This is a genomic window from Gottfriedia acidiceleris, from assembly GCF_002128425.1.
GTDB lineage: Bacteria > Bacillota > Bacilli > Bacillales > Bacillaceae_G > Gottfriedia > Gottfriedia acidiceleris.
This window is the reverse complement of sequence record NZ_NESS01000013.1, coordinates 1-57,671: the sequence shown is the minus strand read 5'-3', so window position 1 is coordinate 57,671 and position 57,671 is coordinate 1. Positions and strand designations below refer to the sequence as shown.

Below are 57,671 nucleotides of genomic sequence, written 5' to 3'. Positions count from 1 at the left end.
GCAGTTATTACAGATTTAATTTCAAAATTTGAAAAAGAAAATCCAAATATTAAAGTAAAGCAAGTTCCAGTTGAGGAAGATGCTTATAATACGAAGGTTGTAACGTTAGCAAGTTCTGGTAAACTTCCAGCAGTAATTGAAGTTGGACAAGACTATGCAAAAGTTATGGACAAGGACGAATTAATTGATAAAGATGCAGTTAAATCAATCATCTCTAAAGTTGGAGAAGATAAGTATTATGAGGGTGCGTTAAAGCTTTTAAAAACTGAGGACGGCAAAAATTATACAGGTGTTCCAATTAGTGGTTGGGTACAAGGTATTTGGTATAACAAGCAAATGCTTGCGGACAAAGGTTTCGCAGAACCTAAAAACTGGGATGATGTTTTAAAGATTGCTAAGGCGTTTACGAATAGTGGAAGCAAAAAATACGGTATTGCAATACCAACTGTTGAAGGTGGTTTTTCTGAGCAAGCCTTCTCACAATTCGCTTTATCAAACAATGCAAATATGTTCGATAGCAAAGGTGATTTAACATTAAATACGCCTGAAATGAAGGAAGCTTTAAACTACTATAAAGAATTATCAAAATATACAATGCCAGGTTCTAATGATGTTACTGAAGTAAAAGATGCTTTCATGAATGGATCTGCTCCAATGGCAGTTTATTCAACTTATATTCTTCCAGCAGTGTATGAAGAAGGTAAAACGAACAATATTGGATTTGTTATTCCAACTGAAAAAACAAAAGCAGTTTATGGAACAGTATCTGCTTACACGATTTCTTCCGGTTTAGATGATGATCAAAAAGCTGCAGCTGAAAAATTAGTAGAGTTTATGGCAAAACCTGAAAATAATACGAAGTTAGTATTAATGTCTCCAGGTGGATCTCAACCAGTAAATAAAGATGTAACAGAAAGCAAAGAATATAAAGAAAATAAAGTTGTAAATTCATTTGGTGAGCTTTCAACTGAAATCGCAAGCGCGTTTGATAACATTCAAGTATTTGGTCTTGTTGATAACAAGAACTTCTTAAAAATGGGTGATGTTACAAGTTCAGGTGCAGTTGCTAAGTTAATTAATGATGTTACTGTAGGTGGAAAAAGCGTAGATTCTGCTATTAAAGAAGCAGGAGAAAAATTAAAAGGTGTATTAAAATAATTAATTTTAATTCAATATACCTAGTAATCGTAATTTGATTTCTTAATTAGTGAAAGTTGTTTATGAAGAACGAACGCTTGAAAAGCAAGCTAAGTTGCTTTTTAAACAACTTTTCTTTTATCACCAATCTAACCAGATAGGGAATAGATTGTTTTTTAGGAGGTAACATGAAACCGATTGCCAAAAAAAAATCTGATATAAAACTAGCGATGGTACTTCTTTTACCAAGTATGTTGTTACTACTATTATTAGTTGCATATCCGATGTTATCAAATATTAAAATAAGCTTTTTCGATCAACCGATTAATCCTAGATTAGCAGCTAAGTTTGTTGGTTTATCTCATTATACTGATGTTATAAAAGATATTGAGTTTTATAAATCTTTAGGTATTACCATTTTGTATACCGTTTTAACTGTAGTTGGTAGTACAGTACTTGGGCTTGCTGTAGCGCTGTTCTTTAATCGCCCATTTAAGTTTCGTAAAACTGCTCGTTCATTAATTATCTTATCTTATGTAACACCATCAATCTCATTAGTTTTTGCTTGGAAATATATGTTCAATAATTCTTACGGGATTATCAATTACTTAGGTAAGGATGTTTTCCATCTATTTAAAAGTGCACCATTATGGTTTGATAATCCAGTTAGTAGTTTTATAGTAGTAGTTGTTTTTGCAATTTGGAAGTATTTCCCTTACGCTTTTATCTCGTTTTTAGCAATTTTGCAAACGATTGATAAATCATTATACGAAGCTGCTGATATCGATGGGGCTTCACTTTGGCAAAAGTTTAAAGTTGTAACTTTACCAGCAATTATGCCGGTATTATTAACGGTTGTAACTTTACGATTTATTTGGATGTTCTACATGTTTACAGATGTTTACTTATTAACAAACAAAGTAAATATTTTAGGTATTTATTTATATGAAACTGCGTTTGCTTTCAATAACTTAGGAAAAGCTTCGTCAATTTCAGTAATCTTATTCATCATATTATTCATTGTAATTATCGTATCAAGAAAGAGGGTGAACTTAAATGGCAGCAAGTAGTAAAAGAAGCAAGATCATTAAGAAAACAAGTTTTTACGTTGTTTTAATCCTTTTATTAGGAATCATGTTATTCCCATTCTTTGTAATGCTAATGACGTCATTAAAAAGTTCAAAAGAAGCAATTGCAACAAATCCGACATTATTGCCACACGAATGGACTTTCCAGCATTATATTGATATTTTTAACCCGACAATTTTCCCATATTTAAACTACTTTAAAAATAGTTTAATTGTCTCTATAATCGCAGCTTCATTATCAGTCGTTCTTGGTATTTTAGGAGCGTACGCTTTATCGAAACTAAAGTTTAAAGGAAGAGTGACGATAAATGCTAGTTTTTACACTGTTTATATGTTTTCAGGGATCTTACTAGTTGTTCCATTATTTAAAATCATTTCTGGTTTCGGTTTATATGATACAAAAATGGCGTTAATCATTACGATGATTGTGCAAACTCTACCAACAGCGATTTTTATGTTAAAGAGTTATTTTGATACAATTCCTGAAGATTTAGAAGAAGCGGCTATGATTGATGGTCTTAGTCGATTAAAAATAATCTTCTATATTATTATTCCTTTGTCAATATCGGGAATCATTTCTGTTTTCGTATATGCATTTATGATTGCATGGAATGATTATTTATTTGCATCAATTTTCTTATCGAGTTCGGAAAACTTCACTTTACCAATTGGCTTAAATACATTATTTAGTACTCCGGATTATGTATGGGGTCGTATGATGGCAGCATCTTTAGTTACTGCTTTACCAGTAGTTGTTATGTATGCACTATCTGAACACTTTATCAAAGGAAACCTTACTGAGGGTGGAGTTAAAGGATAATTCGAAAACAATTTTTTACTGAGAGGATGAAATAAAAATGAAAAAATTAGTAGCAGTTGAACCAAGAGTTGCAGCATTAGTCGAGTACGAAGATCGTACAGTACAACCTAATGAAGTAAAAATTAAAGTCGAATTTGCATCACCAAAACACGGTACTGAAGTAGTGGATTTTAGGGGTCTTAGTCCATTTATTGATGAAGAGTTCAATGAAGAATGGAAAATGTTTATGCCACGTGAAGAAGGAGCTGCTCGTGGAATCGTATTTGGTGAATTTCAATTAGGAAATATGGTTGTAGGTAGTATTTGTGAAATCGGTGATGAAGTGACTGAGTACAAATTAGGAGATCAAGTTTGTACTTATGGTCCAATCATGGAAACTGTAATCGTTAATGCTGTAGATAATTATAAATTACGTAAAATGCCAGAAGGTTCTTCATGGAAAAATGCAGTTTATTATGACCCAGCACAATTTGCAATGAGCGGGGTTAGGGATGCAAATGTTAGAGCGGGTGATTATGTAGTAGTTGTAGGACTAGGTGCAATTGGACAAATTGCTATCCAGTTAGCAAAGAAAGCTGGAGCTAGTATTGTAATTGGTGTAGATCCATTACAACATAGATGCGATATCGCGTTAAAAAATGGAGCGGATTATTGCTTCGATCCAATTAACTGCGATTTAGGATATGAAATTAAAAAAATTACTAATAAATTAGGTGCAGATTCAATCATTGAAACAAGTGGTGTATCAAGTTCACTGCAAGCAGCACTAAGAGGGATTGCATACGGTGGAACAATTTCTTATGTAGCTTTTGCTAAACCTTTCCCAGAAGGATTTAATCTTGGTCGTGAAGCACATTTTAACAATGCTAAAATTGTATTTTCAAGAGGAAGTAGTGAACCAAACCCGGATTATCCACGTTGGTCACGTAAACGAATCGAAAATACTTGTTGGGATTTATTAATGAATGGTTATTTAAATTGTGAAGATTTAATTGAACCAGTTGTTTCATTTGAAGAAGTAGCAGAATCATATATGGAATTTGTTGATCAAAAGCCCGAGCTAAGCATTAAGATGGGTGTTCAATTTAAAAAATAATAGGAATATCAATCATTAAAATCATGGGAGTGTATTACACTCCCTTCTGTTTAGGAGAGGATTTCGTTGAAAATTGGAACACAAAATCAAGCATTTTTTCCAGAAAATATTAAAGAAAAATTTAAATACTTAAAAGAAATTGGTTTTGAAGGATTTGAAATCGATGGCAAGTTTTTAGTTGATAATTTAGAAGAGATTAAAGAAGCGATTGCTGAGACTGACTTACCGGTAACGACAGCTTGTGGTGGTTATTATGGCTGGATTGGTGATTTTATTGAAGAGCGTCGCTTAAAAGGTTTAGCAGATATTGAAGAAATTCTAAAAGCGTTAAAAGAGGTTGGAGGAAAAGGTATCGTTGTACCTGCAGCATGGGGAATGTTTACATTTAGATTGCCACCAATGTCTTCTCCAAGAAGCTTAGAAGGAGATCGTAAAGCAGTTACTGATTCATTAGTATTTCTAGATAAAGTCGCTGGTGAAACTGGAACGACTATTTACTTAGAACCTTTAAATCGCTATCAAGATCATATGATTAATACTTTAGCTGATGCACGTAAATATATTGAAGATAATCAGTTTAAAAATGTCAAAATCATTGCAGATTTTTATCACATGAATATTGAGGAAGATGGTATTTCTGAGGCGCTTCACGCTAATCGTGATCTAGTTGAACATATTCACATCGCAGACAACCACCGTTTCCAGCCAGGAAGTGGATCTCTTGATTTTAAAAAGCATTTTGTCCAACTTAAAGAAGATGGGTACGAAGGCTTTTTAACATTCGAATGTCGTGTAAGAGGAAATAACTTAGAAGATGAATATATTAATGCATTTCATCATATAAAAGAAGCTTTAAAGGGTGAAGCATTGTGATTAAAAAGAAAGTAGCTATTATTGGCGGGGGCCAAATGGCTGAAAAAGTTCACGTTGCTTACTATAAAACTAGAGAAGATTTAGAAATAGTTGCCGTAGTCGGTGTAAATGAGGAAGCATTAAAGAGCTTTGCAGAGCGTAATGAGATTCCTAACTATTACACGGATGCTGCTGAAATGTATGCGAATGAAAAACCGGAAATTGTAAGTGTTTGCACTCCGAATAAATTTCATTTTGAAAATGTAATACAGGCATTAGAGAATAATTGTCATGTTTTTTGTGAAAAACCTCCTGCAATTTTGGCAGAGGATTCAAGAAAAATGCATGAAACAGCTTTAGAAAAAGGGCTTATCCTTGCTTATGATTTTCATCATCGATTTGCTGATGACGTAACGATTATAAAAGAAAAAATAGATCAAGGTTTATTAGGTCAAATTTATTTTGTAAAAGTAAAAGCTTTAAGACGAAATGGTATTCCTGGATGGGGTAGCTTTACTAATAAAGACATTCAAGGTGGAGGACCTCTAATCGATTTAGGAATTCATATGCTTGATACTGCACTTTTCGTTATGAATTATCCTAAAGTAAAAAAAGTTACAGCAAAAATGTTTCAGAAGATTGGTACTAAGAAAAATGAGGGTGCATTTGGTAAATGGGACCCATCAAAATTTGAAGTAGAAGATTCTTTATTTTCTTATATAGAGTTAGATAATGGCTGTTTAATTCAGCTTGAAACATCTTTTGCATTAAATATAAAAGAAAAATCAGAAATGAATGTAGAACTATGCGGAGATGAAGCTGGTGCAACAATGTTCCCAGCTGAAATTTATACGGATGAAAAAGGAGAGCTTGTATTCCTATTAAAGAGAGAAGAGGCTGACTGTGACCGTCATACTAAAAGTATGGCAGCCTTTGTTAATCGTTGCTTAGGACAGAATGTGATGGTAGCAGATGGAGAACAAGGTTATGCTATTCAACGACTTGTTGAAGCGATCTATCAATCAGCTGAAAAAGGTGAGAGTGTATCTTTATGAATGAAGTAAATGTAATAAATGAAAAACAATTTGATTTACAATATATAAATAAATATGCAACAATCATGGCTCTTGGAAATGGGTATTTAGGTTTACGTGCTAGTCATGATGAATATTATTCTGAACAAACCCGTGGTATGTATGTGGCAGGTATTTATAATAAATTTACACCAAATGATATTACAGAGCTAGTCAATTTACCAGATTTAGTTGGCATTAAAATCGAAATAAATAATGAAATATTTTCAGTTTTAACAGGAGAAGTACTATCTTATGACCGTACTTTAAATATGCAAAATGGAGAACTAATAAAAGAAGTTATTTGGAAAAACAAAGAAGGTAATCGCTTTTGTTTAAAATTCCAGCGCTTTGTTTCAAAAGATAATTTACATTTACTTGCATCTAAAGTTAGTGTAGTTAGTTTAGATTGTAGTGCATCAATTAAAATTACGACTGGTATTGATGCGCAAATGTCTAACTTTGGAAAGCAACATCTTTTAGAAGAAAACGTAAGAGTTATTGATAAAAAAATAATGCATGCTGTCTATAGAACAACTGAAAGTGATCACTCAATTGCAATGGCAACTTCATGTAAAGTTTCAAGTGAAAGTGATGTTTCTTTTGTGGCTAAAAACAGACAACTTTTGACGATCATTAAACATGATTTAGTCGTCGATCAGCCGTTTGAATTAGAAAAATTAAGTGCTGTTTATACTTCAAATGACTTGTCTGTAGAAGATCCGGCACTATCAAGTATTCATACTGTTCAAGAAAATCTTGATAATGGTTACGATTGTCTATTAGTAAGCTCATCTATAAAATGGAATGAGTTTTGGAAAAAGAAACGCGTAATCATATCTTCTAAAGAAGCTATAGATCAAGTAGCATTAGATTTTTCACTTTACCATATTGAAATAATGACACCTGCACATGATGATCGTTTTAGCGTTGGAGCAAAGGGATTAACAGGTGAAGGATACAAAGGTCATGTATTCTGGGATACGGAAATCTTTATTGCACCGTTTCATTTGTTCACTGATCCAGATGTAACAAGAAACTTATTAAGATACCGCTATCTTCATATTAAAGAAGCAAAAGAGAAGGCTACTAAAAATGGCTATTCTGGAGCTTTATTCCCATGGGAAAGTGCATTTTCTGGTATGGAAGAAACGCCAGAATATGCAGCTATTAATATTCTAACGGGTAAACGTCAAAAAGTAGCTTCAGCTCTTGCTGAACATCATATTGTTGCTGACATTGCATATTCAGTTATTCAATACTATGAAAATACACTTGATGAGACATTTATGGCGAATGAAGGGCTTGAATTACTAAAAGAAACAGCACGTTTTTGGATAAGTCGTACGACAGAAGAAAATCAAGCACTTTCTATTAATAATGTAATCGGACCTGATGAATATACTGAACATATTAATAATAATGCTTATACGAACTATATGGCTTATTATAATGTTCAACAAGCTTTGAGTTTTATGGAAAAGTATAATAACATCGATGCTGAAATTTTTGAGAGTGGTAAGGATTTTCTAAATCGACTTTACTTGCCAGGACCAAATGCAAAAAATATTATTCCACAGGATGATACATTTTTATCGAAACCAGCAATTGATTTATCAAAATATAAACAAAAACAAGGTAGTCAGGCAATTCTTTTTGATTATTCACGTCAAGAAGTAAATGAGATGCAAATTTTAAAGCAAGCTGATGTAGTAATGCTACTATACCTTTTCCCTACTTTATTTGAAGAGGATGTTGTTAAAAAGAATTTGCACTATTATGAGGAGCATACAATTCATGATTCTTCACTTAGTAAAGCCATCCATGCAATTGTTGCTGCAAGATGTGGAGAAAAAGAAAATGCTTATCGATTCTTCCAAGAAGCTTGCTTAATCGATCTAGGTCCAAATCCGAAATCATCAGATGAAGGAATACATGCAGCATCTCTAGGTGCGAATTGGTTAGCAACCATATTTGGTTTTGCAAATGTTACGATGGAATCCAATAAGCTAAAAATTAATCCTAACTTACCTAAAAACTGGGACAAACTTTCATTCCCGTTCCATTGGCAAAGTACAAATCTTGAGATTACAATTACGCAGGAATCTGTAACGATAACAAAACAAACTGATACAGAAGTTGCCATCGAAATTAATGGAGAATTATTTAACTTAACAGATCAAATTATCGCATCACTTTAAGGAGGAGGACAAATGAAAGTAGTAATATTACCTGATTCCTTTAAAGAAAGCTTGGATGCAATGAATGTAGCTAATGCCATTCATAAAGGCTTTCATTCCGTATTTCCAAATGCAGAATATCATTTATTACCACTTGCTGATGGAGGGGAAGGTACAGTACAAGCACTAATTGCTTCGAATGGTGGCGAGATTGAAAGTGTTGAAGTAACTGGCCCGCTGAATGAAAAAGTGCAAGCTAAAATAGCATTTTCTAAAGATCATAAAACGGCATTCATCGAAATGGCCGAAGCATGTGGCTTACACCTCGTACCGCTTGATAAGCGTAATCCATTACAAACTACATCATTTGGTGTTGGTGAGTTGATGATTTATGCGATTGAACGTGGAGCTACTGAACTAATAATTGGTGTTGGAGGTAGCTCTACGAATGACGGTGGAATTGGTATGGCTACAGCTCTTGGCTATCAATTCTTTGATGAAAAAGGAAAAGAAATTCAAAGTAATGGTGAGGCACTTCTAAAAGTAGCTTCAATGTCTGATAAAAATAAAACACCGCTTTTAGATCAAGTAAAAATCACGATAGCAGCAGACGTTGTTAACCAGTTGAATGGTAGAAATGGTGCAACTTATATATTTGGTCCCCAAAAAGGACTAACTACTAATCAATTACCGACGATGGATGAAGCGATGAAAAACTTCTATACGATTACAGAGCGATATTTGAATAAATCCGTTTCAGAAATACCAGGTAGCGGTGCAGGCGGGGGCATGGGCGCAGGTCTTATGCTATTCGCAAATGCTTCCATAAAAAAAGGCATTGAACTTGTCCTTGAACAATTAAATGTTGTGGAGGTATGTAAGGATGCAGACATTGTAATTGTAGGAGAGGGAAGAATGGATGGGCAAACTATTTATGGAAAAGCGCCAGTTGGAGCAGCTGCATGTGCCCCATCTAATGCAAAAGTAATTGCGATTTGTGGTAGTATCGGTGATGGAATTGAAGAGTTATATAAACACGGAATCGATGCTATTTTTCCAACTATTCCAGCCATCTTACCAATTGAAGATGTAATGAAAAATGCATTTGACAATATAGAAAGAACTACAAGAAATATTGCTATACTGTTAAAATAAATTTAAATAAAAAAGCAGAAAAAACATTTGAAAGAGTTTTTCTGCTTTTTTATTGGATTTGTCCTTCTAAAATGACAAGGAACTTATTTTCCTAATGTTTGAACAGTTTTATTCCACAAAAGTTAATTTATATTCTAGATAAAATTTCCCCGCTAATTGCTCCTACAAGTACAATGATCCAAGGTGGTAATTTCATAAGAACTAACATACTAAATAAAATCGCTACGATTAGAAAGTCAATAATCGAAAATACAGAGCTAATCCATATTGGATTACAAAATGCTGAAATTAAAATCCCAACTACTGCTGCGTTTACGCCTAATAAAGCTCTCCTTAATTTCGAATTACGACGCATACTAGACCAAAATGGGAGAGTACCTAAAATAAGTAAGAATGCAGGTAAAAAGATGGCAATAGATGCTATTAAACCTCCTTGCCAATCCATCATAACAGCCCCTAAATAGGCAGCAAACGTAAATAATGGTCCAGGTACAGCCTGCGTCGCACCATATCCAGCCAAAAATGTTTCTTTGTTTAGCCATCCAGTAGGAACAAACTCACGTTCAAGTAAAGGAAGAACCACATGACCTCCACCAAATACCAGCGATCCTGTCCTATAGAAACTATCAAATATAGAGATCCATTTAGACGATGTAATAGAATTAATGAAAGGTAATAAAGCTAATAAAATAAAAAATATAGCAATACAAAAAACTGAAACTTTTTTTGAGATATTCGTAATTAGTATTGTTTTATCACTATTTTCATTATCCTGATATAGAAAATATCCTACAATTGAAGAAATTAAAATGACGGTAATTTGAGTAAATGTCGTTTGCCATATTAAGGTAGAAAGCATTGCAAACAAAGCAAGAGCTTTCCTTTTTAAATCAGGTGTTAAGTTCTTTACCATGCCTAAAATAGCTTGTGCAACAATCGGCACCGCAACCAGTTTTAGTCCATGAATCCAGCCTGAATGTTTTATATCGGATCCTTTTAGTAATAAGGCAAATAGTATAAGTAAGATTACTGAAGGCATTGTAAAGCCGATAAATGAAACAATGCCACCTATTACTCCTGCACGGATGACTCCAATACCAATTCCAACTTGGCTACTGGCTGGACCTGGCAAAAATTGCGATAATGCAACTAAGTCGGCATAATTTTGATCGTCAATCCACCTTCTCTTTCTTACATATTCTTTATGAAAATAACCTAAATGAGCTATAGGTCCTCCGAAAGAAGTTAAGCCTAATTTAGTAGAAATAAAAAATAATTCTAATAAAGTTTTTAACTTCTTATTTTTATGATTAAGATTCATATTTTCCTCCAAAAACTGTTACATAGAAATAGTATAGTTTGAATCAAATTCGAAACCAATGTCTTCCCCTGGAAATTTACAAAAGATTAATAATCGAAGCTATTCTAGTAGCTCTCATCGAAAAGGAGCTAACTTTCTAATTATTAAACAAAATTACTGACCTAGTCATAATATCTGTTAAACTTTAAATAAACTGACAAAAGTAAGGAGGTAATTTGATGGAGAAAATTGATATTCAAAGATATATACAAAATTATCCAGTGCTAAAAAAACTTATTAACTTAGAAGAGCATCTTTGGCTAAACCCAAATCTTGAACTGTTTCAAAATGCAATTAAAAAAACACCTCTATCTCAAGAGGATGTAAACGATGCGGATGAACGATTAAAAAGGTTTGCACCATATATATCAAAGGTTTTTCCAGAAACAGTAAAAACAAATGGCATTATTGAATCTCCTTTAGTAAAAATACCTTCCATGAAACAATCGTTAGAGAAAAATTTTCAACAAACTATATTAGGAGAACTATTTTTAAAGTGTGATAGTCACTTACCGATATCAGGTTCAATTAAAGCAAGAGGTGGCATTTATGAAATTTTAAAGCATGCTGAAAAACTAGCTTTAGAACATCGTTTATTATCGATTGAGGATGATTATTCAATTTTAGATAATGATCAATTTCAAGATTTTTTCTCAAACTATTCAATTGCTGTAGGATCTACAGGTAATTTAGGTATGAGCATTGGAATAATTAGTGCAAAGTTAGGTTTTAAAGTAACAGTACATATGTCAGCAGATGCAAAGCAATGGAAAAAAGATTTGCTTAGAAGCAAAAACGTAAATGTTATTGAGTACGAAGCGGATTATAGTAAGGCAGTAGAAGAAGGCAGAATCCAAGCTGAGGCAGATCCCAATTGTTATTTTGTAGACGATGAGAATTCACATGATTTATTTTTAGGATATGCAGTAGCAGCTTCACGATTAAAAAAGCAATTAGAGGAATTACAGATTACAATTAATGAAAAAAATCCATTATTTGTGTATTTACCTTGCGGAGTTGGAGGAGGTCCAGGTGGCGTGGCGTTTGGTTTGAAATTATTATTTAAAGATAATGTTCACTGTTTTTTTGCTGAGCCTACTCATTCTCCTTGTATGATGCTTGGATTAATGACTGGACTCCATGATCAAGTTTCGGTGCAAGATTTCGGTATTGATAATAAAACAGATGCTGATGGGTTAGCTGTAGGGCGACCATCCGGTTTTGTTGGAAAAGTAATTGAGCCTTTGTTAAGTGGGAGTTATACAGTTAGTGATGAAAAATTATATTCGATGTTAAAAGAGTTAGCTGATACAGAGGAAATTTATTTAGAACCATCGGCATTAGCTGGTATGATTGGTCCAATCAAATTATTTAATGAAGGTAAAGAATATATATTAAAAAATAATTTAGTGAAAAAAATGGAGAGAAGTACTCATATAATTTGGGGTACTGGTGGTAGTATGGTCCCAGAAAAAATGATGAAAGAGTACTATCAAAAAGGATCTCTTTTTAAATAAAATAGATAGTATAAAATTATACTAATATTTTAAAAATAAAAAAATTCTTTCAATGCAGAATAATTTGACATATATTTGTATAAGTAAATAATGTTTTCTATTTAGATTTTGACGCAAGATATTTTCTTTTTGATTGGTTCTGTTTAAAAATTGATAAATTACTTTAAAAAGCCATTCCGTCATGAGCGGACTGGCTTCAGTGCATTTTATATAATACCCAATAGGGTATTGGAATACTCGGTTTTATCATTATTAAATAAACAGAGACTTCCGATTAAAAAGCACAAAACATATTCTCATTAGGAGCGATAAAATTGAATTTAGAAAAGTATTTTTCACAATTTAGAAAAGAGATTATTGGAAATGAAAAAACATTCTTATCGCCATTTGGTGAAAAGAAAATTATCTACTTAGATTGGGCTGCAAGTGGTAGGCTATATGGACCGGTTGAAGAAAAATTACTTTCAACTTTTGGTCCGTATGTTGCAAATACGCATACGGAATCAAATATAACTGGAAGTACGATGACGAATTGTTATCATGAGGCATTAAAAATCATAAAGGAACATGTAAATGCAAGCGCTTCTGATACAATCATAACTGATGGATCAGGAATGACTGGCGTAATGAATAAGTTTCAACGTATTTTAGGGCTAAAAATACATGAAAATTTCCACTTCCGATTAAGTTTACCTGAGGAAGAAAGACCGGTTGTTTTTATCACAAGCATGGAGCATCATAGCAATCATACTTCGTGGTTAGAGACGATTTGTGATGTAGAAGTTGTACCGAACTGTGCTAATAATGTAGTCGATATAGAGTATTTAAGAAATCGACTTGAGTTTTATAAAAATAAACGAAAACTAATTGGGTCCTTCAGTGCTTGTTCGAATGTATCTGGATTAATTACACCTTATCATAAGCTAGCTAGACTAATGCATGAATATAATGGCGTTTGTTTTGTCGATTTCTCAGCTTCTGCGCCTTATGTTGATATTGATATGCATCCTAGTGATCCGATGGAAAAACTTGATGCAATTCTGTTTTCTCCACACAAGTTTTTAGGAGGACCTGGTAGTAGTGGAGTTTTGATATTCGACTCTTCAATGTATCAAAATAAAATTCCTGATCATCCAGGCGGAGGAACGGTTGAATGGACAAATCCATGGGGGGAGAAAAAATATATTAACAATATTCGTGAAAGAGAAGATGGAGGTACTCCAGGGTTTCTGCAAACAATTAGAACAGCACTCGCAATTAAAGTAAAAGATACAATGGGTACAATGAATATACTAAATCGAGAAGAAGAGTTAGCACACATCGTATTAGATGAACTTAGAACAATTGAAAATGTAGTGTTACTTGAAGATTCAAATAGTTCAAGATTAGGTTTTTATTCTTTTTATTTAAAAGATATTCATCATAATTTAGTAGTTAGATTATTAAATGATCGGTACGGAATTCAAGTACGAGGTGGTTGTTCATGTGCGGGTACTTATGGGCATATGCTACTCAATATTACAAGAGAAATGTCTAAAGCGATTACAGATGAAATTGATAATGGCAATATTAGCGTAAAGCCTGGTTGGATTCGTATGAGTGTTCATCCAACGACGACGAATGAAGAAGTATTCATATTCACTAATGCGCTAAAAGAGATTATTCAAAACATTGAAGAATGGTCTAAAGATTATATTTATTTAACAGAAAAAAATGACTTTATCTATAAAGACGAAGCAGTTATGGAAGTAGGAACTTACTTTGAGATCGAAATGAAAGTAAAATCATAAAATTTCAAAGTAACCTGTTATAAGTGATCACTTTATTGTGATCTTTTTTTGTTGATAATCTACTTTTAACTCATTTATAAAAATTAGTTGGTTGACATTATACCCTTAGGGGTATATATTACAAGTAAGAATATTACACATTTATTCAAATAATTGGTTTGCTTAACTGGTTCTATAAGTTAGGGGTGATTTAATGAAATATAATGATCCAGTAAAAAATAGAGTAAAGCGAATTGAAGGGCAAATTCGTGGAATTTTAAAAATGATGGAAGATGAGAAAAACTGTAAAGACGTCATTATACAATTATCAGCAGTTAAATCAGCTTTAGATCGTACGATTGGCGTAGTAGTAAGCTCAAACTTAGTTGATTGTGTCCAAAATGCGAATGAAAACGGGCAAGATGCTGAAGATTTAGTGAAGGAAGCAGTAAATTTACTTGTAAAAAGTAGATAATATATAGTTTGACACCATTTTTTATTTTTAATATCATATACCCATAGGGGTAATAGTATAGATAGAATATATTTTTTGTTTTGTTGTATACCCTAGTGGGTATAAAGAACGATAAGGAGAAGAATATGACAACTAAGAAAACTAATATCATTTTATTTAGTGGTGATTATGATAAAGCAATGGCGGCCTACATTATTGCGAACGGTGCAGCAGCTTTTGATCATGAAGTAACTATTTTTCATACATTTTGGGGATTAAATGCTTTACGAAAAGGTGAGCATGTAGTAACTAAAAAAGGTTTTATTGAAAAGATGTTTGGAAAGATGATGCCTAGAGGCGCTGATAAAATGGGACTTTCCAAAATGAATTTTGCTGGTTTTGGATCAAAAATGATTAAAGACATTATTAAGAAACATAATGCACTACCTTTGCCACAATTAATTGAAATGGCCCAAGAACAAGATATAAATTTAGTAGCGTGTACAATGACAATGGATTTGTTAGGTCTAAAAGAAGAAGAGTTATTAGAAAATATACAGTATGCAGGTGTTGCAGCTTATATTGGTGAGGCAGAAGAAGGTAAGGTTAATTTATTCATTTAATTTGAAAGGATTTGAATAACATGAATGAAATTACTGCGATTGAGCTTGAAAATCATTTAAAAACTGGAAAAGAAGTAAATATTATTGATGTCCGTGAAGTAGATGAAGTTGCTGCTGGAAAAATCAAAGAAGCTATTCATATTCCACTTGGATTAATCGAATTTCGATTACAAGAATTAGATAAATCAAAAGAATATATTATGGTATGTCGTTCAGGTGCTAGAAGTGGCCGCGCAACGGAATTCCTTCAATCTCATGGGTATAACGTTAAAAACATGGTAGGCGGAATGCTTTCTTGGGAAGGTAACGTACAATAATTTTTTTTATTAAATAGATACCCCAAGTGGTATTCTAAGTGCGGAGGTCATAATATGGATTTCATTAAAACTAACATGAAATTAGATGCAAAAGGATTAGCATGTCCTATGCCGATTGTAAAGACTAGAAAAGCAATGAAGGAATTAGGGAATGGCCAAGTAATCGAAGTTCAAGCGACTGATAAAGGTTCTAAAGCAGATATTAAAGCTTGGGCGGAAAGCACGGGAAATCAATACTTAGGAACAATCGAAAATGGAGAAGTACTACTACATTATATAAGAAAATCTTCAGATGAAAATACTATTGAAAAGAGATTTGAAAATGTCATTACGAACGATGAATTAAGCCAAAAACTACAAAATGAAAAGGCAATCGTTTTAGATGTAAGAGAAGAAGCAGAGTATGTATTTAATCATATACCAAATGCGATATCGATCCCTTTAGGAGAATTAGAGAGTCGTTTGTCAGAATTAAATAAAGATGACGAAATATATATCGTTTGCAGAACTGGAAACCGCAGTGATCTTGCTGCTCAATTATTGGTTTCGAGCGGTTTTATGAATGTGTTTAATGTCATACCTGGAATGACGGAATGGTCTGGGGAAACAACGAGCATAAAAGCATAATTTTTTTTGAAAAAAATATACTATTGGGGGTATAAAAATGGCAGTCAAATCAATGTCTGCAAAAGAGATTACAAAAAAAATATTTGATAAAGAAGAGCTATTTATATTAGATGTTCGAAATACTGATGATTATAACGATTGGAAAATAGCAGGTTCAAATTTTGACTATTTAAATATACCTTATTTTGTTTTACTTGATGGGGTTGAAGATATTTTAGATAAGATTCCTACAAGTACAGAAGTTTTAGTTGTGTGTGCTAAAGAAGGATCTTCCATTATGATTGCAGAGATGCTTTCAGACGAGGGATTAGATGTAGCTTACTTTAAAGGCGGAATGAAAGAGTGGAGTGAACATCTAGAACCAGTAAAAATTGCTGATTTGAAAAATGGTGGAGAGCTTTATCAATTTGTCAGAATCGGTAAAGGATGTTTATCATACATGATTATCTCAAATGATGAGGCTGCTATTATTGATTCGACTCGAATGACGGATTTCTATATTGATTTTGCAAATACGAAGAGCGCAAAAATTACACATGTATTTGATACTCACCTTCATGCAGACCATATTTCTGGTGGAAGAAAAATTGCTGAGGCAACTGGTGCAACATACTGGTTACCTCCAATGGATGCAACTGAGGTTACTTATAAGTTTAGTCCATTAGAAGATGGAAATAAAGTAATCATTGGTGAGACAGCAATCAGCATTAAGGCTTTGTACTCACCTGGTCATACGATCGGATCGACTTCATTTGTTATTGATGAAAAGTTTTTACTTTCTGGAGATATTTTATTTATCGATTCAATTGGAAGACCTGATCTAGCTGGAATGGCAGAGGATTGGGTAGGGGACTTACGAGAAACCCTTTACAATAAATACAGAAATTTATCGCTTGAATTAATCGTGCTCCCATCACATTTTATGATGATTAGTGAATTGAACGAAAACGGTAGTATTCATAAAAAACTTGGATATTTATTTGATCAGAATCATGGATTGAATATTGAGAGTGAAAGTGAATTTAGAAAATTAGTAACTGAGAACTTACCACCACAACCAAACTCATATCAAGAAATCCGTGAAGTAAATATGGGGAAAATTAATTTAAATGAAGAAAAGCAGAGAGAAATGGAAATTGGTCCAAATCGCTGTGCAGTAAGATAATGAATTAGGAGGAAATTTAAATGGAAGCTACAAAATTATTAGATGCAAAAGGCTTAGCTTGTCCAATTCCAATTGTAAAAACAAGAAAAGCAATTGCAGAGATTGAAGCAGGCGAAGTACTAGAAATTCATGTCACTGATAAAGGTGCTAAAAATGACCTTGCAGCTTGGGCTAAATCGGGTGGACACGAATTATTAAATTATACAGAAGAAGACAATGTTTTAAAATTTTGGATTAAAAAAGGTTAAGCTAATAGATTCATAGTTTCAAATATAGGGGGACGTAATGTGGAATGGACCTTAATTTTAGTACTTTTCTTAGTTGGTTTTCTTGGGTCCTTTATTTCAGGTATGGTAGGAATAGGTGGAGCGATTATAAATTATCCAATGCTATTATTTATTCCTCCATTATTAGGATTTGCAGCCTTCACTCCACATCAAGTTTCAGGTATAAGTGCTATCCAAGTAGTATTTGCGACTTTAGGTGGAGTATTAAGCTATCGTAAAAGTGGCTATTTAAACAAAAAAGTAATATTAAGTATGGGAATAAGCGTCTTAATCGGAAGTTTTCTTGGTGGATTCGGTTCAAATCTACTTTCAGAACATGGAATTAATCTTGTTTACGGTATTTTAGCAATGATTGCGGTCGTTTTAATGTTTATTCCTAGAAAAGAGATCGAGATGTCAACAGATAGTCAGATTTCAATTAATATATGGCTTGCGGCAGGCTTGGCGTTTTTCGTAGGAACTAGTGCAGGGATTGTTGGAGCTGGAGGGGCATTTCTATTAGTACCAATTATGTTAACAATCTTAAAAATACCAACTCGTGTAACAATCGCTTCATCATTAGCCATTACATTTATCTCTTCAATAGGCGTAACAATCGGGAAAATCTCTACAGGTCAAGTTGAAATTTTGCCTTCTATTATAGTTGTAATTGCGAGTTTAATCGCTTCACCACTAGGTGCAAAAATAGGCAAAAAAACAAAAACTCAGGTTTTACGAGGAATTTTGGCTGTCTTAATTGGTTTTACCGCTTTAAAAATTTGGTTTACGATTATTAAATCATGGATTAGTTGAATAAGGTCTAACGGTAAAAACAGAAAAACTTTTATGGGAGTTTTTCTGTTTTTTTATTGGCTTTTTTATTTAGTTTGTTGCTCTTCTTATGGGCAGTTTACGAGAAACGGATTTTAGGTGAAAATAATTCAAAGCGATTTTATTAATTTATTTATTGAAAGGTAAGCGTAAATGATCGTATGTAAATATAAAAAAATTATAGAAGATTTTTTAAGCAGAAAAGCTTCTGCTGATGAATTCCAGACATCTTATTTCCAAATGTTTAAAGAGGCAAATAATAAAATTAATAAAAATATATTTAAAATATTAAATGATGTTTTTGAATCAGCAGATTGTTATTGGCATGAATGTCAGCCAGGTGAAGAAACGTCATTTGAAATTTCAGAAGGGCAATTAAGAAAAGAAGTCGCAGAGGCATTAAAAAAATTGAATGAAATCGGTACATGATTAGTTGTTTTATTGATCTAAACTAGCTAATAGTTAAGTAAATTTAATTACATAATTTATTTGTAAAAAACCATGAACAAAATTTTGTTCATGGTTTCTTTAATTTAGTATACTCCAACAGAAGTATATGCATCCATAACAGCTTGTGTTTCAGCTGAAGGAGCACCATTTTTATCTGGATACAAATCACGAGCAGCTTGAATCGCAGCTTCTCTCATTTCCTTAAATCCAGAAGATGAAGTCAAGTAAAGAGTTAACGCACGGTAGTAGACTTTTTCTGCTTTTAATTTACCCATTCCTTTTATTGTAATACCATTATTTGTACCACCTTGAGTCAATAAGTAAGCAGCTTTATTATTAATACCACTATTTATGTGTACGCCTCCATTATCATCAGTACCTAAATAACGACCTTGATATGTATCAGGATAGTGACCTGACGGCATATAGCTAGTAGTTTTTGCAGCTGGATTGCTCATTGAACGAAGCCCACCGTCACCAGGTATGTTAGGTGTCGTGATGTCTTCCCCAAGTTCCCATTCAGTTACACCTGTAGCTGTTATTTGAGCAAAATTACCTAAAACATCCGCTAAAGATTCATTAATTGCTCCAGATTCACCCTTGTAAATTAAATCGGCAGTGTGTTCAACGACACCGTGAGTCATTTCATGACCAGCCACATCTAGGCCACCAGCTAGTGAGCTGAATTTAATACCATCTCCATCACCATAAACCATTTGTCTTCCATTCCAAGCAGCGTTATTCCATTTTACACCAACATGAACTGTGTTAACTAATGTCATCCCGTTATTATCTAAACTATTACGTTTATGAACTGATTGATAGTATCTGTTTACTTTATCTGAGTTGTATATTGCAGATACTGCAGCAGGATCAGTGAAAGTATTAGTCGGGCTTTTTGTTGAGATTTCGTAACCTGTGAATCCAAAGATACCACCAAGTTGGAAAGCAAATTCCTCCATACGACGAGCTGAGTAAGTAGCGATTGGCACAACTGTAGAAGAGTAAGTTGAACCGCCATATAAATAGGTAGTCCCGGTTGAAAGATCCTTACCAGCATTGAATGACTGCATTGTTCCATGTAAATCTAACCCTCTAGCAGTTACTGGAGAAAGAGAAGTCGGGTCAATTTCATCTAGTGCATCGTACTGATCAATTACTTCTCCACTAATTGCATCCACAAAATAGTGGAAGTATCCAGGTGCCGGAACTGAAGTAGATGCTTTTACTAGATAGACTAAATGATATTTACCTTTAAATGGATAGATTGTTAATTGAGAGTCAATTCCGTCATAATTTTTCACTATACCAATTTTTGATTCAACGTCTTCTTTGGCAATCTCTATTGCATCCTCTTTTGAAATAGATGCCTCAGTTGGAATTAGTGATCTCGATAGATTTTGAGTAACTTTGCCGATAGAAGCGTAAACATTATTATTTGCATCTAAAGCAACAGTTTGTCCAGATCCATAAATTGGAATTCCTTTGTACTGCTCAACTGTGCGTACATGATAAGTACCAGTTGAAGAATCTGTTTGTTCGCTCACAATTTTAAATTGCTCTCCAATATTAACTAATTTTGTGAGCTGGTTTTCTACTTTTGAATTAAGGTAGTTCTTTACAACCTCATTCTTATTTACTACATCAGTAACAGTTGCTGCGCTTGCGGATCTAACTCCAAAAGTCGTTACAGTTGGTAATACTCCACCTAACACAACTGATAAAGATAACACTGCAGGAATAGCAATCTGTTTATTCCTTTTCTTCAAATTTTTCTTTTTCACTTAACCCACCTCTTATTTAGAATGTTGAAACAATTTCCATTATTAAAAATATTTAAACTAAAATCAATTCTTTTTTCACAATTTCATTTGTGGATAATTTCCATGCAATTCTTTAATATTTCTTTCAAATTCGACAAATAATGATAAAATTCATGGTGATTTTTCGATGGAATTATCCCAATTTTAATTTTTTGAAAGTTCTGTATAATAAAAATCAATTAAGGCATTTCACAAAGAGGGGAGAACGAATGAGGAACTCAATTCAAAAAATTATTTTATTTCCGAGTCTAATTTGTATTTCTTTTTATGCGGGAGTTCAAATTGTAGGTGTAACAGAAGCATCATTTTCTAGTCAATTTTCACCATCTCCTGTGACTATTTCAACAGCTATCGTTTTTCCATCAAGTATTAAGGAATTAGAAAATCGCGCAAAGAATATTGCAGATACGATCAATAAAAATTATAAATCAATTATTTCACAATCTTCAGTTGTCTCATTGCAGGAGCTACATGAGAAGCTTGCCGGAATTAAAGAGAACGAACTGGAGATAAGACTTCAATTAGAAGCTTTACAAAATATTAAAAAGGAATTATCTACAAGTTATCAACAAATAAAAAGTCAAAAGGGAGCAGACGTACAGACATACACTTACGTAAGTGAAGGTTATCAAAACGTACTTAACATTGTAAAAGAAGTGCAATCTGAAGTTGATTTTCAAAAAATAGAAGCTGTTCGATCTTCAGTTTCTTTACAGATTAATAAACTAGAAGAAACGACTAAGGGAAATAAATAGTTAGGCATATTTTCTTTATGAAAAACTGATTCTATTAGCGTTTAGATCGGTAGTTAAGCTATAAATATAAAATAAGTCGAGCAGGTGTTAAAAAATTATGAAGAAACTAGTAAGCTTTTTAAGCAATACAATTAAACTAATTTTTTTAATAATCGTATGTATTATGGCGTTTATCGTTCTTTCTTCTAAGATCACTGGCCAAGAGCCTACTATTAGAGGGTATCAGGTGAAAGCAGTATTATCGGGGTCAATGGAGCCTATCTTTCAAACGGGTTCAATCATACAAATAAAACTAAAAACAAACAATTCCACTTATCAAAAGAATGACATTATTACTTTTCATACAAAAGATAGGTTGGTAACTCATAGAATTATCGAAGTTAAAAAAGAAAATGGAGAAATTACTTATAGAACAAAGGGGGATCATAACAATGGCCCAGATTTATGGGTAATCTCACAAGGAGATGTTATAGGAAAATACACCGGTTTTACGATTCCATATTTAGGCTACGTAATGAACTATGCGAATTCAAAAATTGGATCATCTCTTTTACTGATCATACCAGGTATATTACTAATTATTTCGTCCTTATATTCAATTATTAGTGCAAAAAAAGAGTTAGAGATTGTGCAAGGTTAATAGGTTTGGTTAGATCTCCTATGTATAAAACAGCGAATACATATGAGTTTAATATATTTTATTTTACCTAAGGGGGAAGTTAGAATGAGTTTTACGAAGAAAGTAAGTCAAGGAGTAATGAGTGCTGCATTAGGTTTATCTTTAATTGGAGGAGGGACATTTGCTTATTTTAGTGATTCAGTTGAAACGCAGAATACGTTTGCTGCTGGTACTTTAGATTTAGGTATTAACCCTAGCACGGTAGTAAATATTAGTAACATTAAACCAGGTGATGAGGTTTATCGCGAATTTACTCTTGAGAACAACGGTTCATTAGACATTAGTAAAGTATTATTAAATACTAAATATACTGTTGAAGATACCAACTCAAATAATAATGGTGACGATCTTGCGAAACATATTAAAGTTACAATCATGTACAATACAAGTAGTGCGACTAGCCCGATTATTGAAACAACACTATATGATTTACAAAATCAGCAACCTGATGTAACTCAAATAGATACATTGACTGCTCCTAAACCGGATGGCATTATTGCAGGAGATAAAGAAAAAATCTTTGTATTATTTGAATTTGTCGATAATGGACAAGATCAAAATCATTTTCAAGGGGACAGCTTAAAAGTAAATTGGACATTTAATGCTCAACAAGGTGGTTCAACATATTATGACGATACAGATGAAAACAATAACTAAAATAATATCATTTAAGAAGTATTTATGAAATCCTAACTATTATTCTATCGTTTAAAGTTATATTAAAAAAATAGTAAAACACTTCCATTAGTGTGCTGATTACAAGCAGTTACTTTTTGGAAGTGTTTTTTATTTTAGTCGATAGAAAATCTTATTTCACAAAAAAAATTAAGAACAGTTTTGATAGCTGGATGAACGTCTTATTTTTAAAAATTAAATGTCTGGTTTTATCATTTTCAAATATTAAAATTTAAATTAAAATAATATTAATAATAAATGAAAATTCAGTAAATTAATAGAAAGACATAAGGGAGAAGTTTAATGATAGAGGGTAAAATTATAAGATTTTATCGGCAAAAAGCGGGTTTAACACTAGAGCAATTAGGAAAGGGGATTTGTACATTAGCATATTTAAGTAAAATCGAACTCGGTCAAACGATTTATTCTTCAGAGATTGTTGAATTACTATCGAATCGGCTGAACATAGATATTTATAACGAAATCAATCTATTTAAAAGCACAGAGAATTTACTTCATCGATGGCAAAAGGCCATCACTATGCAAAATATGAAGGATGTTGAAAATCTAAAAAAAGAATTGAAAAAAAATCCATTTTTAGAAACAACTGAGTTCGCTCCATTATATCAATTATTAATGGCAAGATATTATATTTTAAAGAAAGAATTTAAAAAATCATATATAATTTTGCAAAGGGTTGAAAAGGAATTTCCAGCTCTTCCAATTTATGAAGAAAACTTAAAATTTCATGTATGGGGGATATATTATGCCTCAGTCTATGATACGTCAAATTCAAAAGATAAAAATTTAGCCTTAAACATCTTGAAGCAAATTAATACAGATCACTATAACAATCCCGAGTATTTTTTCAATTTGGCGGAAGCATATCACTTAGTTCAAAATAGAACAATGGCATATGTATATGCTGAAAAAGCGTTAGCACATTTCAAGGAAACGAATAACTTTGTCATGATTCTTGAAGCTGAGGCTTTAATGATTGCTCAAATTCAGAACGATCAGCATGTCAATTCCGAGGAGATTGTGGAATCTTATTTTAGTCTGATCCACTTAAGCGATTTGCTGAATGCCACAGATAAAAAGATTAGTCTTCTCGGTAACCTGTCTAACTTTTTCTTTACTAGAAAAAATTACAGCCAAGCGCAGGAAATAATGAAAGAGATATTGGATATAGTTGATAAGAAATCAATACAATACCTTAGACAACTTCGTAATTATTTAGTGATTTGTATAGAAGGCAAACTAATGAAGAAAGCAGAATTATTAAAAATAGCACTACAAGGTTTTTCAACGGCGAAAAAATTGGACAATCTTTTACACCAAAAAGATTTTAAAATACTAATGTATCGTCTTGAAGATGATATAGAAAAATACTTCAAATACATAGAGGAAGATGCTCTTCCATATTTTCAGTCGATGAATTTTACATTGTGGACTAACAAATACGCTAAGGAACTATACGACCACTACAAAGAAACTGAGCAATATGAAAAAATAGCTGAAATTTCAAATATTTTCGTAAAGCTATGATGATAATATTCAATTAAATTCTTAACAGAAAATGTTGTAGCTTAATTACTGTGTTTATAAAGAAACGTAAACTTCGTAAAAATACGAGTCTATGTTTTTTTTTTTGCAAAAAGTATGGAATTATCCCAATTAATAATGAAAATAAAATTAAGTAAAATACAAATAAAGGATGAATTTGACTTGCGGTAGGTGAAATATACATAGTAGAAGCTCAAATGTTAATAATAGAAATATGGTGAATTATCACCAGATACTTCGATGTGGAGGGAAACTTATTATGAATATTCGTGAAGGTTTAATTCCAACGGTTTTAGGTTCCGCTGTTACTGCTACTGGTTATGCTCTCAAGCAAAAACGTGGTACAAACAAAATGATTGCTAATACTGTTTTTGGCTTTGGTTTAGCCCATATTGTCTTAGGGGCGATTGACTTAGTTGAACATCGAAGCTAGGAAAAGAGGGAGTGTTCTAAAAACACTCTCTCTTTACTTTCAAATGTAGAAGAATTAAACGAGTTAATTGTTACTCTCCTGAGACTAGAGAAGTCTTTATAAAATGTTAGTAACTAGTACGTAACAAAATTCAAAAACTATCGTTAGTTCAGGATGTTATCAGCTTTTGTTTTGCAATTTTTTAAAGAATGCTAGTCCAAAATTGAGCTCTCAAATATTCTAAAACTATAGTACTAAAGTTTAAGTATAATCCCATCATTTTTACGGCGTCTGTTACCTCCCTAATCAGGTCTGTCATCATTACAACGATTTACTGCAAGGTAATTTAAAATTTAATAACCTAAAAAAATAAAATTTGCTAATTATGTATTAATTTAATTAAAATAGAACTATCGTCTTTTTTTAAAGCCTTTACATTAAAAATTGAAATGGAGAATGGATTATATGACTAATCAGAATGAAACTAACGCTTTACCGCCAAAAACATGTACGATTGAACGCCTTATTACGCTTCAAGAGGATATCGAAAAAGTATTGTCAGGGCAAAAAACGGCTACTCGCCGCAATGGGAGATACGCAGATGTTGGGGAAGTGATGACCCTTCAAAATCGCCAGTATGTTGTTGAACGAGTTTATTCGCAAGCTTTAGGTGAATTGACAGATGAAAATGCTAAGCAGGAAGGCTATACGACAGTAGAAGAATATAAGCAATCGATCCTGTCAATCCACCCTGGAATGCCTTGGTTGCCAAAAATGAGGGTATGGGTTCATGAGTTTCGTCTCATCCAAGATTAATATTTATGCTGTATAGATTGCTTCTTTATATACATATTGCTAGTGTAATTTTATCCATTGGCCCTTTTTTTGTATTGATTCCGATACTTAAAAAGCTGCGTACTTCGGAGTCCACGATCCAGCAGAGCTATCTGGATGTTTTCCGTTCTGCAGTGAGATTGGCTAAACATGCCGGGCATGTACTGGTTGCTTCAGGAGTCTTGTTAGTACTAGCAGGCTCTTGGTCATGGAAGACATCTTGGATTGTGATGACTATTCTTCTTTTGGTGAGTTCATTATTTTTTCTTGCTAGAGCCTTTTCACCGACCATTCGGAAGTTCAGCGAACCAGGCCAAGACAAGGGAAGATTGATTTACTTACTTCGTCGTTCAATCTGGATTTACATCGCTCTTTTAATGGTTATGCTTTGGTTTATGGTAGTAAAGCCTACATTATGGTAAGAACAATTCAATTAAGCAGACAGGTTGTCTTTTATCGAAGAGACTTGTCTGCTTTTTTGTTTATCTCCTGAATGAAATACTTATACAAACGCAAAAAAATAAGTATTTCTACCTATTTCAAATAGTATATTAAATAGGTTTTTTTGATTTGAATATGAAGGACCTATTACCTTTATCAAACATTGTGAGGGAAAGTAATTTTATTTTTTTTAAAAAAAATTCAAAATAATTCTTGACGTATTATAAAAAGAGGGATAACATAAACTCAATAATTCAAAAACTTAATAAATTCTATTACTTATCCAGAGAGGTGGAGGGACTGGCCCTGCGATACCTCGGCAACGGGTTTGTTATTTCGTAACAAATACCGTGCTAATTCCTGCAAATCGTTCAAGCGATTTGAAAGATAAGAAGTAAAGTGGCTTATATATTTTAACCCCTCTTCTTATCTGTGTTGTTGGATAAGAAGGGGGGTTTTTTGATGGGTTCCCATAGGAGAAAAAAGGAGAAATATAGTTATAAAACCAAGTTTTCAAATATGTTTACTAAGTTATGTTGATTAGAATAAATTGCATTGGAGGAAGGAATTTGATTGAGATTAAAAATGTCTCCAAGGTTTATCCTGGAAGACCACCAATTAAAGCTCTAAATAATATTAATATGAAAATTGAGAAAGGGGAGATCTATGGAATCATTGGCTTTTCAGGGGCAGGAAAAAGTACACTGATTCGTTGTTTAAATAGACTTGAAGAACCAACAGAAGGATCAGTTTTGATTGATGGTTTGAACCTGATGACATTAAATGATGAAGAGTTGCGTAAGACACGTAGAAAAATTGGTGTCGTATTCCAACACTTTAATCTACTTTCAGCCAAAACGGTATTTGATAATATAGCAATGCCGCTTTACCTTGAAGGAAAAAAGAAGCGGGATGTTCAGGATAAGGTTATGGAATTAATCGATTTTGTTGGACTTTCAGGGAAACAGGATGTATTTCCGGGACATTTATCGGGGGGACAAAAGCAAAGAGTGGGAATAGCAAGGGCACTAGTAACAGACCCAGATCTTCTGCTATGCGATGAAGCAACATCTGCATTAGACCCTGAAACAACAAAGAATGTTTTGGAGCTTTTAAGAAAAGTAAATAAATCTTATAATCTTACAATTTTCCTTATTACTCACGAAATGAGTGTGATTCGAGATTTATGTGATAAAGTGGCTGTCATTGATAATGGAGAAATTGTAGAAGAAGGAAACGTTTATGACGTGTTTACGAATCCACAAAAAAGTATTACACGGAATTTCGTTAATACTGTATTACAAAATGAGGTACCGTCTAAGTTATCGAAATCATTATCAAAAGGGAAATATTATCAATTAGTCTTCCTAGGTGATAAAGCTGGTAATCCATTATTATCAGAGGTTCTTAAAAAATTCGATATTCATTTAAACATTCTTTATGGATCAATTACAGAGCTACAAGAAAGACCTTATGGGAATTTACTTGTAGCACTAGAAGGAACAAAAGAGGAAAGTGAAAGAGCTATTAAATTTATTTCCGAAAAAGGGATAGATGTAAGGGAGGTAGAGTTAAGTGGAGCTTAATTGGGAATTCTTTTGGCCTCAGTTTCTACAGGCAACTCAAGATACATTTCTAACTGTACTGGGGTCATTCATTTTTGGCACAATCATAGGATTGCCTTTAGGGATTACTCTTGTTGTAACAAGGCCAGGTCATATTATGGAAAACAAACCATTATTTACGTTGTTAAATACGATTATTAATATAGTACGATCCGTACCATTTATTATTTTGCTAGTTGCCATTATTCCGTTTACTAGATTACTAACGGGGACGTCCATTGGCGTAGTTGCAGCAATTGTTCCTTTATCGATCTTTGTAGGGCCTTATTTAGCGAGATTGATTGAAAACTCAATGCTAGAAGTGGATAAGGGAGTGCTGGAAACAGCCTATTCAATGGGTGCGACAAAGTTTCAAATTATCGTGAAGTTTATTTTGCCTGAGGCGATCCCATCATTAATTCTTTCATTTACAACAGCAACGATTGGATTGATTGGATCGACTGCAGCAGCTGGTGCAGTTGGTGCTGGTGGTTTAGGTGACTTAGCTATTACATATGGTTATCAGCGCTTTGAAACCTTGGTTATTATCATTACAGTTGTATTACTAGTAGTTATTGTTCAAATCATACAAAGTTTAGGAAATACTTGGTCAAGATATGTAAGGAGGAAAAGAGGATGAAAAAGTTTTTTACTATTTTTGCAGCATTATTATTAACGGTTTCTGTATTATCAGCATGTGGTTCTAAAGAGTCAGCAGGTAACGGAAAAGAGAGAACGATTAAGATTGGTATTAACGGTGATGACTATGAACTTTGGAATATTGTCCAAAAACAAGTAAAAAATGACGGTATTAAATTGAAGATCATTTCATTTTCAGATTATGTTCAGCCTAACACAGCACTTAATGACGGTAGCCTTGATTTAAATTCTTTTCAAACGATTACCTATATGAACCAATTTAAGGGCGATCATAATTTAGATATTTCTGCGATTGGCTCGACGGTGATTGCGCCAATGGGGATTTATTCACATAAATTTAAAAAACTAAGTGAAATTCCAGATGGAGCAACTATTACTATACCAAATGATGTTACGAACGCAGGCCGTGCACTTAAACTATTACAATCTTCAAAGTTAATTAGTTTAGTAGATAATTTTGATCCTAAAGGAAGTATTGAACAAATTAAAGAAAATCCTAAGCATCTAAAAATTAAACCTATTGCTGCTGGGCAAACAGCTAGATCATTGGATGATGTTGCAGCAGCTATCATTAATAATGGATTCGCTGTGCAAGCGGGCTTAGACCCTGCAAAGGATCCGCTTTATAAAGAAGATCCAAATGATAAAGCTGCTATGCCTTATATTAATGTTATTGCATCCCGCACGAAGAATAAAAATGACAAGGACTTTGCAAAGATTGTGAAGGCTTACCAATCAAAAGAAGTTCATGATTACATTATTAAACGTGACAAAGGCGCAACGGTTCCGGTAGTCACTTCGATTGATAAAATTAAAAATCTATAAAGTTAGTTCATGCTTATTTAATAGAAGGGAGATCGTTTATATGACAGTCCAAATTGAAACGCAAAGAGAATATATTGTGAAAAGTATTGAGGAATCGAAGGATATCTATCTTGAAATTAGTCACCAAATTCATGAAAAACCTGAAATTGGCAATCAAGAATTTTTTGCATCAGAAACACTTACTAAAATTTTAGCAAAAGCTGGTTTCGATGTAACACGTAATATTGCGGGACATGAAACAGGCTTTGTAGCAAGGAAAACATCATCTAAGCAAGGCCCAACCATCGCATTTTTAGCAGAATACGATGCACTACCTGGTCTTGGTCATGCATGCGGACATAATATTATCGGGACAACGAGTGTGGCTGCAGGCATCGCTCTTGCTGAAGTCATTTCTGAGACCGGAGGAGAAGTTGTTATATTTGGAACACCTGCAGAAGAGGGTGGACCAAACGGAAGTGCAAAAGGTAGTTTCGTTAAAAATGGATTACTAGAAGGTGTTGATGCAGCTCTTATGCTCCATCCAAGTGGTAAAACAGGTTTGTCGAGTCCAACTCTGGCTGTAGATCCATTAGACTTCCATTTCTATGGAAGAGCAGCTCATGCTGCTGGGTCACCAGAACATGGAATTAATGCCTTAGATGCAGTAATCCAGTTATTCAATGGAATTAATGCCCTTCGTCAGCAACTTTCTAGTGATGTTCGCATCCACGGAATTATCACTCATGGAGGCGATGCACCAAATATTATTCCAGAGTACGCTTCAGCGAGATTTTTCATCCGTGCTAGTACATGGAAGAGTACGGAGGAAGTATCTACTAAGATTCGTAATATTGCCGAGGGAGCAGCACTTGCAACTGGTAGTACTGTGAAAATTGAAAGATTCCAAAATGAAGTACATGATTTTATTATCAATCGTTCTCTTGATGAGATTGTAGGAGAAGAACTAAGCTTATTGGGTGAAGAAGTGAATGGTAAAAGCGGTGGGCTTGGATCTACTGATGCTGGTAATGTAAGCCATGTTGTTCCGACTTCTCATGCATATATTAAAATTGGACCTGATAATTTAATTGCTCATACGAATGAATTCCGTGAAGCTGCTGGATCCCTACAAGGTGATCATGCTCTAGTAACGGGTGCAAAAGCATTGGCTCTAACAGGCTATCGATTAATTACCGATAAAAATCTTTTAGAAAAGGTTCAAACTGAATTTCAGCAAACAGAAAAATAGTTAGCTTGAACGGTCAGAAAGAAGGATATACTCCGTCTTTCTGCCGTTTTTACTTTTGTTTATACTTCGTAGGTTTATATAATCATGAAAAACCAGAAAAACTTTGAAGAGGAGTCTTTCTGGTTTTTGTCATTAAGTAAAAATTAAAGAATTTCTTTCACTCGAATGTTCCTTTTACGATCGGAATTCCTTTTTCTACCATTATATTGCCATTTGCAAAAACTGTTTCAATTTCCAAATTATCTTGTTGTAATAATACGAGATCTGCATCTTTACCTACTTGTAAACAACCTTTTTGAGGCAGCTTTAGTACTTGTGCAGGATTGGATGTGATAACTTGAATAGCTGTTTCTAATGGAATAGCTTCCTTTAATACTGCATCTTTTACTTCTTGGAAAAGAGACTCCATCTTTCCGACTTGAAGTCCGACAAACCCACCATTCTTATCAAAAAAAGGAAGACTTGCCTGTGCATCGGATGAAAAGGTAATGTTTCCAATAGGTACACCATGCTCGAGCATCATTCGCAACCCTTTGCTACATTTGACTTCACCTTCCTCTAAAAACTGAGGGATTGTACTCGTTGTAAAATCTACATATCCACCTTTTAGAGCGTATTGAATTCCTGCATTAAATAACTCTTCATTACGATTAATATGTGTAGGATGGAAATGACGAATTGGAATATTTGTTTTATCAATTATTTCATGTAATAGAGAAAGTTTTTCTAAACCATCACCCACATGAATTTCCAATACGCCAGCCTTACCGGACAAAATACCGCCATTTCGTGCGGCAGTTGCGATTTTCACCAATTCTTCAAATGTAGGTTCTGAAGAACGATGGTCTGAAATAGCGATCTCACCGACACCAATTATTTTATCTATTAATATAATGTCATCTTCAATTTTAGTCGTTAATGTTTTTACGGGGACATGATAAGAACCCGTATGAATATAACATGTAATTCCTTCCTCTTCTAAACCTCTTGCCTTTGCAAGAAGACTTTCCATTCTTCTTGTTGTCCCATCTGTACCTAGTAAACCAACTAAAGTAGTGACACCAGCAGTAGTTGCGGAGGTTAACATTAGTTCTGGTGTGCGAGTTTTGAATCCACCTTCTCCTCCACCACCAATAATATGAACATGTGAATCAATAAAGCCTGGTACTACGATATTGTTGGTAGCATCTATTATCTTGCAATGGTAGGAGTCAGGAGGTAATGGAATAAGGTCCGCAATTAAAATAATTTTTCCACCCGCAATTAGTATGTCCTTGCGACCAATCGAATGTGGTGTGTATACTTGACCGTTTTTTATTAAAGTTAACAACTTGTTTTCCTCCTAATATAGTAAGTAATTATAATTGATTTCTAAAATGGGCCGTAATGAATAAAGTGAGCGACAAGTACTGCTAATAAACCAATACAATATTGAACCAATACTAGCGGGAAAATCCATTTAGCCCATTTTGTCCAAGGGATCCCTGCAATTGCCAACCCTGCCATTAATGTACCTGCTGTTGGGAAAATAATGTTTCCAACTCCATCTGCAAATGAGAAAGATAATACAGCTGTTTGACGTGTAATGTCTAATAAGTCAGCTAAAGGTGCCATAATCGGCATTGTTAACATTGCATGTCCACTCCCAGAGGCTAATATAAAATGAATAGCAGCTTGGAAGTTATACATTCCAATAACACTTAAGGAAGAAGGAATATGCTTAATTGCTTCTGAAACTTCATGAAGCATTGGATCAACGATATGACCTTGATTTAAAACTACTACAATAGCACGTGAAACGCCGATAATGAGCGCGCCGTTTATTAATGAAGCAGAACCTTGAGTAAATGATTTAACGATATGATCAATAGATAATTTTCCAATTATTCCAATTGCAACAGTTAGAAGAATAAACAACGAAGCAATTTCTGTAATATACCATTGATACTTTATTACGCCAAAAGCTAGTACGATATAGTTGATAAGAAAAGTTATAAAAATTAGTTTATGTCTTGAAGTGAGCTTTTCTTTAGATGTTAAAATCACATTTGTTTGCTCCGATGAGTACTTTCCGTAAATGCCTATGGAAGGATTTTTCAAAACTTTCATTGCATAACGATAAACGAATATAACTGAAACAAGATATACAATCACAAATAATATTAGTCGAAATCCTATTCCTGAAAATGTAGGTAGTTCAGCTATCCCTTGTGCAATTCCAACTGTAAAAGGATTCATTATAGCTGTTGTAAAACCCGAAGAAGCACCAACTAATACAATTGCCGTTCCCGTAATTGTGTCAAAACCTAACGCGAGTGCTAGTGGAATTAATAATGGAATATAGGCTAATGTTTCTTCAGCCATCCCCATTAAAGAACCTCCCATTGCAAAGAAAAACATCATAATCGGGATTAACAGCTTTTCACGAGAAGCTAACTTTTTAGCCATTGTCGAAATTAATACTTCAACTGTTCCGGTCGCATTTAATACTCCAAAAAATCCGCCAATAATTAAGATAAAAAAGATGATATTTGCGGCTTCTACCATACCTAAATGAATTGCTTTTGTCATTTCAAAAAAACTAACTGGTGTAGCCTTAATCCATTTAAAAGAATTTGGGTCCACTGTAGTATGTCCAGCCTGATTAATTCGTGCATATTCACCTGAAGGTAAAAAATGAGTAAGGACAGTCGCGACTACTAAAATGATAAGTAATAATGCAAAAACATTGGTTGTTCTTTCTTTTTTAGCTGTAGTTTTAGGCATAATTTCCTGTGATTGTAGTTGATTCATCTATTTTCTCCTTTTATTAAAATAGAATTAGTTAATAAATTCCTTCTTTTAAGTACTAAACTTTTAATAAGAAAATATGAAACTAGTAAAGCGACCCCTTTCCTCCTTGATAAAACCCAATTTATTAATGACGACTTCATTCTCATATTAAGCAAATAGTGTGCCAAATTTAAAAAGGCTACTATATAAGGTGATATAATTTATTATTGATTTTATTTGGGTGTTTTTGGTTCTTTTGGTGTTATAATATACCCAATTACTTAAGATAGGTTGGGTGTTGCACTGTGAAAATGTCTCTAACATTAATAACAGGAAGTGTAAAAACAAAGCAGGCATTGTATAGTCAACTTTCACATTTACTAGGAGACTATATATCAATAAAAAGTTTTTCAATTGAAGAAGGAATTGAGTTTGATCTAAAGGACGATATTATTCTATATTCATCAAATGAGGCGAAATTTGAGTCAGAAAAAATGGTTCATATGAATGCAAAGTATATATTGGTTGGAAAAAGAACACCTAATCATAATAACTTAGACAAGCTCTTAAGGATTAATAGAGAAACAAAAGTACTAGTAGTTAATGATGATTATAATTCAACAATTGAGCTGATTCAGTCTTTGTATCAATTGGGAATCGATCACTTGGACTATTTTCCTTACAAATTAGATCAAGTATATTATCCTGACATAAATATAGCTATTTCTCCGGGTGAAACTCATCTATGTCCACATCATATAAATGAAGTAATCGATATTGGCGTACGTCTTTTTGACATGACGACTATCTTGCAAATTGTTGAACACTGTCATCTTGATAAAACAATCGCTTCTTTAATTTCAGAGAAATACATCCGAAATATTATTGAATTGCAAAGAAAGCTCATATATGCGGAGCACGAAGCAAAAAAAGTAAATGAGCATATTCAAAATGTCGTTGATGCAGTTGATGATGGTATTTTAGCAATTGATAAATATTCTAAAATCACAGTGTTTAATGATCGGTTAGCAGCACTTTATCAAATATCAACTGAAAACGCAGTAGGACAGAAGATTGATCAAGTTATTTCGCAGCAAAAAATTAAAGAATTTATCATAAATGGTAAGGAAGAAAGTAAGTTCTTTACAATAAATAACGTTGATATTGTTATCTACCGATTTTTTATTAAAGAAGAGAGTAAAGTTGTAGCAACTTTTAAAAGTGTAAATCAAGCATTCGAAATCGAAAAAACGGCACAAAGAGAGTTTAGGAACCAGGGATTTTATGCTAGATATAATTTTGATGATATTATCGGTGAACATCAGTCGATTCTTAAATGTAAGACAATAGCGAAAAAGCTTGCACTTGCTGAACACCCCATCTTAATTCAAGGTGAAACAGGGACGGGAAAAGAGCTTTTTGCACATTCTATACATCAACACTCTTTTAGAAAGACTGGACCATTTTTGGCAGTAAATTGTAGTGCTTTTACGGAGAGTTTATTAGAGAGCGAATTGTTTGGTTATGAAGAAGGTACTTTCACAGGAGCTAAAAAGGGTGGGAAAAAAGGACTTTTTGAAATGGCAGATGGAGGTACGATTTTCTTAGATGAAATCGGAGATATTAGTTTAAATGTTCAGTCACATTTATTAAGGGTTCTACAGGAACAGGAAATTCGTAGAATAGGTGGAAGTAAAATTATTCCTATTAATGTTCGAGTGATAGCGGCTACTAATAAGAAAATTCATCAAAAAATTTTAGAAGGTTCATTTCGGTCTGATTTATTTTACCGACTTAATGTGTTAAGTCTGTTTATTCCCCCATTACGTTCACGAAGAACTGATATACCATTATTAACAAAACATTTTATTACGAAAAGTGGTAAGTGGGTTCCAATGGAGAATGATGTAATAGAAGACTTAATGCTACGTGATTGGCTAGGGAATGTTCGAGAATTAAAAGGCGTAATCGACTATATGCTGACAGTTTGTGATGGACATATTATTAGTAAAAATGATTTTCCAGACAATCTTATTTCAGATTTAAACCAATCAACTCATCTAGAAAATATGCATATGCCGACTAGTGTGCTTGATATGAAAGAACATCTTATTATTTTAGAAGCAATAAAACAGTGTAATGATTTAGGTAAGTCCGCAAGTCGAGAATTTATTTCAAATAGTAGTAAAGAATCTGGCATTTTTTTAACAACTCAACAAATTAGACTTCGTCTAGATCATTTGGAATCAGAAGGGTTTATAACAAAAGGTAGAGGTAGAGCAGGTACAAAGATAACGACAGAAGGTGTGGATTACTTACAGTTTCTTATGTCGAGATCAATAAAATCTGAACAAGTATAGGAAACAAAATGCCCTAAAAAGAAGTTACTTTTTAGGGCATTTCTAATTTACCGATTAAAGAAGATTCCTATTCCCAACTTTCATATAATCGTAAGCTGAACTTTACGTTAAATTAACTTAGAGAGTGTAAAGTAATTTAAAGACATAGGGTTTTGCCAGTTTATCACGGTATTGACGTCTTAAAAGTAGGGAGTAATTTAATAATGGAATCCTTAAATAAACAAAAAAAAATATCTGATGAAAGTGCTAAATATGCACAACAACATCTAGCAAATGAAAGAACCTATTTGGCATGGTTGCGAACTGCAATTTCGATCACTGGTGTAGGATTCGTAACAACCTCACTACATTTTACAATTAAGATTAGTAACGACCAGTTCATCAATACGTTAGCCATTTTTCTTGGTATTTACGCATGTGTTGTTGGTTTTTTTACAGGAGTATTGGCAACCATCCAATATAGTAAGAAGAGAAAAGAAATTCAAAATGGAATATTTGTACCTACAAATAATTCTATTATTCTTGTCTCCATTCTATTTTCAGTTTTAATATTCATGATTGTTATGTACCTGTCCTTACTATTATTCAAATAAATAAGAAGTGATTTCTTGATTTTGGCTTTCAAAACAGCAGCTATCTTTTCATCTCAATTTAATAGGGATATTTTTATAAAAATCGAATATTAGATAAGGTGGACATTAAACTGAATGGAGTGATTGAAATATTTTATCCTGAGTCTCGGTTTGAATCGATTAATGGAATGGAGCTTCATTTTACAGAGTGGGGCGAAAGAAAAAATCCAACAGTTGTGTGTTGGCATGGTTTAACTAGAAATGGTAGGGATTTTGATATTTTAGCGCGTCATTTAGCTAAGGATTATCATGTGATTTGCCCAGATACGATTGGACGTGGATTAAGTCAGTGGAGTTCGTCTCCTGAGCAGGATTACTGTTTTGAAAACTATGTAAATATTGCGGTTGGTTTATTAGATCGTTTAGAAATTGAAAAAGTTCGTTGGATAGGGACATCGATGGGTGGAGCAATTGGAATGCGACTTGCAGGTACACAAAAACATCTAAGTCGTATTTCTCATTTAGTATTAAATGATATTGGGGCAGGTGCTTCAGAAAACCAGCCTCAAGATATTGAAGGAATTAAGAGAATTATTAGTTATGTTGGTACACCACCTCAATTTAAAACATTTACTGAATTGAAGAATTACTATAAGCTAATTTATCATTCATTCGGCGTTTCGAGCGAGGAACAATGGAATGACTTTACGCAAAATTCTTGCCGTAGAAGAGATGAGGGGGGAATTGGTCCGGATTATGATCCTAAAATTGCATTACAATTTCAGCATACTGAAGATTTAACTTTGTGGAATTACTGGGAGGCTATTAGATCCAAGATTTTACTTATCCGAGGAGAAGTTTCAGACGTCTTGCCACTTGATGTAGCAATAAAAATGAAAGAAACTCAGAAGTTTCAAATGGAAACAATTCCAAAAGTTGGTCATGCACCTGCATTAAATACAAATGAGCAAATTTCAATCATTGAAAAATTTTTAAAAGAAGCTTAGGTAATAAAGATCTATAAGAGAAAAAAGATTGAACAAATGTCATTCAAACATCTGTTCAATCTTTTTTTGTTTCAATTTATTATTTAAAGAATGTTGCCCAAAGTAAATATGCATTTAATACTGCAATAACAGAAGCAATTGTCCAAGCTACTGATTTAAGCCAAGTTTTATTAACAAATTTACCCATTTTCTTAGCGTCACTAGTGAACATGACTAGTGGTATAACAGCGAATGATAACTGTAAAGATAAAATTACCTGGCTTAGTATTAATAAATCTGCAGTTCCTTTTGCTCCATAAAAATAAGTAACGATTAGAGCTGGTGTGACGGCAATTAAACGAGTAATTAATCTTCTTATCCAAGGTTTAAGCTTAATATTTAAAAAGCCTTCCATTACAATTTGCCCAGCTAGAGTACCTGTTAAAGTAGAATTTTGACCTGAAGCCAATAATGCCAATCCGAAAAATGTACTTGCTAAAGTCGTTCCTAGTAATGGAGTAAGAAGCTGGAATGCATCTTCAATCGATGCAACACTTGTATGACCTGATTTATAGAAAGTTGAAGCAGCTAATATTAAAATCGCTGCGTTTACAAACAATGCAATCATTAATGCGACTGTTGAGTCAATTGTCGCAAATTTAATTGCTTCTTTTTTACCAGCATCGGATACTTCAAATTTTCTAGTTTGAACGATTGAAGAGTGAAGATATAAATTATGAGGCATAACAGTTGCCCCTAAAATTCCTAAAGAAATATAAAGCATTTTTGGATCTGTAATAACTTGAGAACTTGGAATAAATCCACCAAATACAGCTTTTACATCAGGTTGAGACATGATTAGCTCAAAAATAAAGCTACCTGTGATTAAAATGATTAAAGAAATAACAAACGCTTCGATATATCTAAAACCTTTATTTTGTAAAAGTAAAACAAGTAATATATCTAAAGTTGTCAAACAAATTCCATAAAACAACGGTATACCAAATAATAGATTTAAAGCGATGGCTGACCCTATTAATTCAGCTAAGTCACATGCAGCAATTGCAGCTTCACAAAGTAACCAAAGTATAAATGATACAGGTTTACTAAAGTGGTCTCGACATGCTTGAGCTAAATCTCTACCAGTAACGATACCTAATTTAGCAGCTAATGCTTGTAATATGATGGCCATTAGATTAGAAATTAAAATAACTGATAATAAAGTGTAATTAAAAGCAGATCCACCTGCTATTGAAGTTGCCCAGTTACCAGGGTCCATATAGCCAACTGCAACTAAATAACCTGGTCCTGCAAATGCAAGAAATTTACGGAAATTACTTGCTTTCTTTGGAACAGATAATGAACGATGAACCTCTTGCAAACTAGGTTGTGTATGTTCCTGTCTCCAGCCGTCTTCGTTATATATGACTTTTTCTTGTGATTCTTGTGACATGTTTCCCACCACCTGTTTTATTGTACACATCAAATAGTTTTTCCCTAGGGAAAGTTTTTAAATTATATGCTGATTTTAACACAATAGTTCTTAAATGTAATAAAAAATTTTTGATAACTTTGTAAATTTTTAATAAACAGTTGGTATACGTAGAATAAATAGCTTTTCTTGGTTTCTGCTTTTTTTATATTTCTTATACAATTCGTTCAGATTGTTCTATATTTTTAAAGTATGATGAAGTTAATTATTTTCAAGTATGATATACTAGTCAAAAAATTCAGTTATAATTGTGGGTGCATATAAAAAAATTAAAATACTTGGGAGAGAAATCTATGAAGTTTGTATTAGTATTCGGGCCACAAGCTGTAGGAAAAATGACTGTAGGACATGAATTAGAAAAAATAACAGATTTAAAATTGTTTCATAATCACATGACAATCGATTTGGTTAGTAAGTTTTTTGATTATGGAACAAAAGAGGGTAGTCGATTAGTTAACTTATTTCGTAATGAAATTTTTGAAGAGGTGTCAAAAAGTAATTTATATGGCATTATTTTTACATATGTTTGGGCTCTCAATCTAAAATCTGATTGGGATTATGTTGAGAAAGTTTGTACCATTTTTGAGTCAAAAGGGGCAACAATCTATTTTGTTGAATTAGAAGCTGAACTGGACGTGCGACTTGTTCGAAATAAAACTCCACATAGATTAGAACATAAGCCAACAAAAAGAGATATTGAATGGTCTGAAAACAATTTAATGAAAACAATGGAAAAATATAGATTAAATTCATTAGAAGGAGAAATTCAGAAGGAAAATTATTTGAAAATAAATAACACAAATATGAGTGCAGAAGAGGTAGCAAAATTAATAAAAGAAAGATTTGTTTTGTAAGTAGTAAAGTTAATAGATTCCTTTTAACTTTTATTTTAATAATTTTTTCCCATTATCGTAGGAAAAGTAAGCAAATTACTTTTGTTATGATAATGGGTTTTTTCTATCGAAAAACTAATAGATTTATCCATTTTATTTTACTTCAGCACAACTTTGTAACTTTTAACTTACATATATTGTTCCCAATCTACAAACGGAATGTAAGCGATTTATAATATGATAAAAACAGGAGGTAAAGCCAATGATTATTGAGAAACGCCCCGCAATACTATTGAATCACTTACTTAATTTAAATCATACGACAATGAATCAAGTTATGAATTCTACGCAGTTAACAAGAAGGCAGGTTTCATATGATTTGGACAAAATTAATTACTGGTTAAAAGTTAAAGGATTGCCTCCCATTGAGTACAAAGGTATTCATTACATTAAAATGCCAGAGGATGTTATCGAATTTTTTAAGGAACAAAGAAACAAAGAATTAAAGAAAGATTTCATTTTTACAGAAGAAGAACGTCAAATAGTAATTTACTTATATTTAATTATCCGAAAGGAGTCTATCTCAACAGCTCATTTAACTCAACTATTGGGCGTTAGTAAAAATACAACGATCTCCGATGTGAAGAAGTTAAATGAAATAATCGGTACTCAATTAGTAAAAATTGAATATTCAAGACAAAATGGTTATCACTTAGAAGGTACAGAATTTGATAAGAGAGTATTACTTATGCAGTTCCTATCTCGGCTATTACAAATACCATATGGTGAAAAAATTATTCATTACATTTTAAAGGATCGAGATAAACGTTATGACTTCTTAATTATGCATAATGTTTTAATACAAATTGAAAGAGATTTCAATCTTCACTTTGTAGAGGAACGTTTAAAGCAATTTGTTTATTTTCTGATTTATTATTTTTACCGCCAGACAGAAAAAAAGTTTGTTTTATTTCATCCTGATGAAATTAAAATTTTAAAAGAAGATTCAATGTGGTTAGTAGCAGAAAAACTTAGTCAACTTCTTGAAATTAAAGGTAATGATCCAGAAATATGTTATCTTACCGTTCAATTATTAGGTTTATCTTTAGGGAGAAAGCAATTACAAGAAGATGATCGAGGCTTACTTTTTAAGTTATGTGAACAATTAGTGTTCGACTTTGAATCAAAGGCTTGTATTGCTTTTGAGAAAAAGAATGAAGTAATTAGTACATTGTATCAACATTTAAAGCCAGCTTATTTTCGTATGAAATATAGAATTCCTATTTTTAATCCTCTTCTTTCTCAAATAAAAGATGAGCATAAAGAACTTTTTACAATTGTAAAAGAATTACTTTCCCCAATTGGGACTCTATTAAGTATCACGATACCTGAAGAGGAAATTGGCTATATTACAATACACTTTGGTGCACTTTTAGAGAAGCCAAAAAAGGTTCTTCCGCAAAAGAAACGTGCAATCGTTGTTTGTCCAAGTGGAATTAGTTCCTCATTAATGGTCAAGCACCAACTTGAGGCACTGTTTTCTGAAATTATCGTAGAGAAAATATTATCAATACAAGAATTTAGAGAAGGAAACTTCAATGAATATGATCTGATCTTTTCTACTGTTGAATTAGAGACAAATATTCCATGTTTTAGAGTTAAACCAATTATGACTCCGAGTGAAAAAAATAGCATTGTCAATGAAGTTTACCAGTATTTATTTGGGATTCAATATTATGATCTTTCAATGAATGAACTAATTCAAACAATTGAAAAGTATGCGAATGTTTACGATGAAGTGGGTTTAAGAACTGCTTTAAGCCAAGTTACTTTTCATAAAAAAGTAGATATATCTAGGAGGAGACAACCCGTGTTACAAGATCTATTAAAAGAGGAAACAATTCAAATTATTGATCATCTTTCAAATTGGGAAGATGCTGTAAAAGTTGTGGCTGATCCATTGTTAAAGAATGGAGCTATTAATAGGTCATATGTTGATGCGATGCTTGAAAATATAAAAACGATGGGTCCGTATGTAGTAATAGGTCCAGAGGTTGCTATTCCCCATGCTCGTCCAGAAATGGGAGTAAACAAAGTAGGAATGAGCTTTTTAAAACTTAGCAAGCCAGTATTCTTTTTAAATGATGAAAAGTATCCCGTTCGACTATTGTTTTGCATTGCCGCAATTGACAATAAAACACATCTGAAAGCTCTCTCTCAGCTGACAAAGTTACTTAGTGAAAAAGAGAATATTGCACTTCTAAAGGAAACTGAATCTTCAGATGTATTAGTTGAATTATTTGAACAATATTCAGCAGTTAATTGATGTTTAAGTTTAATAGATTAGATGAATAGATGGAGGGATTTATTATGAAAATTTTAGCAGTGTGTGGCTCAGGTTTAGGAAGTAGTTTTATGTTAGAAATGAATATTGTTCAAATCTTAAATGAGTTAGGAGTAAGTGGGATTGATGTAGAACATTCAGATCTGAGTTCTGCTACGCCTGATTCGGCAGATATTTTTATAGCAGCAAAGGATATAGCAGAAGGTATGAGTCATTTAGGGGAAGTTGTTGTGATTGATAGCATTATCGATATGGATGGTCTTCGTACGAAGTTAACACAAGTTCTTCAATCAAAAGGCTTAGTTTAAATTTAAGGTTTAATTTACATCAAATATTATTAATAGGAGGTTTTGTTCATGGAAGCAAGGTTTCTGAAATTAATTATGGATGTATTAAGTCAACCGGCAGTTTTAGTAGCAATAATTTCACTTGTTGGACTTATTATTCAGAAAAAGCCTACAAGCGACATTATAAAAGGGACAACTAAAACATTTTTAGGTTTTATCGTTATTTCTGCCGGGGCTGGAATTGTCGTGGGCTCACTAGACCCTTTTGGTAAGATGTTTCAAGAAGCGTTTCATGTATCAGGTGTAGTTCCAAATAATGAAGCAATCGTAGCAATGGCGTTATCAAAATATGGTTCATTCACTGCGTATATCATGTTCTTTGGTATGGTTGCAAACATCATAATTGCCCGATTTACTAGACTGAAATATATATTTTTAACGGGTCACCACACGTTATATATGGCTTGTATGCTAGCTGTTATTTTAGTAGTTTCAGGGTTAAAAGGTGTACCGCTTGTAATCGTCGGTTCACTAGCACTTGGTTTAATCATGGCAGTTTTTCCAGCTTTAAGCCAACCGTTTATGAGAAAAATTACTGGTAACGATAATGTAGGATTTGGGCACTTTTCAAGTTTAGGTTATGTTCTTTCCGGTTTAGTTGGAAAGGTTGTCGGAAAAGGATCACGCTCGACTGAAGAGATAAAATTTCCAAAAGGATTAGGATTTTTACGTGATAGCTCGGTTACGATTGCGTTAACAATGACAATTATTTACCTCGTTATAGCACTTTTTGCTGGTCCTACTTATATAGAGAAGGAACTAAGTGGGGGGACTCATTATCTTGTGTATTCACTAATTCAATCAGTAACTTTTGCTGCAGGTGTATTTGTAATCTTATCTGGTGTGCGTCTTGTATTAGCTGAAATTGTACCAGCATTTAAAGGTATTTCGAATAAGTTAGTTCCTAATTCAAAGCCAGCTCTTGATTGTCCTATTGTTTTCCCATATGCACCAAATGCAGTTTTAATTGGATTCTTTTGCAGCTTTCTCGGAGGAATTGTAGGAATGGTTTTCCTTGGTCTTACAGGATCTATTATTATATTACCGGGAGTTGTTCCTCACTTCTTTACAGGAGCTACAGCCGGAGTATTTGGTAATTCTACAGGTGGTATACGAGGTGCAACGATTGGATCATTCGCAAATGGTTTGTTAATTACGTTCTTACCGGTCTTTTTATTACCTGTTCTAGGTGACTTAGGATTTGCAAGTACAACCTTCTCTGACGCTGATTTTGCTACATCAGGAATCATTTTAGGTCATATTGCTAAGTCATTTGGGGCAACTGGCGTAACGGTAACAGTGGTAGGTTTAGTTGTAATAGCTGTATTGTTTGGATTTTTCAAAAAAGATCGTAATAATAGTAAATCTGCTAACGTTGAAGCTTAATTAGGAAGTTAAAATACGAATCTACTAAATCTAAAATGAACTTAATTATGAAAATGATGTATGTTGTATTTTATTGATTAAAGGAGGATTTTGATTGAAACTCAATCTTCAAAAAATAGAGGCATTTCGTGACGAGATTCGCTTTCTAACTTTAAAAGAACTATATAATCTTGGTTTTGGACATTATGGTGGAAGCTTATCAATTATTGAGACTTTAGCGGTATTATATGGTGAAGTGATGAAGGTCGATCCTAAAAACCCTACGTGGCAGGAACGTGATTACTTTATACTATCAAAGGGGCATGGAGGACCAGGACTATACGCAACATTGGCTATTAGGGGATACTTTCCTGAAGAGGTTTTATACACATTAAATCAAAATGGAACTACACTTCCTTCACATCCTGATCGAAATTTAACGCCTGGCGTTGATATGACAACAGGATCTTTAGGACAGGGTATATCGGCAGCGGTTGGAGTGGCATTATCTCATAAACTATCTGAAAGGGATAATTCTACTTATTGCATAGTAGGTGATGGAGAGCTGAATGAAGGACAGTGTTGGGAGGCAATGCAATTTGCTTCGCACCATAAATTAAACAACTTATTTGTTTTCGTTGATGATAATAAAAAACAGCTTGATGGGTTAACAAAGGATATTATTGATCCGATTGATTTTGTGGAAAAATTTAAGTCTTTTGGATTTTACACATTAAAAGTTGATGGAAAATCAATTGAACAAATTTATGACTCAATTATGAAGGGGAAATCTCAGAACGACAAGCCGGTCGCAATTATTTTAGATACAGTTAAAGGTCAAGGGGTTAAATATTTAGAAGAGAAGGCTGATAATCATCATATACGGCCTAACAAAGCGGATGAAGAGGCTATTTTAGATGCAATTACTGAACTAGGTTACAAACTTGGAAAGGTCGTGAATTCATGATTCAAACACCATTTAAGAGTTATGAATTAGATCGTATAGAAATGAGACAAATGTATGCTAATACACTACTTGAGTTGGCACAAAAAAATTCGAATGTAATTGCATTAGAGGCCGATTTAATGAGTGCGATTACAACAAATAAAATTATTAGTGAAATACCAAAACAATTAATAAATTGTGGGATTATGGAAGCGAATATGATCGGAGTAGCTTCTGGTCTATCACTAACAGGAAAAATTCCTTATGTTCACACATTTGCGCAATTTGCTACTCGTCGTGCGTTTGATCAATTGTTTGTTTCAGGTGCATATGCAAGATTAAATATAAAAATATTAGGTTCTGATTCGGGTGTAACTGCAGAGCATAATGGTGGGACGCATATGGCATTTGAAGACTTAGGTCTTGCCCGTTTAATTCCTAATGCATATGTATATGAAGCAAGTGACGCCAATCAATTTGGTTACTTACTCCGCAAAGTAGAGAAGGAATACGGAATACATTATATCCGAACAATTCGAAAAAAAGCTGTCAAACTATATGATGACAATGAAACTTTTGAATCAGGTAAAGGTAAGGTCCTTCGAAATGGCGATGATGTAACGATTATTGCAAGTGGCATTATGGTCGCTGAATCGTTGAAGGCCGCTGACATACTTCAGAGCAAAGGAATCGAAGCAAGTGTAATCGATATGTATTCAATAAAGCCAATTGATAAAGATTTAATCGTTCGATATGCTAATAAAACAAGAGCAATCGTCACAGCTGAAAATCATAATGTGATAGGTGGTTTAGGTAGTGCGGTAGCAGAAGTGTTATGTGAACATTTTCCAACTAAAATGAGACGGATCGGGATCAAAGAACAATTTGGTCAAGTTGGCAAGGAAGATTATTTAAAAGAATTTTATAAATTGACGGCAAGTGACATTGTTAAAAGTGTAGAGGAATTAAAAAACTAAATAGCTAGCGAATTTTAAGAAGCTGCTTTTTACAGCTTCTTTTTTTGCTTTTTATTAGTTTTGCATAGTAAAAGCTGATAAAACATATATTTGTACGGGTATGTAATTAAGAACTGAAAGGAGAAAGGTATGGATGATTACTTTCAGAAGAGGAGACTAAATAGCAGTATACCACAACCAATTAGGCCAGATGGCGCAGGAGCGACAGATGATGGCCCACGAGATATTATGCGAGATCTGGAAAATCCGGATATGTTAATTCCTCCCGTAACCGATGCAGGGAGGATCCCAAATTTAAAATTCTCATTTTCCGATACACATATGCAATTAAATCATGGTGGTTGGTCTAGAGAAATTACCGTTAGAGAACTACCGATTTCAACTACAATTGCTGGCGTGAATATGCGTTTAACTCCAGGTGGCGTTAGAGAATTGCATTGGCATCAACAAGCTGAATGGGCATTTATGATTTTAGGAAAAGCTAGAATTACAGCAGTAGATCAAGATGGGCGTAATTTTATTGCAGATGTAGAAGAAGGAGATATTTGGTATTTTCCACCGGGTATTCCACATTCAATTCAAGGATTAGAAGATGGGTGCGAATTTTTACTAGTTTTTGATGATGGAAGTTTTTCAGACTTAAATACGATATCCATTTCAGATTGGTTTGCACATACACCTAAGGAAGTACTCGCTAAAAACTTTGGAACAACTCAAAATGTCTTCGCAAATACACCTACAAAACAACTATACATTTTTCAAGAAAACCTGCCAAAACCGCTTGAAAGTCAGAAAGTTGAAGATCCATATGGAAATGTACCAAAGAGTTTTTCATACAAATTATTGGCACAAAAACCAATCGTCACTCCCGGTGGAACAGTCCGGATCGTCGATACAACTAACTTTCCTATTTCGAAAACAATTGCCGCAGCTCTTGTAGAAATAAAACCTGGTGGAATGAGAGAAATGCATTGGCATCCAAATAATGATGAGTGGCAATACTATTTAACCGGTAGAGGTAGGATGACCGTATTTGGAGGAAGCGGAAATGCACGTACCTTTAACTATAGAGCAGGGGATGTAGGATATGTACCATTTGCATTTGGACATTATATAGAAAATATAGGAGATACAAGTCTTTGGTTTCTCGAAATATTTAAAAGTAATCGATTCCAAGATGTGTCATTAAATCAATGGATGGCACTTACTCCACCTGAATTAGTTAAAGAGAATCTAAATGTGGGCAATGACCTAATTGAGAAGCTTCGCAAGCAAAAGTGGCCAGTTGTTTAATAGAAAGATAGAAAAACCACCTAATTATTATTAGGTGGCTCTTTGTTATGTATTAGTTGCTGTTAGGATCAGTGTCGTCGTGGTATGTACTGCCACCAGTTTGAGCATTAAATGTCCAATCAACTTTTAACTTATCACCTTGGAATTCATTTTGATCTTGTCCATTATCAATAAATTCGAATAATGCGAAAATCTTTTCCTCTTGACCTGCAGGAATTCCATCTGGAACCTTCGTACTACCAACAAATCCTTGAATTTCTGTTAAATCAGGAGTTTGATTTTGTAAGTCATATAATGATGTTTCAACGATCTCATTTGTAGCACTGCTAGTGTTGTACATGATTGTTACTTTAATATTTTTTGCTAAATCTTCAGTGTTATCATTTTTTACGTCTTCAACTTGATATTTAGTATTTAATAAAACCTTATTAATATCCAAAGTACCATTGTTTTCTAACGTAAATTCACGATATACTTCATCACCAGGTTTTAAATTGCTAATGTTTACAACAGCATTAGGGTTCATACCTAAATCTAATGTACCTGCTGCAAACGTATTATCAGTTTTAATTGTATCGCTGAAATACGCAAATGTACCTCCACTAATTAACGATAATCCAACTGCTCCACTCATTACTACTTGACCAATTCTCTTAGTAAAACTCATTCCATGTTCCCCCTTAAGGTTTATTTATTAAACTCTTAAGCTTTTATTTTGTACTTAAGAGATCTAACCAACTTTATCCTGCAGTTTTTTGCTCAAACTCTTTTCTTAATTGAAACAAATTGCGTATTGCTGAAAGAGTAAGAAGAAGCCCTGGAACAATTAACAATAGTGCAGATCCAGCTTTAGAGCTTACAAAATTTAATGCATAACCAACATATGGAATCGTGAAATTCGAATATTTTCCTACGATATTCTGAGGAGACACGGTCCATAAGTCTTGGGCGTTATTGTTATCACCCTTCGTTTTATATGAAATTTCACCATTTTTTTTATGGACAGCCGCTATTCTGTGAGTGATCAGCTTATTGTCCATGTGAAAGGTAACAATATCACCATTCTGATAAGTTGAAGGATTTGCCCCTAGCTTAACGGCAATTATTGAGCCCGTATGAAAGGTAGGTTCCATTGATCCAGATAAAACAGCTTTTAATTGATAGCCTAAAATGGTAGAATCACCACCTGTAAACCTAGATGAAATCACAATAAAAGCTAAGAAGCACAAGATGACAATAGAAATACTTTTAAAAATATTGCCTACAATTGATAAAATTTTCTTCAACATGAGATATCACCTATTCGTTTTGAGTTGTATTTGCTGAATTATTAGAATTTTCATTTTTGGTTGAAACTGTATCAGAATGATTAGAATCCTGGCTCAGAGTTGAATCTGTATCAGAATGATTAGAATCCTGGTTCAGAGTTGGTTCTGTATCAGAACTTTGACTTTTAATTGATTCTTTATCATTTTTAGGTTGAATAATATCGTTATTAATCTTCTCCTTACTTTCATTTAGCTTGGTTTGAATTGTAGATTTAATATTTTCTATTTTTTGTAGATTAATTGTTTCATTTAATTGATGAATTAGTTGGCTAACAACCTGGTAGGCCTTTCTCTCATATTCATAGTTACGTTGTTCAGTTTCTGGAAGTTCGTGAATTTGATTATGATAGTTGTTCATTTGGTCTTGAATGGTATGTAAACTCTGTAATTCACCATTTAATTCATGTTCCTCATTAAGAACATTCGTAAGTAAATTGGACAATTCAGGTTCATTACCAGATCGTGTTACTTCCATAATCGATTCATATAATTGATTAGCTCTTGTTGAATGATCTTTTGCAGCTGTTGTTAGTTGTTGAATTGTTTTAGGAAACACAATTGCTGTAGAAACGACTTGTTCTGATGAAGCTTGACTAGAGAATGAAGCCTCGGTTTGACCAACTGTTTGCATTGCTAAGTAAAATTGAATCGAACATAAACTTACTATTATAGAGACTTTTTTCATTGATTGTTTCAAATTTTCACCCCTCTGCAAAAGCCCTGTTGAAATTCATTATTGCTCAATTATCAGAAAATTGAAACCGGGTTATTTTCTTGTTAATTATCAGTCATTTTTTGTCGGAATTAGTCGTCATTAAGGCTAAATGCTAAAAAAACAGTAGAAAAAGAACCCGACTTTGACGTATTGATTTAATTTTGAATTTTCTCAATAATAAAAATTGCAGTCGCAAAACAAATTAAATAAGGGGTGAAAGTTTTGAAAATGAATAAAGAGAAAAGAATGAGAAGAAAAGCAATTCCAGCAGTAATGGCATTAACTGTAGCATTTGGAGGGGGGCTAACAACTTTACCTTCATTTGTAAATGTAAAAGCAAGTGCAGCAACAATGGAACAAGCTTTAAGTAAGGAAGAATTAGTAAAAGCATACTTGAATTCAAAAGTAGATGGTCTTGCAAGATCAGGTTCTGCATGGGAACAATTTAAAATTGTTAGTGAACAAGCTGACAGCACAACTAATACATACCATGTAAGGACAGTTGAACAGTACAAAGGAATTCCAATCTTCGGATCAGGACAAACTGTAGCACTAGATGCCAATAACAATGTATATGCATCATTCGGTAATGTAACTCAAAGATTATCACGTGCAATCATTCCAACTGAAGCATCGATTACTGAGGACGAAGCTGTTAATATTGCAAAATCAAAGGTTGAAGAACAAATTGGTGAAGTTAAACGATATGATGGAATTGATACTGAATTAACCATTTATCCTCATGATGGTAAGTACTATTTAGCATACTTAGTTAAGGCTTCAACATCTGTTCCAGCACCGGGATACTTCCATTATTTTGTAGATGCTACTAATGGTGAAATAATTGATAACTTTGATGCAATTGATAACATAGTAGATCCAGCAAATCTTACAGTTGCGGTTGGAAGAGGTTTAGACGTGTTTGGTAAAATGCAATCTTTCCCAGTAGGAAAAGATGCGACAACTGGTACTAGCTATATGTATGGTGGATCGATTGCGGGTGGTACAACAACGGCACCAAATATTGTTCCTCTAGCAACTTTTGATGCTCATCGAATGCCTGAAACTGCATTTATTTTATTATCAGGACTTTTAGGTTTTACTGGATTTGAAATTTCTACTACTAGTTCAACTAATTTCTTCTATGATCCTGCAGGGGTATCAGCGCATATGAACTCTGATAAAGTAAACAAATATTATCAAACTGTTCAAAAGCGTAACAGTCTAGATGATAAAGGTATGGCGTTAATTAGTACGGTGCATATTGGAGCAAAATGGAATAATGCTGCATGGAATGGTAAACAAATGTTATACGGAGATGGCGACGGAATCGTATTAGGCTCGCTTGCTGGAGGATTAGACGTAACTGGACATGAAATGACTCACGGTGTTATTGAAAAGTCAGGTGTTAATTTGACATATAAAAACGAATCTGGTGCTATTAATGAGTCACTAGCAGACATTTTTGGAACATTCGTTGAAATTTATTCAACTAAGGAAAACGAGTGGGAAATGGGTGAAGATGTATACACTCCAACAAAAGCGGGTGACGGAGGTCTTCGTTCATTAAAAGATCCAGGTTCTGTACGTGTAAGCACAAAATATATGCCATCCGGTTATTATCCAGATACTTATGCTGAAAGATATTTAGGTACTGAAGACAATGGTGGAGTTCATATTAATAGTGGAATTAACAACAAAGCTGCATACTTAATTTCACAAGGTGGTACGAATGAAGGATACACGATTAAAGGTGTGGGTGTAACAACTGCAGAAAAAATTTATTACCGTGCTTTAACGAAATACTTAACTGCTTCTTCAGGATTTAAAGAAATGCGTGAAGCAGCGGTACAAGCTGCACGTGATCTATACCCTGATAATAAAACAACTGGGGCACCTTCTGCTCAAACGAAAGCAGTAATGGATGCGTATTCTTCTGTAGGTGTAAATTAATAATAAACCTAAAACCATGAGCTAGCTTGCCTGTTCATGGTTTTCTTATTTTATATTAGATTTTTCCTAAAATTCCAATAAGATAGTAATAAAATACTATATTTTATGATTAATTCTTCATTAGAATATCCTAATAAATTGTGCGAATAGCATGATGGAATCTAAGCTTAACTAGTGTATATTTAGTAAGAGTTTTAGGATAGGAGGAGCATTCAATGATCGAGGGAGAAGTAATAAAATTTTATCGAATTAAAGCTGGACTAACACAAGAAGAACTAGGAAAAGGAATTTGCTCTTCCAAACATGTGGGGAAAATTGAAAGAGGGAATACATCCTACTCCTCTGAGATTATTACTTTATTTTCTGAACGGTTACAAATTGATATTCGAAAAGAAATTGCGAACTTTGAAAGTCTTGAAAAGAAACTAGAAAATTGGCATACCGCTATTATTAAACTAAGAGCTAAAGATATTGAAAAACTTAAAAAAGAACTCGAAGAAATCCCATTTATTCATTCGTCAAAGTATGATGCTAAGTACCAATTACTCCTTGCGAGATATTATATATTTTTAGAGGATCGTCATAACGCCTTTACCATTATACAAAATCTTGAAAAAAACTATAATGATCTTCCTGATTATGAACGAAATCTTCTATTACATGTCATAGGAATTTATTATTTAAATAATTACAATAATTCAAGTACAGAGAACCATCATAAAGCAATACAAACTTTAAAGAAAATTGACATTAACGAGTATGGTAATCCTGAATACTACTATCACTTAGCCGTAGCCTATGGATGGGTTGATTCTAAGGTGATGGCATATGTATATGCGGAAAAGGCACTTAAACATTTTAAAGAAACAAGCAATTATTTACGTGTTATTAATGCCGAATCAATTATGCTTTTGCATTCTGGCACAGATGAGCATATTGATTTTAAAAAATTGGAACAGTCATATAAAAACCTAATCCATGATAGTGAGACGCTAAATGCACCAGATAAAACAGGGATGTTATTAAATAATTTTGCTTTAGAATATCTTAAAAGAAAAGATTATGAAAAAGCGCAAAAGTATTATAAGGCAGCACTACAATTGGAGAAAAAGCCATCGGTAATTTATCTTCAACGACTTAATAATTATCTTAGAAGCTCCTTTGAAGGTAAATTAATGCGTAAATCTGTCTTATTAAATAATGCTCAAAAGGGTCTATCAATCGCAGAGGATCTGAACAATGAACATTATCAAGTACTCTTTACATTACTAATCTGTTCGATTGAAAATAAAAGAAAAGAATATATTCAATACATAGAAAAGACAGCTTTTCCATACTTTAAATCACGTAATCATACTGTTTTGATGAAGCGATTTGGTAAGGAATTGTATGAGTATTATGTAAACGAAAAAGAGTTTGAGAAGGCAGTGGAAATGTCTAACTTCTTAATAAGTAATATTAATATACATAACTAAAGGACTGTTGCAGGACAGTTCTTTTATTTTTTATTTTTGTAATAATGCTATAGTTGAGTAACTGTTTTAAATATAAATTTAAAATAATGCATTACATACTCAATTAAAAACATATATTTAATACAAACTCTTTCTCATAAATTTTAATGATTACATATTGAAGTATTTAATGTAGTGGGGGTGAATGGACATCACTAAAGATATTTTATCTAACCAAAATTTTGTCATTAATGCAGGGGATATTCCCTCTATACAAGCAGGTACATATTCCACTCGTCCAGACAATCCTAAACCAGGTAGCATTTTTTTAGATACAAAGTATCGTATTTTTTATAGGTATAATGGTATGAAATGGGAAGCACTAGTTACAAACGCCAATATTGGAGCATCAGGTTGGGCAGCTCCAGCAACACCTTTAAAAACAACGAATCAATTATTTTTCGCTGTATCAGACGGTATTAGGAGAATTTATACAAATCACGATGGTATTGAGGAATATGGTATAACAACGATTAGATCACCAGATGAAGTTTCCTATATAAATTTGTTTATAAATGGAATGCTTCAGCCGACCGTAAATTATAAAATTGATCGTGGTAGGTTGATTCTGCTCACTGAAGATATTCCTCTGAAAGGTACGATCATAATCCTTCAATTTATATCTATATTTTTTTAATAATATTTTTAATATCAATGATTAAAAAATGTGCCTATACAAGACACTGATTAAAAAAAGATAGATTCAAAAAAAGTTCCAAAAAGGAACTTTTTTTTTGAGCATTATTATGTCGAAACAGTAATGTCGGAAGTAGGTGCAAAACTTACTATTTCTAACACAATTGGAGTGTCAGCTAAAATTCCGTCTCCTCCAGCAGGTACAGTAATCGCTAATGAACCAACACCCGTTGCTCCAGGAGTGTAAGCTGAAATACCACTCATTTGTAGAACACCGTTAATGTAGACATTAAAGTAACTATTATTTGTAGGTAATGTCGGTAGTGTAGTAACTGCAGCACCAGTATCCGTTAAAAAGCTAGCTGCGTCAATTGTTAAAGTTGCACCAGCTGCAGTAGAAGTGGTTGTAACGTAGAAGAATCTTGAATCTGTTGGGACAGTTTCAATAGTTGAAGAAGCAGAAACGAGAATTTTCATTAGTTGAAGTGCCATTTGGATTTTGCTCCTTTCATTTAGGATTGACTCTTTTCGAAATGATTGTCGTTTATAAATTTAAAACACACAGTAAATAAAGAAGCTGATTGTGAAAAACAAGGTGTGGGGTTTCTGTAGGAGTATCAGAAAAAGTGAAATATTGAGATGCTCGCTGACTACACTATGTTTAGGAGTAAAATCAACAAGTCATCTCCTTAAAGAGCAACAAGATTTACGAAAACAGCCATTATTAACTACATAATAATTTTATGTTTAAAAATAAAGAAATGTATGGGGGACAAACTATATTACAAAAATTTTTTTTGACATGTTATGTTACATCAGCATTTCTGCCCATGAAAAATAGAAAAAGGATATTAAAATTAAAATATGATATGATTTTTTAAATAATTGCACTAATTTCAAAGAATGGGGATAAGTTATGATTCGAATTTTAATTGTAGATGATGATTCTCATATAAGAGAGTTACTAAAAATGTATTTACAAACTGAAGGCTATACGACATTTGAAGCGGCTAACGGAGACGAAGCTTCTAAATTGCTTGAAAATCAACAAATTAATTTAGCGATTGTTGATATAATGATGCCTGGAAAAGATGGATATCAGCTTTGTGAAGAAATAAGAGAGTATTATGATTTTCCAGTAATATTGTTGACTGCAAAAAGTGAGCTTTCTGATAAAGAAAAAGGTTTTGCTGTAGGAACAGATGATTATTTAACTAAACCCTTTGAGCCAAAAGAAATACTATTTCGGATTAAGGCTTTGTTAAGACGATACAATATGATTAATGCTCAAAAAATAAAACTGAACGAAACCGTTATTGATCGAAAAAGCTATGAAGTTTACTGTAATGGCAAACTACTGATGCTTCCAATGAAGGAATTTGAATTGTTGTCCCAATTGGCAAGTTATCCGGATCGAATTTTTACCCGTGATGAGTTGATCCAATTAATTTGGGGCGCTGATTTTGAAGGCGATGATCGAACAATAAATGTTCATATTAAACGTTTACGTGAAAGGTTTTCTACTTTAACGAACGATTTTAGTATAAAAACTGTTCGTGGTGTTGGTTATAAATTGGAGGTCACTGATAAGTGAAAACTTTATACATAAGAATTGTTCTTACAATCCTCGGTGTAATGATTTGTAGCAGTTTAATAGCTTTCTTTCTTTCAAATGTGTATTACCACAATAATTTAAAGCCTTATAATGATAAAAAATTAACTAAAATGGCTTTAGATGTTGGCAATTTTTATGAAAAAAATAATGAAATTGATTTAAGCAATTACTTAAATAGTATTAGTAAATTAGGATATCAAATTCTATTAGTAGATCAACAAAGAAATCAAACCTTTTATGGCGGCTCTTTTAGAGAAGAAAAACTAGGGTCTAAAGTGATTGAATCTGTTTTAAACGGAAAGGTATATCATGGTATTGCCGAATTTCCAACATCATTATTTGTGACTGGTTTCTTTGATAATACAGTGAGTAATACAGTTGGTGTTCCAATAAAATCGAGTAATAATCACTTGGCTCTTTTTATGCGACCAAATGTACAGCTTCAATTTGGTGAATTACGCATACTCTTTTCCATTCTTCTTCTACTGACAATCGTATTAAGTATTATATTAGTTTTAGTTAGTACAAGATATATTGTAAAACCGATTATTAAATTAACTGAAGCAACTAAAAAGATTGCAGAAGGAAGATATAATGTTCAATTACAAATCAAGCGCCAAGACGAAATAGGAAAACTGGCAAATCACTTTTCCCATATGTCACAAAAATTGGGTCAAATTGAGGCGATGCGTCAGGAGTTTGTTTCAAATGTATCTCATGAAATTCAATCACCACTTGCATCGATACAAGGTTTTTCACAGTCTCTTCAAACCGAAAACTTAAACGAAGAGCAAAAGAATCAATACTTATCGATTATAGAGGAAGAAAGTAGAAGAATGTCCTTGCTTAGTAAACAATTATTAACGTTGGCTGCATTAGATAAGGAAGAAAGTATATTACAAAAAACTACTTTTGATGTTGCCGAACAAATTAAACAAGTAGTTTTTACAACTGAATGGAGTTGGAGAAACAAAGATTTGGCTATTGATTTAGAATTACCTCAAACTTTTGTGTATGCTGACAAGAATTTACTGCATCAAGTTTGGACAAATTTAATGACGAATAGCATTAAATTTAATCATGAAGGTGGTTCAATCTCAATAAAACTGAGTAGTAATGAAGAGTATGTTCAAATTGAATTTCAAGATACTGGAATTGGCATTTCCGAAATTGATTTACTACAAATATTTAACCGATTTTTTATTGTTGATAAAGCAAGGAATCGAAAGGAATCCAGTAGTGGCTTAGGTTTAGCAATCGTTAAACAAATCATTGAATTACATAACGGGCATATTGAAGTAAGCAGTAAATTAGGAGAAGGAACTAAATTTAATATATCCCTCCCTAAAAATTAAAGCGTGCTGATTTAAAATTGTAATCGACTGTTCACCTGTTGTTCATCTAACATTCCTATACTTTAAATTACAAAGAGTAATTCTTTTAAAAGTAAAGTATTAAAAAGGAGATGAATGACAGGTGTTTCTTGCATTAAGGGAATTTAAACACGCAAAATTACGTTTTTTATTAATTAGTCTAATCATGATCCTTATATCATTCCTAGTATTATTCGTTTCAGGATTAGCGAAAGGATTATCTTTTGATAATGCTTCTTCTATTGATAGCATGGCCTCAAACTATTTTGTTTTACAAAAGGAATCGGGTAAACAAATTAATCATTCTATGTTAACGGAAAGTCAAATTAATGAAGTTCAGAAATTAGTTGATGAGAAAAATTCCGCTACTTTAGGAGTTCAAATGACTACGTTTTTAAAGGATGGAACGTCTAAAAAAATTGATGCTACCTTATTTGGTATTGATGTGAATGGATTAGCTGCTCCGAAGGTAATTGAAGGCGAAATGATAAATAATTCAACAAAGAATGAAGTAGTAGGAGATCTTTCTTTGAAAGAAAAAGGAATCAAGCTTGGTGACAACATTTCTGATCAAATATCAGGTAAAGAATTTAAAATTGTTGGATTTACAGAGAATCAATCATATAGTCATGCACCGGTTATTCACATGAATTATAAAGAGTGGTCTATGGTGAATAATAAGAATTCATTTAATGCAATTGCGCTAAAAACAAATGAAAGTACTGCAAAAAAGGTAAATGAAAAAGTATCAGGAGTAGAAGTAATTAATAAAAAACAAGCATTAAAAGGAATACCAGGTTATAAAGAAGAACAAGGCTCTTTACTAATGATGATTGTTTTTCTATTTTTTATCGGAGCATTTGTGCTAGCAGTCTTTTTCTATATCATTACGATACAAAAAATAAATCAATTTGGTGTGCTAAAAGCGATTGGTTCAAAAACGAGTTATTTAGCTAAGAATATCATTTTTCAAGTTTTAGCACTGACGCTTTTAAGTCTGATTATAAGTATTTCAATCACATTTGGGTTATCTAAAGTATTACCAGCTGACTTACCTTTTGTATTTGATGCGCAGTTAATTATCGGAAGTTCGTTATTATTTCTTTTTGTAGCAATAGTCGGTTCATTAATTTCTTTATTAAAAGTAGTGAAAATTGATGCGATTGAAGCGATAGGGAGGGCTTTTTAATGAGTAATAAACTAGTACTAGATAATATTAGCAAAACGTATAATGACGGAGATTCTTTAGCTACAACGGTATTAGATCAAGTTTCCATTCAAGTAAAAGCTGGTGAACTAGTGGCAGTTGTAGGTCCGTCTGGCTCAGGTAAAAGTACCTTCCTTTCAATTGCGGGAGCATTATTATCTCCGACTAGTGGGAGAATTATAATCGATGATATTGAAATAAGTAATCTCTCAGCAAATAAACTTAATGAATTTAGATTATCTAAAATCGGATTCATTTTTCAAATGTCTAATTTAATCCCTTATTTGACAGTTAAAGATCAGCTACTTTTGATTGCTGAATTAGCTGGGATAAAAAATAAAGTTGCAGAAAAGAAAGCGAATGAACTACTTGAGCAATTAGGATTATCAAAGAGGATGAAAAACTATCCAGAAAATTTATCAGGTGGAGAGAGACAACGAGTAGCAATTGCAAGAGCACTAATGAATGATCCCGAAGTGATTTTTGCGGATGAACCTACAGCTAGTCTCGATTCAGAAAGAGGAAGAGCAGTAGTTGAAATGCTATCTAAAGAAGTAAAGCAAAGACAAAAAGCTGCCATAATGGTTACCCATGATAAAAGGATGTTAGACTTGTGTGACCGTGTTGTTTATATTGAAAATGGAAAACTTACTGAACAAATTAAAGAAGAGCCCGTTTAAGTTGAACGGCTTCTTTTCATTGTTTGCAGTTACGAGTAAGTAATTTTGAATATCCAGCTATTTTAGTAACTCATGAAG

Annotated in this window: 55 protein-coding genes and 1 riboswitch (1 of these 56 running past the window's edge); of the genes, 46 read left to right on the top strand and 9 right to left on the bottom strand. The window is 33.2% G+C overall.

Going from position 1 to position 57,671, the window contains the following annotated elements:
* The 8 genes from B6K90_RS18785 to B6K90_RS18750 form a co-directional block, all read left to right on the top strand.
* Positions 1-1,158, top strand: the 3' portion of a protein-coding gene (locus B6K90_RS18785; RefSeq protein ID WP_088014301.1) for an ABC transporter substrate-binding protein. It extends 129 nt beyond the left edge of the window; only the last 1,158 of its 1,287 coding nucleotides appear in the window; its start codon lies off the left edge, out of view; it ends in the stop codon at positions 1,156-1,158.
* A 167-nt stretch (positions 1,159-1,325) separates the two neighbouring features.
* A complete protein-coding gene (locus tag B6K90_RS18780) occupies positions 1,326-2,207 on the top strand; it encodes a carbohydrate ABC transporter permease (protein WP_088014300.1) in 882 nt (293 codons plus the stop codon).
* Positions 2,194-3,045, top strand: coding sequence for a carbohydrate ABC transporter permease (locus B6K90_RS18775; protein WP_088014299.1), 852 nt, complete (start codon positions 2,194-2,196; stop codon positions 3,043-3,045). Before B6K90_RS18780 ends, B6K90_RS18775 begins: the two co-directional genes overlap by 14 nt.
* 37 nt (positions 3,046-3,082) lie before the next feature.
* Positions 3,083-4,141, top strand: coding sequence for a zinc-dependent alcohol dehydrogenase (locus B6K90_RS18770; protein WP_088014298.1), 1,059 nt, complete (start codon positions 3,083-3,085; stop codon positions 4,139-4,141).
* A gap of 66 nt (positions 4,142-4,207) precedes the next feature.
* Positions 4,208-5,014, top strand: a complete 807-nt coding sequence (locus B6K90_RS18765; protein WP_088014297.1) for a sugar phosphate isomerase/epimerase family protein — start codon at positions 4,208-4,210, stop codon at positions 5,012-5,014.
* Positions 5,014-6,048: a Gfo/Idh/MocA family protein gene (locus tag B6K90_RS18760; RefSeq protein ID WP_088014356.1), complete on the top strand. Its 1,035-nt coding sequence runs from the start codon at positions 5,014-5,016 to the stop codon at positions 6,046-6,048. Before B6K90_RS18765 ends, B6K90_RS18760 begins: the two co-directional genes overlap by 1 nt.
* Positions 6,045-8,267: a glycoside hydrolase family 65 protein gene (locus tag B6K90_RS18755; protein ID WP_088014296.1), complete on the top strand. Its 2,223-nt coding sequence runs from the start codon at positions 6,045-6,047 to the stop codon at positions 8,265-8,267. The genes B6K90_RS18760 and B6K90_RS18755 overlap by 4 nt, the downstream gene beginning before the upstream one ends.
* 12 nt (positions 8,268-8,279) lie before the next feature.
* Complete coding sequence (locus B6K90_RS18750) at positions 8,280-9,401, top strand: glycerate kinase (RefSeq protein ID WP_088014295.1); 1,122 nt, start codon at positions 8,280-8,282, stop codon at positions 9,399-9,401.
* A gap of 127 nt (positions 9,402-9,528) precedes the next feature.
* Here B6K90_RS18750 and B6K90_RS18745 read toward each other — a convergent pair whose 3' ends face one another.
* Positions 9,529-10,722: a chromate transporter gene (locus tag B6K90_RS18745; protein ID WP_088014294.1), complete on the bottom strand. Its 1,194-nt coding sequence runs from the start codon at positions 10,720-10,722 to the stop codon at positions 9,529-9,531.
* 218 nt (positions 10,723-10,940) lie between these two features.
* Here B6K90_RS18745 and B6K90_RS18740 point away from each other — a divergent pair, with 218 nt between their 5' ends.
* The 10 genes from B6K90_RS18740 (at position 10,941) to B6K90_RS18695 (ending at position 18,759) form a co-directional block, all read left to right on the top strand.
* A complete protein-coding gene (locus tag B6K90_RS18740; RefSeq protein ID WP_088014293.1) occupies positions 10,941-12,278 on the top strand; it encodes a D-serine ammonia-lyase in 1,338 nt (445 codons plus the stop codon).
* Positions 12,279-12,592: 314 nt separating this feature from the next.
* Positions 12,593-14,068: an aminotransferase class V-fold PLP-dependent enzyme gene (locus B6K90_RS18735; RefSeq protein ID WP_088014292.1), complete on the top strand. Its 1,476-nt coding sequence runs from the start codon at positions 12,593-12,595 to the stop codon at positions 14,066-14,068.
* A gap of 193 nt (positions 14,069-14,261) precedes the next feature.
* The gene (locus B6K90_RS18730) at positions 14,262-14,522 is read left to right on the top strand and encodes a metal-sensitive transcriptional regulator (protein WP_088014291.1); all 261 of its coding nucleotides are present in this window, start codon (positions 14,262-14,264) and stop codon (positions 14,520-14,522) included.
* 125 nt (positions 14,523-14,647) lie between these two features.
* Entirely contained in the window at positions 14,648-15,124 is a 477-nt protein-coding gene (locus tag B6K90_RS18725) for a DsrE/DsrF/DrsH-like family protein (protein WP_088014290.1), read from the top strand.
* A 20-nt stretch (positions 15,125-15,144) separates the two neighbouring features.
* Entirely contained in the window at positions 15,145-15,441 is a 297-nt protein-coding gene (locus B6K90_RS18720) for a rhodanese-like domain-containing protein (RefSeq protein WP_088014289.1), read from the top strand.
* A 54-nt stretch (positions 15,442-15,495) separates the two neighbouring features.
* Positions 15,496-16,068 (top strand): sulfurtransferase TusA family protein, encoded by a 573-nt coding sequence (locus B6K90_RS18715; RefSeq protein ID WP_088014288.1) that lies wholly within the window; start codon positions 15,496-15,498, stop codon positions 16,066-16,068.
* A gap of 37 nt (positions 16,069-16,105) precedes the next feature.
* Positions 16,106-17,233: an MBL fold metallo-hydrolase gene (locus B6K90_RS18710; protein WP_088014287.1), complete on the top strand. Its 1,128-nt coding sequence runs from the start codon at positions 16,106-16,108 to the stop codon at positions 17,231-17,233.
* A 20-nt stretch (positions 17,234-17,253) separates the two neighbouring features.
* Positions 17,254-17,481, top strand: coding sequence for a sulfurtransferase TusA family protein (locus tag B6K90_RS18705; protein WP_088014286.1), 228 nt, complete (start codon positions 17,254-17,256; stop codon positions 17,479-17,481).
* A 39-nt stretch (positions 17,482-17,520) separates the two neighbouring features.
* Complete coding sequence (locus B6K90_RS18700; protein ID WP_088014285.1) at positions 17,521-18,312, top strand: sulfite exporter TauE/SafE family protein; 792 nt, start codon at positions 17,521-17,523, stop codon at positions 18,310-18,312.
* Positions 18,313-18,483: 171 nt separating this feature from the next.
* Positions 18,484-18,759 (top strand): colicin immunity domain-containing protein, encoded by a 276-nt coding sequence (locus B6K90_RS18695; protein WP_088014284.1) that lies wholly within the window; start codon positions 18,484-18,486, stop codon positions 18,757-18,759.
* A gap of 104 nt (positions 18,760-18,863) precedes the next feature.
* Here B6K90_RS18695 and B6K90_RS18690 read toward each other — a convergent pair whose 3' ends face one another.
* Positions 18,864-20,564, bottom strand: coding sequence for a M4 family metallopeptidase (locus tag B6K90_RS18690; RefSeq protein WP_088014283.1), 1,701 nt, complete (start codon positions 20,562-20,564; stop codon positions 18,864-18,866).
* A 248-nt stretch (positions 20,565-20,812) separates the two neighbouring features.
* Here B6K90_RS18690 and B6K90_RS18685 point away from each other — a divergent pair, with 248 nt between their 5' ends.
* From B6K90_RS18685 to B6K90_RS18635, 11 genes are all read left to right on the top strand, one after another.
* Positions 20,813-21,358, top strand: a complete 546-nt coding sequence (locus B6K90_RS18685; RefSeq protein ID WP_167555428.1) for a DUF4047 domain-containing protein — start codon at positions 20,813-20,815, stop codon at positions 21,356-21,358.
* A 97-nt stretch (positions 21,359-21,455) separates the two neighbouring features.
* Positions 21,456-21,998 carry a signal peptidase I SipW gene (sipW, locus tag B6K90_RS18680; protein ID WP_088014281.1) on the top strand — a complete coding sequence of 181 codons (543 nt, stop codon included), beginning with the start codon at positions 21,456-21,458 and terminating at the stop codon, positions 21,996-21,998.
* 84 nt (positions 21,999-22,082) lie between these two features.
* Positions 22,083-22,694, top strand: coding sequence for a TasA family protein (locus B6K90_RS18675; RefSeq protein WP_088014280.1), 612 nt, complete (start codon positions 22,083-22,085; stop codon positions 22,692-22,694).
* 321 nt (positions 22,695-23,015) lie between these two features.
* A complete protein-coding gene (locus B6K90_RS18670) occupies positions 23,016-24,260 on the top strand; it encodes a helix-turn-helix domain-containing protein (protein ID WP_088014279.1) in 1,245 nt (414 codons plus the stop codon).
* 277 nt (positions 24,261-24,537) lie between these two features.
* Positions 24,538-24,711, top strand: a complete 174-nt coding sequence (locus B6K90_RS18665) for a hypothetical protein (RefSeq protein ID WP_025671792.1) — start codon at positions 24,538-24,540, stop codon at positions 24,709-24,711.
* 444 nt (positions 24,712-25,155) lie between these two features.
* Positions 25,156-25,506 (top strand): ASCH domain-containing protein, encoded by a 351-nt coding sequence (locus tag B6K90_RS18660; protein WP_088014278.1) that lies wholly within the window; start codon positions 25,156-25,158, stop codon positions 25,504-25,506.
* A 5-nt stretch (positions 25,507-25,511) separates the two neighbouring features.
* Positions 25,512-25,946, top strand: a complete 435-nt coding sequence (locus tag B6K90_RS18655; RefSeq protein ID WP_088014277.1) for a hypothetical protein — start codon at positions 25,512-25,514, stop codon at positions 25,944-25,946.
* A 295-nt stretch (positions 25,947-26,241) separates the two neighbouring features.
* A riboswitch (SAM riboswitch) is annotated at positions 26,242-26,359 on the top strand.
* A gap of 175 nt (positions 26,360-26,534) precedes the next feature.
* Complete coding sequence (locus B6K90_RS18650; protein ID WP_088014276.1) at positions 26,535-27,551, top strand: methionine ABC transporter ATP-binding protein; 1,017 nt, start codon at positions 26,535-26,537, stop codon at positions 27,549-27,551.
* Positions 27,541-28,209 carry a methionine ABC transporter permease gene (locus B6K90_RS18645; protein ID WP_088014275.1) on the top strand — a complete coding sequence of 223 codons (669 nt, stop codon included), beginning with the start codon at positions 27,541-27,543 and terminating at the stop codon, positions 28,207-28,209. The genes B6K90_RS18650 and B6K90_RS18645 overlap by 11 nt, the downstream gene beginning before the upstream one ends.
* Positions 28,206-29,054 (top strand): MetQ/NlpA family ABC transporter substrate-binding protein, encoded by an 849-nt coding sequence (locus tag B6K90_RS18640; protein WP_088014274.1) that lies wholly within the window; start codon positions 28,206-28,208, stop codon positions 29,052-29,054. Before B6K90_RS18645 ends, B6K90_RS18640 begins: the two co-directional genes overlap by 4 nt.
* A 40-nt stretch (positions 29,055-29,094) precedes the next feature.
* On the top strand, positions 29,095-30,285 hold the full coding sequence (locus B6K90_RS18635; protein WP_088014273.1) for a M20 family metallopeptidase: 1,191 nt from the start codon (positions 29,095-29,097) through the stop codon (positions 30,283-30,285).
* Between the two features lie 157 nt (positions 30,286-30,442).
* On the opposite strand, the gene iadA is transcribed toward B6K90_RS18635, so the two are convergent.
* A complete protein-coding gene (iadA, locus tag B6K90_RS18630; protein WP_088014272.1) occupies positions 30,443-31,615 on the bottom strand; it encodes a beta-aspartyl-peptidase in 1,173 nt (390 codons plus the stop codon).
* Between the two features lie 41 nt (positions 31,616-31,656).
* Positions 31,657-33,078, bottom strand: coding sequence for a YfcC family protein (locus B6K90_RS18625; protein ID WP_088014271.1), 1,422 nt, complete (start codon positions 33,076-33,078; stop codon positions 31,657-31,659).
* A 290-nt stretch (positions 33,079-33,368) separates the two neighbouring features.
* On the opposite strand from B6K90_RS18625, the gene B6K90_RS18620 reads away from it, so the two are divergent.
* The 3 genes from B6K90_RS18620 to B6K90_RS18610 all read left to right on the top strand — a co-directional run bounded on the left by B6K90_RS18620 (position 33,369) and on the right by B6K90_RS18610 (position 36,996).
* Positions 33,369-35,417: a sigma-54 interaction domain-containing protein gene (locus B6K90_RS18620; protein ID WP_088014355.1), complete on the top strand. Its 2,049-nt coding sequence runs from the start codon at positions 33,369-33,371 to the stop codon at positions 35,415-35,417.
* Between the two features lie 203 nt (positions 35,418-35,620).
* Positions 35,621-36,010: a YidH family protein gene (locus B6K90_RS18615; RefSeq protein ID WP_088014270.1), complete on the top strand. Its 390-nt coding sequence runs from the start codon at positions 35,621-35,623 to the stop codon at positions 36,008-36,010.
* 119 nt (positions 36,011-36,129) lie between these two features.
* Entirely contained in the window at positions 36,130-36,996 is an 867-nt protein-coding gene (locus B6K90_RS18610) for an alpha/beta fold hydrolase (RefSeq protein ID WP_088014269.1), read from the top strand.
* Positions 36,997-37,075: 79 nt separating this feature from the next.
* Here B6K90_RS18610 and B6K90_RS18605 read toward each other — a convergent pair whose 3' ends face one another.
* Positions 37,076-38,428 (bottom strand): Nramp family divalent metal transporter, encoded by a 1,353-nt coding sequence (locus tag B6K90_RS18605; RefSeq protein ID WP_088014268.1) that lies wholly within the window; start codon positions 38,426-38,428, stop codon positions 37,076-37,078.
* A gap of 332 nt (positions 38,429-38,760) precedes the next feature.
* Here B6K90_RS18605 and B6K90_RS18600 point away from each other — a divergent pair, with 332 nt between their 5' ends.
* The 7 genes from B6K90_RS18600 to B6K90_RS18570 all read left to right on the top strand — a co-directional run bounded on the left by B6K90_RS18600 (position 38,761) and on the right by B6K90_RS18570 (position 46,572).
* On the top strand, positions 38,761-39,321 hold the full coding sequence (locus tag B6K90_RS18600) for a DEAD/DEAH box helicase family protein (RefSeq protein WP_088014267.1): 561 nt from the start codon (positions 38,761-38,763) through the stop codon (positions 39,319-39,321).
* Between the two features lie 241 nt (positions 39,322-39,562).
* Positions 39,563-41,626, top strand: a complete 2,064-nt coding sequence (locus B6K90_RS18595) for a BglG family transcription antiterminator (protein WP_088014266.1) — start codon at positions 39,563-39,565, stop codon at positions 41,624-41,626.
* A gap of 44 nt (positions 41,627-41,670) precedes the next feature.
* On the top strand, positions 41,671-41,952 hold the full coding sequence (locus tag B6K90_RS18590) for a PTS sugar transporter subunit IIB (RefSeq protein WP_088014265.1): 282 nt from the start codon (positions 41,671-41,673) through the stop codon (positions 41,950-41,952).
* A gap of 48 nt (positions 41,953-42,000) precedes the next feature.
* On the top strand, positions 42,001-43,377 hold the full coding sequence (locus B6K90_RS18585) for a PTS ascorbate transporter subunit IIC (protein ID WP_088014264.1): 1,377 nt from the start codon (positions 42,001-42,003) through the stop codon (positions 43,375-43,377).
* Between the two features lie 94 nt (positions 43,378-43,471).
* Entirely contained in the window at positions 43,472-44,323 is an 852-nt protein-coding gene (locus tag B6K90_RS18580; protein ID WP_088014263.1) for a transketolase, read from the top strand.
* On the top strand, positions 44,320-45,279 hold the full coding sequence (locus B6K90_RS18575; protein WP_088014262.1) for a transketolase family protein: 960 nt from the start codon (positions 44,320-44,322) through the stop codon (positions 45,277-45,279). Before B6K90_RS18580 ends, B6K90_RS18575 begins: the two co-directional genes overlap by 4 nt.
* Positions 45,280-45,408: 129 nt before the next feature.
* Entirely contained in the window at positions 45,409-46,572 is a 1,164-nt protein-coding gene (locus B6K90_RS18570; protein ID WP_088014261.1) for an oxalate decarboxylase family bicupin, read from the top strand.
* Positions 46,573-46,624: 52 nt separating this feature from the next.
* On the opposite strand, the gene B6K90_RS18565 is transcribed toward B6K90_RS18570, so the two are convergent.
* From B6K90_RS18565 to B6K90_RS18555, 3 genes are all read right to left on the bottom strand, one after another.
* Positions 46,625-47,239, bottom strand: coding sequence for a TasA family protein (locus tag B6K90_RS18565; protein ID WP_088014260.1), 615 nt, complete (start codon positions 47,237-47,239; stop codon positions 46,625-46,627).
* A gap of 73 nt (positions 47,240-47,312) precedes the next feature.
* Positions 47,313-47,861: a signal peptidase I SipW gene (sipW, locus tag B6K90_RS18560; protein WP_088014259.1), complete on the bottom strand. Its 549-nt coding sequence runs from the start codon at positions 47,859-47,861 to the stop codon at positions 47,313-47,315.
* Between the two features lie 10 nt (positions 47,862-47,871).
* The gene (locus B6K90_RS18555; protein ID WP_088014258.1) at positions 47,872-48,597 is read right to left on the bottom strand and encodes a DUF4047 domain-containing protein; all 726 of its coding nucleotides are present in this window, start codon (positions 48,595-48,597) and stop codon (positions 47,872-47,874) included.
* A 264-nt stretch (positions 48,598-48,861) separates the two neighbouring features.
* On the opposite strand from B6K90_RS18555, the gene B6K90_RS18550 reads away from it, so the two are divergent.
* The 3 genes from B6K90_RS18550 to B6K90_RS18540 all read left to right on the top strand — a co-directional run bounded on the left by B6K90_RS18550 (position 48,862) and on the right by B6K90_RS18540 (position 52,719).
* Positions 48,862-50,568, top strand: coding sequence for a M4 family metallopeptidase (locus B6K90_RS18550; protein ID WP_088014354.1), 1,707 nt, complete (start codon positions 48,862-48,864; stop codon positions 50,566-50,568).
* A 215-nt stretch (positions 50,569-50,783) separates the two neighbouring features.
* Positions 50,784-52,043, top strand: a complete 1,260-nt coding sequence (locus B6K90_RS18545) for a helix-turn-helix domain-containing protein (protein WP_088014257.1) — start codon at positions 50,784-50,786, stop codon at positions 52,041-52,043.
* Between the two features lie 184 nt (positions 52,044-52,227).
* A complete protein-coding gene (locus B6K90_RS18540) occupies positions 52,228-52,719 on the top strand; it encodes a DUF4183 domain-containing protein (protein ID WP_088014256.1) in 492 nt (163 codons plus the stop codon).
* 107 nt (positions 52,720-52,826) lie between these two features.
* Here B6K90_RS18540 and B6K90_RS18535 read toward each other — a convergent pair whose 3' ends face one another.
* Complete coding sequence (locus tag B6K90_RS18535; RefSeq protein ID WP_088014255.1) at positions 52,827-53,210, bottom strand: DUF4183 domain-containing protein; 384 nt, start codon at positions 53,208-53,210, stop codon at positions 52,827-52,829.
* 424 nt (positions 53,211-53,634) lie between these two features.
* Here B6K90_RS18535 and B6K90_RS18530 point away from each other — a divergent pair, with 424 nt between their 5' ends.
* From B6K90_RS18530 to B6K90_RS18515, 4 genes are all read left to right on the top strand, one after another.
* Positions 53,635-54,312 (top strand): response regulator transcription factor, encoded by a 678-nt coding sequence (locus B6K90_RS18530; RefSeq protein ID WP_088014254.1) that lies wholly within the window; start codon positions 53,635-53,637, stop codon positions 54,310-54,312.
* Positions 54,309-55,688, top strand: coding sequence for a sensor histidine kinase (locus B6K90_RS18525; RefSeq protein ID WP_088014253.1), 1,380 nt, complete (start codon positions 54,309-54,311; stop codon positions 55,686-55,688). The genes B6K90_RS18530 and B6K90_RS18525 overlap by 4 nt, the downstream gene beginning before the upstream one ends.
* 121 nt (positions 55,689-55,809) lie before the next feature.
* Entirely contained in the window at positions 55,810-56,895 is a 1,086-nt protein-coding gene (locus tag B6K90_RS18520) for an ABC transporter permease (RefSeq protein WP_088014252.1), read from the top strand.
* A complete protein-coding gene (locus B6K90_RS18515; protein ID WP_088014251.1) occupies positions 56,895-57,593 on the top strand; it encodes an ABC transporter ATP-binding protein in 699 nt (232 codons plus the stop codon). Before B6K90_RS18520 ends, B6K90_RS18515 begins: the two co-directional genes overlap by 1 nt.
* Positions 57,594-57,671 lie beyond the last annotated feature (78 nt).

Excerpts from the sequence above, each read along its gene's own strand:
- B6K90_RS18780 (WP_088014300.1), top strand. The coding sequence starts at position 1,326 with ATGAAACCGATTGCCAAAAAAAAATCTGATATAAAACTAGCGATGGTA.
- B6K90_RS18775 (WP_088014299.1), top strand. The coding sequence starts at position 2,194 with ATGGCAGCAAGTAGTAAAAGAAGCAAGATCATTAAGAAAACAAGTTTT.
- B6K90_RS18770 (WP_088014298.1), top strand. The coding sequence starts at position 3,083 with ATGAAAAAATTAGTAGCAGTTGAACCAAGAGTTGCAGCATTAGTCGAG.
- B6K90_RS18755 (WP_088014296.1), top strand. The coding sequence starts at position 6,045 with ATGAATGAAGTAAATGTAATAAATGAAAAACAATTTGATTTACAATAT.
- B6K90_RS18750 (WP_088014295.1), top strand. The coding sequence starts at position 8,280 with ATGAAAGTAGTAATATTACCTGATTCCTTTAAAGAAAGCTTGGATGCA.
- B6K90_RS18745 (WP_088014294.1), bottom strand. The coding sequence starts at position 10,722 with ATGAATCTTAATCATAAAAATAAGAAGTTAAAAACTTTATTAGAATTA.
- B6K90_RS18740 (WP_088014293.1), top strand. The coding sequence starts at position 10,941 with ATGGAGAAAATTGATATTCAAAGATATATACAAAATTATCCAGTGCTA.
- B6K90_RS18730 (WP_088014291.1), top strand. The coding sequence starts at position 14,262 with ATGAAATATAATGATCCAGTAAAAAATAGAGTAAAGCGAATTGAAGGG.
- B6K90_RS18725 (WP_088014290.1), top strand. The coding sequence starts at position 14,648 with ATGACAACTAAGAAAACTAATATCATTTTATTTAGTGGTGATTATGAT.
- B6K90_RS18720 (WP_088014289.1), top strand. The coding sequence starts at position 15,145 with ATGAATGAAATTACTGCGATTGAGCTTGAAAATCATTTAAAAACTGGA.
- B6K90_RS18715 (WP_088014288.1), top strand. The coding sequence starts at position 15,496 with ATGGATTTCATTAAAACTAACATGAAATTAGATGCAAAAGGATTAGCA.
- B6K90_RS18710 (WP_088014287.1), top strand. The coding sequence starts at position 16,106 with ATGGCAGTCAAATCAATGTCTGCAAAAGAGATTACAAAAAAAATATTT.
- B6K90_RS18705 (WP_088014286.1), top strand. The coding sequence starts at position 17,254 with ATGGAAGCTACAAAATTATTAGATGCAAAAGGCTTAGCTTGTCCAATT.
- B6K90_RS18695 (WP_088014284.1), top strand. The coding sequence starts at position 18,484 with ATGATCGTATGTAAATATAAAAAAATTATAGAAGATTTTTTAAGCAGA.
- B6K90_RS18685 (WP_167555428.1), top strand. The coding sequence starts at position 20,813 with ATGAGGAACTCAATTCAAAAAATTATTTTATTTCCGAGTCTAATTTGT.
- sipW (WP_088014281.1), top strand. The coding sequence starts at position 21,456 with ATGAAGAAACTAGTAAGCTTTTTAAGCAATACAATTAAACTAATTTTT.
- B6K90_RS18675 (WP_088014280.1), top strand. The coding sequence starts at position 22,083 with ATGAGTTTTACGAAGAAAGTAAGTCAAGGAGTAATGAGTGCTGCATTA.
- B6K90_RS18670 (WP_088014279.1), top strand. The coding sequence starts at position 23,016 with ATGATAGAGGGTAAAATTATAAGATTTTATCGGCAAAAAGCGGGTTTA.
- B6K90_RS18665 (WP_025671792.1), top strand. The coding sequence starts at position 24,538 with ATGAATATTCGTGAAGGTTTAATTCCAACGGTTTTAGGTTCCGCTGTT.
- B6K90_RS18660 (WP_088014278.1), top strand. The coding sequence starts at position 25,156 with ATGACTAATCAGAATGAAACTAACGCTTTACCGCCAAAAACATGTACG.
- B6K90_RS18655 (WP_088014277.1), top strand. The coding sequence starts at position 25,512 with ATGCTGTATAGATTGCTTCTTTATATACATATTGCTAGTGTAATTTTA.
- B6K90_RS18640 (WP_088014274.1), top strand. The coding sequence starts at position 28,206 with ATGAAAAAGTTTTTTACTATTTTTGCAGCATTATTATTAACGGTTTCT.
- B6K90_RS18635 (WP_088014273.1), top strand. The coding sequence starts at position 29,095 with ATGACAGTCCAAATTGAAACGCAAAGAGAATATATTGTGAAAAGTATT.
- B6K90_RS18625 (WP_088014271.1), bottom strand. The coding sequence starts at position 33,078 with ATGAATCAACTACAATCACAGGAAATTATGCCTAAAACTACAGCTAAA.
- B6K90_RS18620 (WP_088014355.1), top strand. The coding sequence starts at position 33,369 with ATGTCTCTAACATTAATAACAGGAAGTGTAAAAACAAAGCAGGCATTG.
- B6K90_RS18615 (WP_088014270.1), top strand. The coding sequence starts at position 35,621 with ATGGAATCCTTAAATAAACAAAAAAAAATATCTGATGAAAGTGCTAAA.
- B6K90_RS18605 (WP_088014268.1), bottom strand. The coding sequence starts at position 38,428 with ATGTCACAAGAATCACAAGAAAAAGTCATATATAACGAAGACGGCTGG.
- B6K90_RS18600 (WP_088014267.1), top strand. The coding sequence starts at position 38,761 with ATGAAGTTTGTATTAGTATTCGGGCCACAAGCTGTAGGAAAAATGACT.
- B6K90_RS18595 (WP_088014266.1), top strand. The coding sequence starts at position 39,563 with ATGATTATTGAGAAACGCCCCGCAATACTATTGAATCACTTACTTAAT.
- B6K90_RS18590 (WP_088014265.1), top strand. The coding sequence starts at position 41,671 with ATGAAAATTTTAGCAGTGTGTGGCTCAGGTTTAGGAAGTAGTTTTATG.
- B6K90_RS18585 (WP_088014264.1), top strand. The coding sequence starts at position 42,001 with ATGGAAGCAAGGTTTCTGAAATTAATTATGGATGTATTAAGTCAACCG.
- B6K90_RS18575 (WP_088014262.1), top strand. The coding sequence starts at position 44,320 with ATGATTCAAACACCATTTAAGAGTTATGAATTAGATCGTATAGAAATG.
- B6K90_RS18570 (WP_088014261.1), top strand. The coding sequence starts at position 45,409 with ATGGATGATTACTTTCAGAAGAGGAGACTAAATAGCAGTATACCACAA.
- B6K90_RS18565 (WP_088014260.1), bottom strand. The coding sequence starts at position 47,239 with ATGAGTTTTACTAAGAGAATTGGTCAAGTAGTAATGAGTGGAGCAGTT.
- sipW (WP_088014259.1), bottom strand. The coding sequence starts at position 47,861 with ATGTTGAAGAAAATTTTATCAATTGTAGGCAATATTTTTAAAAGTATT.
- B6K90_RS18550 (WP_088014354.1), top strand. The coding sequence starts at position 48,862 with ATGAGAAGAAAAGCAATTCCAGCAGTAATGGCATTAACTGTAGCATTT.
- B6K90_RS18545 (WP_088014257.1), top strand. The coding sequence starts at position 50,784 with ATGATCGAGGGAGAAGTAATAAAATTTTATCGAATTAAAGCTGGACTA.
- B6K90_RS18540 (WP_088014256.1), top strand. The coding sequence starts at position 52,228 with ATGGACATCACTAAAGATATTTTATCTAACCAAAATTTTGTCATTAAT.
- B6K90_RS18535 (WP_088014255.1), bottom strand. The coding sequence starts at position 53,210 with ATGGCACTTCAACTAATGAAAATTCTCGTTTCTGCTTCTTCAACTATT.
- B6K90_RS18530 (WP_088014254.1), top strand. The coding sequence starts at position 53,635 with ATGATTCGAATTTTAATTGTAGATGATGATTCTCATATAAGAGAGTTA.
- B6K90_RS18515 (WP_088014251.1), top strand. The coding sequence starts at position 56,895 with ATGAGTAATAAACTAGTACTAGATAATATTAGCAAAACGTATAATGAC.